Below are 57,671 nucleotides of genomic sequence, written 5' to 3' on the forward strand. Positions count from 1 at the left end.
CAGCCGGTCGTGCACCAGGGCCAGCGGCACGTCCGAGCCCTCGCCCATCACCGCGCGCACCGCGTCGGTGGTCTCACTCAAGCCCGGCAGCGGGCGCCCGCGCAGTGCCGCCAGGGTCTCGGCGAGCCGGACGGCCTCGATGACATGGGCGGAGGACACGATCCGGTCCTCCTCGCGCAGCAGCCGCGCCACCTTGGTCAGCCACCGCTCGACCGGGCGGTCGGGAGCGTGGAACAGATGGCCGTACCAGCCCGGCGAGTCGATGCCCGCGCCGTACCCGCTGGACCGGGCGAGCCTGCGGTGGGTCCAGGGCACCCAGGTCAGGTCCGCCTTGACCTTGGGCAGCCCCTTCAGCAGGGACCGGTCGGCGGTGACGGTGGTCTTCTCGCGCAACGCGGGCACATGCCACGCCCCGCAGACCACGGCCACCTCGTCGCCGAACTCCTTGCGCGCGGCGCGCAGCCGGAGCCGCATGTGCGCCTCGCGGACCAGGTCCCGGGAGTGCCCGCCGACGCCGTACCGCTCGCGGAGTGCGCCCATCGCCTCCTCCAGCGCGGCGAAGGGGGCGATGGGGTCCCGCTCCCCCGGGCCCCGGTGCTCGACCACGTCCTCCCACCAGCGCTCGGGGTCGTCGTACCCGGCGGCCTCGGCGAGCACCGCGAGCGGGTCGATCCGGGCCTGCTCGCGGACGTCGTGAGCCTCGTCGCCGTCCCGAGAGCCCCCGGCGCCCGGCGGCCCATCGTCCTGCTGAGGCTCACCGGCGCCCTGCGGCCCGCCGCCCCCCTGGGACTCACCGGCACCCTGCGGGCCTCCCGCACTCCCCTCGGCATCTGTCCCTGTGGCCGGCTCCTCTCCGGACCCCTCAGGAGGTGCCTCCCCCGCCCACGCGAGCGTGTGCGCGGCCGGCAGGTCGATGAAGTGGGCGGGGACGCCGTGTTCCAGGGCCCAGCGGATCGCCACCCATTCGGGGCTGAACTCGGCGAACGGCCAGAACGCCGAGCGGCCTGGCTCGTCCACGGCATGGGCGAGCAGGGCCACCGGGGGGCGCAGGTCCGGGTCGGCGGCCAGCGGAATCAGCGCGTCGGCCTCGGGCGGGCCCTCGATCAGGACGGCGGCGGGCTGAGCGGCGTCCAGGGCGCCGCGCACCGCGCGGGCGGAGCCCGGGCCGTGGTGCCGCACTCCCAGCAGAAGCGGTCCGGAGGCGTCGGCCCTGGGCCAGCGGGTGTCGTCGGTCATGCGCTCACCTCCCGGCACGCGCGGTAGAAGTCCGTCCAGCCCTCGCGCTCGCGCACGACCGTCTCCAGGTACTCCTGCCAGACGACCCGGTCGGCCGCCGGGTCGCGCACGACGGCGCCGAGGATGCCCGCGGCGACGTCGCCCGGGCGCAGCACGCCGTCGCCGAAGTGCGCGGACAGGGCGAGGCCGCCCGTGACGACGGAGATCGCCTCGGCCGTGGACAGCGTGCCGCTGGGCGACTTCAGCTTGGTGCGGCCGTCGGCGGTGATGCCGTCGCGCAGCTCGCGGAAGACGGTCACGACCCGGCGGATCTCCTCGATGCCGTCGGGCGCGGCCGGCAGGTCGAGGGAGCGGCCGATCTGCTCGACCCTGCGGGTGACGATGTCGACCTCGGCGTCGGCGCTCTCCGGCAGCGGCAGCACCACGGTGTTGAAGCGGCGACGCAGTGCGCTGGAGAGGTCGTTGACCCCTCTGTCCCGGTCGTTGGCGGTGGCGATGAGGTTGAACCCGCGGACCGCCTGGACCTCCTGGCCCAGCTCCGGGACGGGCAGGGTCTTCTCGGACAGGATCGTGATCAGGGTGTCCTGCACGTCGGCCGGGATCCGGGTCAGCTCCTCCACCCGGGCCGTCATGCCCTCGGCCATGGCGCGCATGACGGGGCTGGGCACGAGGGCGTCGCGGCTCGGTCCGTGCGCGAGCAGCTGCGCGTAGTTCCAGCCGTACCGGATCGCCTCCTCCGGGGTGCCGGCGGTGCCCTGCACCAGCAGGGTGGAGTCCCCGCTGACGGCGGCCGCCAGGTGCTCCGACACCCAGGTCTTGGCGGTGCCGGGCACACCGAGCAGGAGCAGGGCGCGGTCGGTGGCGAGGGTGGTGACGGCGACCTCGACGATCCGGCGCGGGCCCACGTACTTGGGTGTGATCACGGTGCCGTCCGGCAGGGTGCCGCCGAGCAGGTACGTCGCCACCGCCCACGGCGACAGCTTCCAGCGGGCCGGGCGCGGGCGGTCGTCCTGCGCGGCGAGTGCGGCGAGTTCGGCGGCGAAGGCGTGCTCGGCGTGCGGGCGCAACGCCTGTGCGCTCTCGGCCGCGCCCTCGCCGTCGGTCGGTTCGGCGGTCGTCGGTCGTACGGACGCAGACGCAGACGTGGCAGACGCAGACATGGCTGACATGGCTGAGGCCCCCTCCAGCTCGGCCGGTTCGGATCTGGCATCCACCGTGCACCACGCCACTGACAATCGCTCTGACGCGTAAATAGGTGCAGGTCAGGGTGGCGTGAGGCAGATCTGGGTGCCCGGTGGCCGTGGTGGTCGCCGGGTGCCAGGGCCCTGGGCGTCAGGCTGCGTCCTCGATCGGGTGGAGGGTGACGGTGTAGCCGAGCTGGTTGAGCGCGGTGATCGCGCGGCGGGTGGCGCGTTCGGGGTCACGCTGGGCGAAGTAGGTGCCGCCGAGCTCGTGGTAGGGCACGTTGTCGGTGAGCATGTGCCAGATCGCGGTGATGATCGAGTGCTCGACGGCGACCAGGGCCTTCATCGGGCCGCGGCGGGCGGTCAGCCGCTTGTAGCGGGCCTGCAGGTAGGTGTTCTTGGTCCTCACCGCGCCGAAGGCGGCCAGGCCGAGGGCTCCTTTGAGGTACGGGTTCCCGGGGCGGACCTTGGTGTTCTTGGTGCGGCCGGCGGACTCGTGGTGGCCGGGGCAGACCCCGGCCCAGGACGCGAGGTGCCTCGCGGAGGTGAACCGGGCCATGTCGGCGCCGGTCTCCGCGATGATCACTTCGGCGACGGCCTGGTTGATGCCGGGGATGGTGTCGAGCAGGTCGAGGGCGGGACGAAAGGAGGCCATCGCCTCCTCGATCCGTTCGTCCAGCTGTCCGATGGCGTCGGTGAGCTGGTCGTAGTGGTCCAGGTGCAGCCGGGTGAGGAAGGCGTGGTGGTCGCGGAAACGGCCGGTCAGGGCCTCGGTGAGTTCGGGGATCTTGTTGCGGAGCTTGCGTTTGGCCAGGTCCGCCAGCGTCTGCGGGTCGCGTTCCCCGCCGATGAGGGCCTCCAGCATGGCCCGGCCCGAGACGCCCATGATGTCGGAGGCGACCGCGGCGAGTTTGATGCCGGTGTCCTCCAGCAGCTTCTCCAACCGCTGGACGATCTGCCCGCGTTCGCGGGTCATCTGGGTGCGGGCCCGGGTCAGGTCCCGCAGTTCGCGCACCGGTGCGGGTGGCACGAACGAGGGGCGGACCAGGCCGTGTGCGCCGAGCTGGGCCAGCCAGGCGGCGTCGGAGACGTCCGTCTTGCGGCCGGGCAGGTTCTTGACCTGCCGGGCGTTGACCAGGATCACGTTCAGGTCCTCGGCCAGCAGGTAGTAGAACGGCTTCCAGTAGTCCGAGGTCGCTTCGATCACGACGAGGGTGACCTCGGCAGCGACCAGATGATCCCGCAGGGCGAGCACGGCGTTCGTGGTCGAGCCCCAGGTCGTGGTCTCGTTGGTGAACGAGCCTCGCCGTTTCGTACTCGGGCTGCGGACACACGCCTTGGCGTCCTTCTTGCTGATGTCCACACCGGCGCAGCGTTCGTGCAGCACGTCCACGGCCCCGCTCCCTCCCTCACCGAACGGCCAAGCGGTACGCCGTTCCGGGAGGGCCAGGGTGAAACAGGAATTCTGACGCCCGTGCTTCGCAGCAACACTCCACGGTTCCCGTGGACGGCCCTCAGCGCCACGCTGACCTGCGAGCTCACCGGCATCACAGAGCAATCGGCTTCGGCCGGAACGAACCCCACCAGCGTCCCGGACCGGCATCAACCCCCGTCAGGGCAGACAGGAAGCACCTCGGCGCGCGCCACGGCATTTACCACGCCCCCGGCGCGCACCGAAGGTGCGCTGGATCGCTGACCTGTGCAAACGCCCACGCCGGACGGATTGTCAGTGGCGGGCCCTACCTTCGGAGACATGACTGAGCAGGGGGTGCGCTGGACCGCGGAGCAGGTGCTGTCACTGGCGCCTGACGCCGCGTCACGCAAAGCGGGAGGCAAGCTCGGCACGGCCGGTCCGTGGTCCGAGGCGGGAAGCAAAGAGGGGACGGTGTGGGGGCTGTGCAAGGGCAGCGGCAGCAGGCCGTACCAGACGGTGGTCGATCTCGCCGACGCGGCCGGACCGGCGTACAAGTGCAGTTGTCCGAGTCGTAAGTTCCCGTGCAAGCACGCGCTCGGACTGCTGCTGCTCTGGGCGGGCGGCGACGACTCGGTGCCGGCGTCCGCGGCGCCGCCGGACTGGGCCGAGCAGTGGCTCGCGGGCCGACGCAGGCGCACGGAGAGCAGACAGGGCCGGAGCGAGGGGAGTTCCGGGAGCGGGTCCGCCGATCCGGAGGCGGCCCGGCGGCGGACCGAGCGCCGGGCCGAGCGGGTGACAGCGGGTGCGACGGAGCTTGAGCAGCGCCTCGCGGACCTGCTGCGCGGCGGCCTGGCCGCGGCCGAGCAGGCGGGGTACGGCCTGTGGGACGAGACGGCGGCCCGGATGGTCGACGCCCAGGCTCCCGGACTTGCCGCGCGGGTACGGGAGTTGGGGGCGATCCCGGCATCGGGCGCGGGCTGGCCGGCCCGGTTGCTGGAGGAGTGCGCGCTGCTGCACCTGCTCGACCAGGGCTGGCTGCGCCGCGACCGGCTGCCGGACGCCCTCGCGGCCACGGTCCGCTCCCGGCTGGGCCTGCCCGCCACGGCGGACGGCGCGCCGCTCCGCGACCGCTGGCTGGTCCTCGCCCAATACGACACGGTGGACCCGAAACTGACGACCCGCCGTATATGGCTGCACGGTGCCTCCTCGGGCCGCACCCGGCTGCTGCTGTCCTACGGCGCGGCCGGCCGGGCTCCCGAGCTGTCCCTGCCGGTCGGGCTGGCCCTGGACGCGGAGCTGTCCGCCTATCCGGGGGCGGGCCAGTCCCGGTCCGCCCTGGGCGAGCGGTTCGCCCCTCCCGCACCGGCCGCGTTCCGCCCACCGGGCACGAGCACGGCCGAGGCGGCGGTCCGGTACGGCGAGGCGCTGCGCGACGACCCCTGGCTGGAGTCCGTCCCGGTGACGCTGGACCGGGTGATACCGGTCCCGGACGGCGACCAGTGGCAGTTGGCCGACGCCGACACGGACTCCGCCCTGCCGCTGGCCCGGGCCGCCCGCTCCCGCCCCGGCCTGTGGCGGCTGGTCGCCCTGTCCGGCGGCGCCCCGGTCAAGGTCTTCGGCGAGTGCGGCCACCGCGGCTTCACCCCGCTCACGGCTTGGGGCGGCACGGGCGAGGCGGTGTCCCTGTGCTGACCGATCTGCCGGCAGAACGCCGGCGCGTCCCGGCACACCGAGCCGAACCAGCGGCGCATTCAGGCACACCGGGCCGAGCGCATGCCACCGACCGACCCACCAGAACCGCGCCGACGCCTTCAGGCACACCCGGCCCAGAAGGCACCGCCAACCGATCCGCCAGGACAGAGCCGGCGCCTTCGGACGCACCCGCGCGCAGCGACACCGCCAACCGATCCGCCAGAACAACGCCGACACCTCCAACCACCCCCGGCCCAGGCCGCATCGTCGAGCCGGCCGGCCTGCCGGAAGTCACCGGCACCCCTCGGACAGGCGCAGGGAAGGGAACGCGATGAATGGGACGACGACCTCGGCCGACGTGGACGCCACGGCCGCGGCAGGCTCCTGGGAAGACCTGGTGACCACCGCTCTTCTCGGCACCGACCGGCGCCCCGCCGCATACGCCGGGTCCGGCCGGGAGGCACCCCTGGCGCTGCTCGACGAGGCCGCCGTGGCGACCGTACGGCGGCGGGCCGGGCTGCGGCCCGCGCGGGCGGCGCGCCGACCGGAACCGGCACCCGAGGATCCGCGTCCGGCCCTGCCCGCCGCGGCGGCCCGCAGACTCACCACGCTGCTGGCCGACCGTTCCGGCGGCGGAGGCGGCGGCCGCCGGGGCAGCTCCCCGGACCTCATGGAACTGCTCCCGCAGTGGCTGGCGGCGGCCAACGCGCACGGATACGCGGCACCTCCGCAGACGCTGCCCGCCCTGCTGGACGCGGCCCGGGGCCGTACGGACCTGCGCCCGGCGGCGCTGGCGTTCGCGGGCCCGCGGGCGCTGTGGCTGGCCCGGCTGAACGCGGACTGGCGCTTCGCGCTGCGCGCAGCCCCCGGCGGCGGCGCCACGCTGCCCGACCCCGGCGACAGGGAGGCGGTGCGCAGGCTGTGGCAGGAAGGGCTGTTCGCCGAGCGGGTCGCCCTGCTGGGCGCGCTGCGCGCGGGTACGCCCGCGCTCGCGCGCGAGTTGCTCATGTCGACCTGGCCGACGGAGCGGGCGGAGGACCGGCTGATGTTCCTCGACTCGCTGCGCACCGGCCTGTCGGCTGCGGACGAGCCGTTCCTGGAGCAGGCGTTGGGTGACCGCAGCCGCAATGTGCGGGCGACGGCGGCCGAACTGCTGTCGGCGCTGCCCGCTTCGGCGCTCGCCGCACGCATGGCCGTACGGGCCGCGGCATGTGTGGCGCTCGACCGCACGGGGAACCCGCCGGCGATCGTGGTGGAGGCGCCGGCCGAGTGCGACTCCGGCATGGAGCGCGACGGTGTGGTGGCCACACCTCCCGCAGGCAGAGGGAAACGATCATGGTGGCTGGGGCAGTTGCTGGAGGCAGCCCCGCTCCGCACCTGGCCCGGACGGCTCGGTGGACGGACGGCGGAGCAGATCGTGGCCCTGCCGGTGACGGACGGCTGGCAGGGCGAACTGCACGCGGCCTGGTGCCGGGCGGCGGTGCGGCAGCGGGACGCCGAGTGGTCGAGGGCGCTTCTCGGCTCACCGTCGGCGCCGGAGGCCGGCGGACCGGGCGCGGTGTCGCTGGCGGAACGCGCGAAGCTGCTGGCCACGCTGGACACGGCGGAACGGGCCGCGTGGGTGGCCGGGTTCATCGCCACACATGGGCTGTCGGAGGCGTTCCAACTGCTCGGGGTGTGCGCGGTGCCCTGGGCCGCGCCACTGGGCCGGGCGGTCGTGGACGCGCTCAACATCGCGCGGGACGCGGGCAGTTACCCATGGAGCTTCAGCGGGGTGATGGGGCTCGCCGAGCGCTGCCTGGACCCCGCGGAGGTCACCCGGCTGGAGGCGCTGCTGGCGATACCCGACGAACGGGAGGACGCCGCGCCGGGAGCCGGAGGCTACTGGGCTGAGGCGTTCCAGCGGCTGGTGACCACGCTGCGGCTGCGGGCGGAGATGGCGCAGGAACTGGCCACGGTCAGCCCGCACAGCCCGTCCGGAGCTTGAGGACGAGGCCGTTCGACCCGAAGCAGGGCTCCGGTGGCGGCGGCCCACAGGGACACCGGCCGTCCGCTCGCCGAACCGCCGGCCCGACCGACCGGACACGGTCGTCCAACCGCCGGACGCGGTCGCTCAGCCTCCCGACGCGGCAGGCTGACGGACGTTCTCCCGCACCCACTCCACGATCGACGCGGTCGTCGCGCCCGGCGTGAAGATCTCCGCGACGCCCTTCTCCTTCAGCGGCGGGATGTCCTCGTCCGGGATGATGCCACCGCCGAAGACGAGGATGTCCTCGGCCTCGCGCTCCTTGAGCAGGTCGATCACCGCAGCGAACAGCGTGTTGTGCGCGCCGGAGAGGATGGACAGGCCGATCGCGTCGGCGTCCTCCTGGATGGCGGTGTCCACGATCTGTTCCGGCGTCTGGTGGAGCCCCGTGTAGATGACTTCCATACCGGCGTCGCGCAGGGCACGCGCGATGACCTTGGCTCCTCGATCGTGGCCGTCGAGCCCCGGCTTGGCGACCACCACGCGGATCGGACCCGCTGCCACACCCATCACTGCCTCCATCAAACGACCACGGAAGCGATCGCTTCCGTCCGTAACGACAAGTACCGCACTTTTGGCGCGTTCCGCCACCCGTCGTGAAGTGAACGAACGTTATCTCCAGCATCCCGCAACCGGCAGTTTTACGGTGCGCGGCGAGGGGGAAATCACATGGTGGGACATGAGGGCACACGGGGGATCGAGCCGTCCTCCGGTGTGCCGACAGGAGGTCGGCCAATGAAGGTCACCGGGGTACTGCCGCTCTTTCTCCCGTTCTGCCGGCGCCTGTGGCCCGGCAGACTCGCCGGAATCTCCGTGGCGCTGCTGAAGGCGACCGCCCTCGAGGCCGCGATCCTGGCCTGCCATCTCCTGCTGTATCCGACCGGCCTCACCCAGGAGCGCCGCGCCCCTTTCCTGCCCGCCGGCGACGGCACCGCCCGGCTGCCGGTCCGCTCCGGCCCGCCGGTGGTGCTGCTGCACGGTTTCATCGACAACCGCTCGGTGTTCCTGCTGCTGCGCCGCAACCTCGCCCAGCACGGCGGGCAGCAGGTCGTATCGCTCAACTACTCCCCGCTGACCTGCGACATCCGCGCCGCCGCCGAGTTGCTCGGCCGGCACGTCGAGGAGATCTGCGAGCGCACCGGCAGCGACCAGGTCGACATCGTGGGGCACAGCCTCGGCGGGCTCATCGCCCGCTATTACGTGCAGTGTCTGGGCGGTGACCTGCGGGTGCGCATCCTCGTCACGCTGGGTACACCTCACTCGGGGACCAGTGCGGCACCTTTGGCCAACGCCCATCCCATCGTGCGCCAGATGCGGCCCGGTTCGGGGGTGATCGAGGAGCTGGCCCGGCCCGCGCCCGGCTGCCGTACCCGGTTCGTCAGCTTCTGGAGCGACCTGGACTCCGTGATGGTGCCGCTGGAGACGGCCTGCCTGGAGCACCCCGACCTCGACGCGCAGAACGTCCGGGTGACCGGCATCGGACATCTCGCCCTGCCCGTGCACCCCGCCGTCGCGGCCGGGATACGCGAGGCCCTCGACTCCCCGCACCCCGGGGACCGGGTCGCCGACGGTCTCACGGTGGCGTGATCTGTCCGGCGTCGGAGTGACGCACAGGTGACGAACAGTCACCATACATCGAACACCAATCGAACTCTCGGCCAAACTCGTGTCCTGGGCCCCCCGAAACGCCGCCGAATGCCCGTTTCCGGCGGGCGCGAAACCAGCCGAAGATTGTCGCGTCCAGGTACCGGCGGGTACAGTCACCGCACTGCTCTGGCAGCCCCTGTTGTCGAGGCGAAAGAGAAGTTGGTGAACGACCGTCACCCGTCGGGGACCATGACCACCCCGGCCCCGGCTTCAGACGCCTCCGCCGCGCACTACGCGCCGTACGGGACGCATGGAGCCCCCTACGGCGACTTCACCACGTACGGCGGCTACGAGGCCACCGGTTTTCCGGACGGCACCGGCACCTTCGCCGCGGACCCGCTCTTCGGCAGCCTGCCCGGCGAGCAGAGCACCGGCGCGTACGACAGCACGCAGTGGCAGACCGGCCAGACCCCGAACTACGACCCGTACGCGGCCCAGCACCACGCCGCCTACGACTCCGGCGTCTACGACTCCACCGCCTGGACGATCCCCGCCCAGGCGACGGGCAACGACATCAGCGGCCAGTGGGACGCGAGCGCCTGGCTGCAGCCCGACCAGTCCGGGATCGCCCAACCGACCCAGCAGTGGGCGTGGGGCACCCAGACCTTCGAGTCGGGCACCTTCGACGCCACACAGTGGAATTCCGGCGGCCAGGCCGCGCCGGCGGAGGCCGAGCAACCTGCCGAACCGTTCGGCCAGCAGGCCACCGCCACCTTCGACCAGGTCGGCGACCCGCAGGCGACCGGGGCCTTCCCGCAGGTTCCGTACGGGCAGACCCCGTACGAGGACGAGGTCCCCTACGACGAGGTCCCCTACGAGGACACCGCCTTCGACGAACAGCAGGTCGGGGACGGCGGGTCGGGCACCGCGGGTGAACAGCCCGCCGCCGAGCTGCTGGACGACCAGGAGGACATCGCGCCGGCGCCCCGCGCCGGCTCGCGCAGCGCCGCGCGCTCCCGCCGGCGCACGACCGCGAAGCGCTCCGCGCTGCTGACCATCGCCGTCCCCTCGGTCTGTGTGATGGGCGTCGCCGGGATCGCCGCCGCCTCGGTCGGCGCGCTGACGGACAACGGACACGACACCACGGCCTCCGCCTCGGACACGCACGCGGTCAAGGCCTCGGTCGCCAACAGCAAGCTGGACACCCAGCTCAAGACCCTGTCCGCGGGCGCCCATGACTTCGCCGACCGGGCGAGCCGGACGCAGGAGCGGATCGACCTCAAGAACCAGCAGGAACTGGAGCAGAAGAAGGCCGCCGCGGCTGCCGCGCTCAAGGAGCGGCTGCGCCCCAAGTTCGTGCTGCCGGTCACGCAGAAGGGGCTCAGCGCCTACTTCGGCCAGGCCGGGGTGAACTGGATGTCCGTGCACACGGGCATCGACTTCCCGGTGTCGTACGGCACCACGGTGATGGCCGCGACCGACGGCGTCGTCTCCACCAAGTGGAACAGCGCCTACGGCAACATGATGATCGTGACGGCGAAGGACGGCACGCAGACCTGGTACTGCCATCTGTCCAGCTACCGCGTCGCCTCCGGGACGTCCGTCAAGGCCGGCCAGCCGATCGCCTACTCCGGCAACTCCGGCAACTCCACCGGCCCTCACCTGCACTTCGAGGTGCGGCCCGCGGGCGGGGCGGCCATAGACCCGCTGCCGTGGCTGCGGAGCCACGGGCTCGACCCGACGTAGAGCCCGGGGGCTTTCGCCCCAGACCCCCTACGGCCTCTCCCCTACAGCTTCTCCACCGGCGCGTACCGCAGCAGCAGTCGCTTCGGCTTGGCGTCGCCGAAGTCGATCGTCGCCTCCGCGTTCCCGCCCGTGCCCTTCACGGCGACGACCGTGCCGAGCCCGAACTGGTCGTGGGTGACCCGGTCCCCGACGGCGAGGGCTACCACCGGCTTCTCCGTGGTGCGCCGCGTGGCGAACCCGGACGCGCCTGATGCCGAGGAACGCGAGCGGGTCGAGGACAGCGAGGCCGCGATCCCGGAGGCCGGGCCGGAGGACACCTGCGCCGCCGCTCCCGTCCGCTTCCAGTCCACATGGGTGGCCGGGATCTCCTCCAGGAAGCGGGAGGGCGGGTTGTACGACGGCTGGCCCCAGGCGCTGCGCATCGCCGACCGCGTGAGGTAGAGCCGCTCCCGCGCGCGTGTGATACCGACGTAGGCCAGGCGCCGCTCCTCCTCCAGCTCCTTGGTCTGGCCGAGGGCGCGCATGTGCGGGAAGACGCCGTCCTCCATGCCGGTCAGGAAGACGACCGGGAACTCCAGGCCCTTGGCGGTGTGCAGGGTCATCAGGGTGATGACGCCGGAGCCTTCCTCGTCCTCGTCGGGGATCTGGTCGGAGTCGGCGACCAGCGCCACCTGCTCCAGGAAGTCGGCCAACGTGCCCTGTTCGCCCTCCCCGCGCTCCTGCTCGAACTCCAGGGCCACCGCCGCGAGTTCCTGGAGGTTCTCGATGCGGGTCTCGTCCTGCGGGTCGGTGGAGGCCTGCAACTCGGCCAGATAGCCGGTGCGCTCGAGCACCGCCTCCAGGACGGTCGCGGGGCCCGCACCGGACTCGACGATGGTGCGCAGGTCCTCCATCAGCGTGTTGAACCGCTTGACGGCGTTGGTGGAGCGCGCGGCCATGCCGTACGCCTCGTCCACGCGCTTGAGCGCCTGCGGGAAACTGATCTTCTCGCGCTGGGAGAGAGCGTCGATCATCGCCTCCGCGCGCTCGCCGATGCCCCGCTTGGGCACGTTGAGGATGCGGCGCAGCGGCACCGAGTCCTCGGGGTTGGCGAGCACGCGCAGATAGGCCAGGACGTCCCGGACCTCCTTGCGCTCGTAGAAGCGGACCCCGCCGACGACCTTGTAGGGCAGGCCGACACGGATGAAGACCTCTTCGAAGACACGGGACTGGGCGTTGGTGCGGTAGAAGACGGCGACATCGCCCGTCCTGGCCTCGCGCGCGTCGACCAGACGGTCTATCTCGTCGGCGACGAACTGGGCCTCGTCGTGCTCGGTGTCGGCGACGTAACCGGTGATCCGCGCGCCCTGGCCGGCGTTGGTCCACAGGTTCTTCGGACGGCGGGACTCGTTGCGCTCGATGACCGCGTTGGCGGCGGACAGGATGGTCTGTGTGGAGCGGTAGTTCTGCTCCAGCAGGATCGTCGTCGCGTTCGGGTAGTCCTCCTCGAACTGGAGGATGTTGCGGATCGTCGCGCCCCGGAAGGCGTAGATCGACTGGTCCGCGTCACCCACGACGCACAGTTCGGCGGGCGGGAGGTCGTGCTCGCTCGGCGGGGTGTCCTCGCCGTGTTCGCCGGTGCCGACGAGTTCACGCACGAGCGCGTACTGGGCGTGGTTGGTGTCCTGGTACTCGTCGACGAGGACATGCCGGAAGCGGCGGCGGTAGTGCTCGGCGACGTCCGGGAAGGCGCGCAGCAGGTTGACCGTCGTCATGATCAGGTCGTCGAAGTCGAGCGCGTTGGCCTCGCGCAGGCGCGACTGGTAGAGCGCATAGGCCTGGGCGAGGGTCTTCTCGAAGCCGTCGGTGGCCTGGGCGGCGAAGTCCTCCTCGTCGATCAGCTCGTTCTTCAGGTTGCTGATCTTCGCGCTGAACGACTTCGGCGGGAAGCGCTTGGGGTCGAGGTCCAGGTCGCGGCAGACCAGGGCCATCAGTCGCTTGCTGTCGGCGGCGTCGTAGATGGAGAAGCTGGAGGTGAAGCCGAGCTTCTTGCTCTCCCGGCGCAGGATGCGCACGCACGCGCTGTGGAAGGTCATCACCCACATCGCGTTCGCGCGCGGGCCGACGAGGTGCTCGACGCGCTCCTTCATCTCGCCCGCGGCTTTGTTGGTGAAGGTGATCGCGAGGATCTGGCCCGGGTGCACATGCCGCTCGGCGAGCAGGTGGGCGATGCGGTGGGTGAGCACACGGGTCTTGCCGGAGCCGGCGCCGGCGACGATGAGCAGCGGGGAGCCGGCGTGCACTACCGCGGCGCGCTGGTTGTCGTTCAGCCCCTCCAGGAGCGCCGCCGCGTCGAGGGCGGGACGCGGGGCGCCGTCGCGGTAGTACGCGTCCCGGTCCGGTGGCACGTCGAACTTCCCGCCGAACAGATCGTCCGGAAGCGGCTCCGGAGCATGATCGTCCTCGGGCGGCGGCGGGGGCTCCTCCTCGCGCCCGCGAGGGGCCTGGAGGTCCGCCAGGAAGCTGTCGTCAAAGAGGCTGCTCATCGCTCTACGAGTCTAGGGCGCCCCACCGACAACCGGTCGCCGTCCCCGGAACACGACCGGTCCGGAAAGGAGTTGATCTTCACCGCCGAAGGGCCCGCGCCCTGCTCACACAGGGGAACCACCCGATGACACAGAAGCGAAACCTGACTCAGGTCACGAAAATGTATCGGACATATCACGCACCAACCTTCACAGGGGTCACACGAGTTGGCTAGCGTGCGTTCGGGCCGCACGACCCCTACCGGCGAACCTCGCCGGGCCGCGCGGCCCCCGCCGAGTCCGGCGTGCCCCGCAGGGCGCCCGGAGCCGGGGACCCACCGACCTTTGGGGTGAATCGGCCGGCTCCCACCCGGGACGCCGCCGTAGGGCAACCCTTCCGAACCACCGCCCGAACCCGACAGCTAACCCGGTAGGCGGCCCACTGGAAGGAGTCGCCTCTCTTGGCGTCGCACCGCAAGCCGCGCCCCGGCGGGACCATCGGAACCGGCCTTCGCGCTCCCGCCCTCGCCACCGCCGCCCTCACCTCCATGGCCGTGCTCTCGCAGACCGCGGAGGCCGCCCCGAGTACCGATCGCGCCAAGCCGAGCCTGGAGGAGGTCGAGAAGAAGGTCGACGATCTCTACCGCCAGGCGGAGTCGGCGACCCAGAAGTACAACGCGGCCAAGGAGCGGACCGGCAAACAGCGCGGCCGCGTCGACGCCCTGCGCGACGACGTCGCCCGGCGCACCGCACGCCTCAACAAGGCCCGTGAGGAGCTGGGCTCCTTCGCCGCGGCCCAGTACCGCACCGGCGCCGCCGCTCCGGACACGGCCACCTTCCTGCTGGCGAACGACCCGCAGGACTACTTCGACCAGACCCAGCTGATGAACCGGCTGACCTCGCGGGAGAAGAGCGCGGTCGACGACTACATCGGCGAGCAGGCCGCGACCATGAAGAAGCGGCGGGAGGCCGCGGAGAGCCTGCAGACGCTGAGCGACTCGCAGCACGACCTGCAGACCGCCAAGGCCACCGTGCAGAAGAAGCTGGCCTCGGCGCGCGAGCTGCTGTCGCAGCTGACGGCGCAGGAGAAGGCGCGGCTGGCCGCCATCGAGCGGCAGAAGGAGCAGGAGGCGGCGCGCAAGGCGGCCGAGCTGGCGAAGCAGCAGGCGGCTCAGCAGCAGGCCGACTCGTCCTCGTCGTCGTCCACCTCCACGGGGTCCGGCTCCGGATCGGGTTCGACGGGCTCCGGCTCGACGGGGTCCACCACCACGTCCAGCTCGTACGACACGAAGGCCCAGAAGGCGATCGCCTTCGCCCGCGCGCAGATCGGCAAGCCGTACGTGTGGGGCGCCACCGGGCCGGACTCCTACGACTGCTCGGGCCTCACCCAGGCCGCCTGGAAGGCCGCCGGCGTCACCCTCCCGCGCACCACGTACGACCAGGTCAACGCGGGCACCACGGTCTCGCTCGCCGACGCGCGGCCGGGCGACCTGATCTTCTTCTACGACGACATCAGCCACGTCGGCGTCTACATAGGCAACGGCATGATGATCCACGCCCCGAAGCCGGGCGCGTACGTCCGCGAGGAGTCGATCTACTACGGCGGCGAGTCGATCATCCACAGCGTGGTCCGCCCGGGCTGACCACCCACCCCGGGCACGGGCGCGCCCCGCTCCACGCGCGTGTGCCGTCGAATCGCCGGACCACGCGCGCATGTGCCGACGTCTTGGGGCCTCGCCTCGAGGCCTCCGGGCGTGCGTCGGCCGAGCGCGTGCCGATGCGCGCGTACGGGCGTTTTCCCGCCCACGCGCGCGTGCGGCCGTTCCTCCGTCGATGCGCGCCACGTGCCGGCCTTCCTGCGTCCACGCGCGCCGCGTGCCGACTGTTCCTCCGTCCACGCGCCATCGACCTTCCTGCGTCCACGCGCCACCGGCTTCCTGCGTCACGAACCCGGCGCCGGCTTCTTCCGGTCCGCCGCGCGTACCGGCGTTTTTGCTGTCCACACGCGCGTGCCCTTCCGGGCGGGACCCCCGCGGCTCCCTAGCATCGGGCGCATGCCCGGCATCTCAGGTCTGCGCATGTGGTGGGCGGGGCGGTCTCCCGCGGCCGGGGCCGCCGTGATGGCGACCGGCATCCTGTCGGTGGGGCTGCACATGACCGGCGACGAGACGCTCTCCCAGGCGGTGCTGGCGCTGGCGTGCGTCGCCTGGGCCGCGCTGGCCGCCGAGTTCCTGCTGCGGCTGGTCGGCGAGCGGCAGCGCTGGGCGACCGAGGCGGAGAGTCCGGGCGCGCTCACCTCCGTCGCCGCGACCACGGTGCTCGGCACCCGGATCTCGGCGCTGGGCCTGCGGGCCCTGGCCGAGGCGCTGCTGGCGCTCGCGGCGGTGCTCTGGCCGGTCCTGCTGGTCCTGGTCGTACGGCGCTGGAGGCCGCGCATGCCGGGGGCGGTGTTCCTGTGTTGTGTGGCCACAGAGGGGCTCGCCGTACTGGCCGCCACGCTGTCCACGGCCGGGCGCACGGCGTGGCTCGCGCACACCGCCCTGGTGCTGTTCTGGCTCGGCCTGGTGCTCTACGGCCTGGCGCTGGCCCACTTCGACGCACGGCAGGTGCTGGAGGGGGCGGGCGACCACTGGATCGCGGGCGGTGCGCTCGCGATCTCGGCGCTGGCCGGGGGAAACCTGCTCATCGCCGGGGACTCGGGCATGTACCTGTGGAACGCCGACGACCGCGGCGTGCTGCGCACCGCGACGGTCGCACTGCTCGTGCTGGATCTGGTCTGCTACGTCGTCCTGCTGGCCGCCGAGGCGGCCCGGCCCCGGCCCGGCTACCACGCACTGCGCTGGGCGACCGTGTTCCCGATGGGGATGACGGCGGTGGCGACGCTGTCCGTCGCGACCGTCTTCGGCGTCCCGTGGCTCACCTGGCCGGGGCGGGTGCTGCTGTGGGCGGCGGTGGCGGTGTGGCTCGCGGTCGCCGCCAGTGCGGTGCTCGCGGCCCGCGCCGGCGGCAGGGACGGATGACCGTCAGGTCCACAGGACGGCGATGAAGATGTTCGCCATGGTCAGCAGACCGACCACCCCGAACACGCCCTTGTCGATCTTCTCCTCGTCGCGCTTCACATAGACCAGCCCGAGGATCACGATCAGCAGCGCCAGCTTGATGCCGATCTTGATGGTGTTGACGTGGTGGTCGTCGGCCTGGTTGAGGCCGACCAGGACCACGCCGGTGACCAGCATGGTCAGCGCGCCGTGCAGCATCGCGGGCACGAACCGGGCCGTGCCCTGGCCCATCGCCTTCATCTGGGTGAGGAAACCGCCGAGCAGCGCGGCGATGCCGATGATGTGCAGGCCGACGAAGAGATGGATGAGTGCGTCCATGGGCCCGGAGCCTAACCAGGGGACCCGGGGCCTCCTGCCACCGGCCCCGGACACAGCGGTCGGCGATCGTACGGACGATCTTGCATATATGCGCCCCATAGCACCCCACGCCTCCCGTCCGTCCCGCTTTCCGCACTTCGGTCACCACGCTCTGTGAAGACGACGACTCCAGAACGGTCACATGGTCACTTGCGGTCACATCCCGGTCCATCCAGGCCAGTTCCGTACACTGCGTTACCTACTCGTCACAGTCGGGCCTAGCGTCCTCCCCCAGGTGACCGGCTCCCCACCGCCGCCCGGGCCAGGGGCGGCCGTCGGCCACCACCGCCGAGAAGGGTCCGGCGGTGGCCCGCTTCCCCTGTGCGGGCCGCCGCCGGGCACATACCTCTCGGTCGTGCGAGTCGTACGGAAGGACGTGACGGTCCAGGTGGCAGCGCACCGCAAGGCCCGGCAACGCTCGATGGGCGGTCATACGGCCCGGACGGCCGCCACGCTCGCCCTGGCGGGCGCGGCCACCGCGACGGGGTTCGACGGGACCGGACACGCCGAGCCACAGCTGACCCCGGCGCAGGTGAAGGCCAAGGTGGACCAGCTGTACCAGGACGCCGAGGCCGCGACCGAGAAGTACGACGGCGCGAAGGAGAAGGCGGACACGGAGCAGCGGCGGCTGAACGCGCTGCGCGACGAGACCGCCCGCAAGCAGCAGAAGCTCAACACGGCCCGGGACGCGCTGGGTTCGTTCGCGGCGGCGCAGTACCGCGAGGGCGGCTTCGCACCGACCTGGCAGCTGGCCCTGTCCGGCGACCCCGACCGGTACCTGGACGACGCCGCGTTCATGGAGCGGGCCGGCGACCGTCAGGCCGCCGACGTGTCCCGGGTGCGCGAACAGCTGCGGGAGATCGAGCAACTGCGGGGCGCGGCACGCATCGAGCTGCAGTCGCTGCGGTCCCGGCGGGCCGAGCTGCAGCGGCAGAAGAGGACCATCACCGGCAAGCTGGACGAGGCCCGGCGGTTGCTGGCGCGGCTCAGCCCACAGCAGCGGTCCGAGGTCGCCGGTGACGGCAGCGCGCTGGGACGTGCCTCCCGCTCGGCCTCGGACGCCCGGGACGCCCTGGAGCAGGCCGGTTCGGCCGCGGCCCCGAACGCGCGCGCCGAGGCGGCCATCGCCTACGCCTACGCCAAGCTCGGCAGCCCGTATGTGTGGGGCGCGGCCGGACCGAACGCCTTCGACTGCTCGGGCCTGGTCCAGGCCGCCTACCGCTCCGCCGGCATCTCTCTGCCCCGCACCACCTATGCCCAGATCGACGCGGGCCGGCGCGTCTCCCGCTCCGAACTCCAGCCCGGGGACCTGGTGTTCTTCTACTCGGGGATCAGCCACGTCGGCATCTACGTGGGCAACGGGCAGATCATCCACGCCCCGAACCCCTCGGCACCGGTCCGGCTGGCCCCGGTCGACCTGATGCCGTTCGCCGGGGCGACCCGGGTGGCCTAGGTCCTGTCGTCAAACTCCCGCCGTCCGCCCGGAGGGCGGGCCTCGCGCCCGCCGCGGAGCGGCTGATGTATGCAGTAGGTGCGTGCTCTGGGGGTCCCCCCGGCCGAAGGCTGGGGGGAGTGCCGGGCTCTGGCCCTCGTACTGGGCGTACTTGGGCCCGGGCCCGGTGCGGCGAGTGGGGGTGCCCCCTTTGGGGGAGCGTGCATGGCGTCGCGGGGCTGGGGGCACCGCCCGGCTGAAGGCTGGGGGAGGGAGTTTGACGACAGGGCCTAGAGGCGGGCCCGCAGGGGTCAGACCAGTCGGCGGGCCGTAGCCCAGCGGGTCAGTTCATGACGGTTGGACAGCTGGAGCTTGCGCAGGACCGCCGAGACATGGGACTCGACCGTCTTCACCGAGATGTACAGCTGCTTGGCGATCTCCTTGTAGGCGTAGCCACGGGCGATCAGGCGCAGCACCTCGCGCTCGCGCTGGGTGAGTCGGTCCAGGTCCTCGTCCACGGGCGGGGCGTCGGTGGAGGCGAAGGCGTCCAGGACGAACCCGGCCAGGCGCGGGGAGAAGACGGCGTCGCCCTCCTGGACGCGGAAGATCGAGTCGACCAGGTCGGTGCCGGTGATGGTCTTGGTGACATAGCCGCGGGCACCGCCGCGGATCACACCGATCACGTCCTCCGCCGCGTCCGATACGGACAGCGCGAGGAAGCGCACGGGCCGCTCGGTGTCCGCCATCAAAGCCGCGCACCGGCGCAGCACTTCGACGCCGCCGCCGCCCGGCAGGTGGACGTCGAGGAGGACCACCTCGGGCCGAGTCGCGGTGATGACCGTGACCGCCTGGTCGACGTCCGCGGCCTCGCCGACCACCTCGACACCGGTCTCGGCGGTCTGCCCGATCTCGGCCTGGACGCCGGTGCGGAACATCCGGTGGTCGTCCACGAGCACCACCCGTACGTGCCGTCCGCCCGCGCCGCCGTCGGTGGCCCCGGACCCGGCCCCCTCGGGGACGCCCGCCGTGCCGTTCGCCTCGGTCGCGTCGCTCATGACGTCCTCTCCGCCCTCTCCATCTCCAGCTCGACCTCCGTGCCGCCGCCCGGCACCGACCGCAGCCGGGCCGTGCCGCCGTTGCGCTCCATGCGGCCGATGATCGATTCTCTAACGCCCATGCGGTCGGCGGGTATCGAGTCGAGGTCGAAGCCGGGACCGCGGTCGCGTACGGACACGAAGACGGTCCTGCCCTCGACTTCGGCGTAGACCTGTACGGCACCGCCCTCGCCACCGTACTTGGCCGCGTTCACCATCGCCTCCCGCGCGGCCTGCATCTGCGCGCCGGTCCTCTCGTCCAGCGGGCAGTCGCCGACGATCACGACCTCGATGGGCACACCGTGCTTGTCCTCCACCTCGGCGGCGTTGCGCCGCACCGCCTCGGCGACCGTGTCCGGCTCATCGGCCTCGTCCTTGCCGGTGCCCTCCGGCTTGTACAGCCAGGTGCGCAGGTCGCGCTCCTGGGCGCGGGCGAGGCGGCGAACCTCGCCCGCGTTGTCGGCGTTGCGCTGGATCAGGGTGAGGGTGTGCAGCACGGAGTCATGGACGTGGGCGGCGACCTCCGCACGCTCCTGGGCGCGGATGCGCATCAGGCGTTCCTCGGACAGGTCCTGGGTCATGCGGACCAGATACGGACCGGCGAGGAGCGTGATGCCGACGAGGACGGCGAGGGCCGCCTGCAGGACCGCGCCGAGATGGGCGGCCGAGCCCTGCAGCCAGAAGATCGCGGACACACCGGCCGTGACGAGCAGGACACCGCCGGCCGCGCGCAGCAGGGTCAGGGTTCGGCGCCGGCGGCCGACCTCGACCCAGCGGGCCCGGCGGGCGTTGTCCGCCTGGCGCCAGACCAGGGCGACACCAGCCGCGACGAGGACGGCCGGCACCAGATACACCTTGGCGCCGCTGCCCAGATTGACGCTGCTGACGAACACCACGGACACGATGACCATGAGGAGCAGCGCGACGATCTGGCCGCGGTCCGGCTTGCGGCCCACGAGTCTGCGGCGACCGTCCGGCGCGGTCTCCGTGGCGACGAGCGACGGCGGTCTCTGGTCGCCGACACCGCCGACGCCCAGCGGGACGAAGAACCAGAACGCCGCGTAGAGCAGCGCCCCGAAGCCGTGGGCCATGAACAGGCCGACGAAGGCGAGCCGCACCCAGACGACGGGCAGCCCGAGGTGCCCGGCGAGGCCCCGCGCCACTCCGCCGAGCCAGCGTCCGTCGCTGCTGCGGTAGAGCTTGCGCGGCGGCCGCGGGTCGTCGACTGGCAGGCTTGCGGCTTCCGGCATGCCAACGATGGTCACACGCCCGGCGGGCCCAGGCATCAGGGTCGGCCCCCGAGACGCCCCTGATCTTCCTCGGGGCCGGGTCGGGGAGCGCCGGGCAGGGGTCGTCGTGTGCGGCTCGAACGGTTCCCCGCCGCGTCTCAGGGCCGATTTCAGGGTTCGGCCAGGGTCGTCCCGACTGCCGCGGCGGCGGCCGGGCCGTCACCATGGACACATGACGGATCACGAGCACGCCGCGACGGGTCCGGGACCCGGCACCGGCCCGCGCCCGGCCCCGGGCACCGGACCGACGGATGCCGCGCCCGCCGCGACGGAGAAGACGCAAGCGGCCGGCGCCGGCACCGATACGCACGCCGACGCACAGCAGCAGGATCGGGAGCAGACCGCCGCCGGAGCCCCCGAGCAGCTCCGGCGCGACCGCGGGCACAAAATGATCGCGGGCGTGTGCGCGGGCCTCGGCCGGCACACCGACATGGACCCGGTGATCTTCCGCATCACCCTGGCCGTGCTGTCGGCGACCGGCGGCATCGGCCTCATCTTCTACGGCTTCGCCTGGCTGCTCGTGCCGTACGAGGACGAGGAGGAGAACGAGGTTCGCAAGCTGCTGACGGGCCGGGTGGACGGCCAGGCGCTCGCCGCCGTGCTGTTCGCCCTGGTCGGCTGCGGGATCTTCCTGACCATGCTGAGGAACGGCGGGGTGCTGGCCTTCGCCGTGGTGCTCTCCCTGTTGCTGGCGGGCGCCGGGTACTGGTCGCGGCGTCGCGGCGCCCCCGACCCCGATCCGCTCGCCGCCCAGGCCGCCGCCGACGCGCCGCCGGAGGCCCAGGCCCCGCCGGTCGTCACCGTCTACCCGTCGTGGTGGCGGGACCCGATCGTCAAGGACGGCACCCATGTCGGCGGCACCGGCTATCTGTGGGGGCCCGGCGACGCCCGCGACCGGGACCTCACCTCGGTGGTCGACGTCGGTATCGCCACCCCCTGGACGCACCCCGGCCATCCCGGCTCCGTTCGGCCGCAGCCCAGTGCGCCCCCGAGACCGCGCGGGCCGCGCTGGATCGGCGGCTGGGTGTTCCTGCTCGCGCTGGTGGCGGGCGGCCTCGGCACCGGGCTGACCTGGGACACGCATCCGCTGGGCACCAGTCTGCAGACCGGTCTGGCGTGCGCGCTGGCGGTCTTCGGTCTGGGCATCACGGTCAGCGCGTTCCTGGGCCGCACGGGAGCCGGGACGGTCTTCCTGGCGATCGTCACAGCGGCGCTGCTCGCCGGGGCGGCGGCCATGCCCAAGGACATCACCACCCACTGGAGAGACACCTCCTGGGCGCCCGTCGCGGCCGCGCAGGTACGGCCTGAGTACGACCTCGGCACCGGGCGCGGCACGCTGGACCTGAGCCGGGTGCATCCGGGCAAGGGGCGGACGGTCACGACGGACGCGCATGTGGGTGCGGGACAGCTGAAGGTGATCGTGCCGGCGGACGCGACCGTGCGGATGACCATCGAGGTGGGCGTCGGCGACATCCGGTTGCCCGGGGAGAACAGGAAGGACGTGGACGTGCAGCCGCACAGGCTCAAGAACGTGACGCTGGCGCCGGCCAAGGGCGCCAAGGACTCGGGCACTCTGGACCTTTCGCTGAAGGTCGGGGCGGGACAGGTGGAGGTCGGCCGTGCTGCGTCATGAGTTCCAGCCCGGGAAGCTGGTCGCGGGACTCTTCCTCACCGCCACCGGCGTGGTCTTCGCGGGAGACGCGGGCGGACTGTGGGAGACGCCGTGGTTCGCGGTCGTGCCGCTGATCGTGGGCGGCCTGTTCCTCGCCGGTGCCACGGCAGCCGTGGCCCGGGGCATACGCAGACGGGGCGACGCCGGCAGCGGCTGACGGCCCCGGTCCAGCGGGCAGGTGCGGGCCCGGCCGCCGGTGCAGTTCCAGTCGCCGATGGGGGGCCGCCGCCGGTGCAGTTCCGGCCGCCGGTAGGGGCCCGGCCGCCGGTGCAGTTCCGGCCGCCGGTAGGGGCCCGGCCGCCGGTGCAGTTCCGGCCGCCGGTAGGGGCCCGGCCGCCGGTGCAGTTCCACTGGCCGGTGGGGGGCCGCCGTCGGTGGGGTTCCCGCCGTCGGCTGAGCGGCCTTGGGGAAGTCCGGTGCGGGAACTGCGCGATCAGCCCCCATCAACCCCACCGGCCCGCGGGTTCATCACCCCGCTTTCAGCGGAGCGCTCAGCGGTAGCCGCCCAGTCGCTGTCGGCGGCGGGCTCGCCAGGCCGAATCGACGGACAGGTAGGGGGCGCCGGCGAGGATCAGGGGGAACCAGGCCATGAAGTAGGCGAGGTCGTTGCCGTAGTAGTAGGGCGTCGTCGACCAGCTCACCGTCATCCACAGGCTGAACGAGATCAGCGCGCCGCCGAGCGCGGCCAGCCGGGCGAGCAGACCAAGCAGGGTGCCGATGCCGACGGCCAGTTCACCGAGGGCGATGGCGTAGCCGAAGCCGACCGGGGACTTCAGGGCCATGTCGACCAGGGCCGGGATGGCGGCGGAGTCGCGGGCCGAGCGCATGGTGTCACCAACGGATCCGGCTCCGCCGGACTTCAGGAAGGAGCTGCTGGTGAGCTTGTCCAGGCTGGCGTAGATGAAGGTGACGCCGAGGAAGATACGCAGCGGCAGCAGGGCGTAGTGGGCGGCGGTGTCCCGCCAGCCGCCGAGGCCGTTGAGCCGGTTCATGTGCGTGTCCGTCCGAATACCGTGGGTCATCGTCCCAAACCGCCCTCTCGCCCGCCGTCCCGCCCCTCACTTGACCATACGTATGACAGGAGGGCGCAGTTCAATCGCGACTCGGAGGTTTTTCCGGATTTCGGCCCCTGGTGCGGGGAGGCCGGAACGGGCCCGTCGGACCTCGTTCAGATGCGGGCCAGGATCTGTCGCACGGGGTGGCCGAGGACCTGGGCGACGGTGGTGAGTTCCTCGGTGGTGAGCAGGGAGCGCTGCGGGCTCCAGGCGGCGATCTCGAAGCGGGCGAACCCGCACGGCCAGTCGTAGTCCAGTCGGTCCAGGGAGGTTGCGGTGGTGCAGCAGGGGGTGGTGATCTCGAGGGTGGGCAGTCCGTCACCCTGCTCGTCGTACGCGTCGAGCAGGTCCCGGTACCACTCGGGGTCGATGGAGCGGTCGCAGTGCGGGCAGCGGATGCCGGCCAGGTTCGAGCCGCAGTCGACGGCGGTGATCGCCTCGTGCCAGTCGACGTCCAGTTCGACGGCGTCGGGGTCGGCGTGGGGGTCGTCGGGGCAGCCGGAGACCAGCTCCAGGACCAGGGCCGCGGCACGCTTCCCGGCATCCGGTGCCGGCTGCCAGTGCGGGTCGGTCGGTATCACCGAAAGGACGCTCTCACTCATTGGTCGACCGCTCCCCCGCCGCTCACTCCGTGATCTGGACGATACAGCGGTTGGTCGCGACCCCGGCCGCGGTGACCACCTGCACCTCCACCGCCCCGGGCTCGACGTCGGCCGGTACGGGCACGGTCAGGACGCTGTCGGTGGGGTTGCTGAAGCCGCCAGTGACGGGAACCAGCGGCACGTGCACATCGACGCTGCCGATGCGGACCACCATGCGGGAGAGCCGGTCGGCACCCTGGGCGCCGGGCGGCACGAAGCCGGCACCGCGGATCTCGATGTCGTCGCCGGTGCGGATCGGCCCGTCCAGGTCGCCGGGTTCACGGGCGCGGACCACGGAGAGGACGACCGGGCGGCCGCCCTCGGCGTACTTGCCGGCCAGGTAGGTCACGGCCGAGATCAGCACCACCACGCCCAGGCCCCAGGGCAGGTCGGGCAACTGGTCGGGGCGGCGGGCCAGCCGTACGGCGGCGAACAGCAGGGCGACGGCGCTGATGGCGACGTACTGGATGTCGGTGAAGGCGCCCCGGCCGGAGTCGTCGGTGAGCAGGTCGGCGGCGCGCGGCCGGTGCGCCGGCACCTTCTGCAGCCGCTGCGCGAGGATGCGCAGGCCCACCACCCGGCGGACCAGGACGGCGATGCCGCACACCACGGCGAGGACGGTCACCACGCCCGCGCCGCGCGCGAGGTCGAGGCCCGAGATCAGCGCGTCGCGTTCGGCGTGGTCGGAGGCGCCGGCCAGGCGGGCGGCCAGCAGCAGGACGGCGTAGCCGACGAACAGCACCCAGCAGGCGGCGACCGTGCGGGAGGTGGACATCCGGTTGTCCTCGCCGATCACCGGGGCCAGCGCCCCGCCGCGCGCACGGTGCAGCCAGGAGGCAGCGCTGAGGACACCGGCGACGAGGAGCGCGGTGGCCAGGGCCGCGGTGCGGGCGCCGGTCCAGCCCGCGCCGACCGCGGTGAGCGCCTCGCCGAGCAGCAGCGCGACCACCGCACCCCACACGCCGCACACGGTCCGCAGCCACAGCCGGGCGAGCCAGGCCTCGCCCTCGGCGCGGCCGCGTGCGGCGACGGCCTCCGCCCGCTGGGTCAGTTCCTCGGAGACCCACTGGCGGGAGGCCGAGGCCGAGTGCGCCACGGCCGTCGGCAGGCCCTGCCCGGCCGCGAACTCGTCACGCCGGCGAAGGAACGCGGCGACGGCCCGCCGGTGTCCCTCCCGGGCGCCGTGCGGGCAGTCTCCGCAGGTGCAGCCGCCCTCGTGGCCCTCGGCACCAGTGCCCTGTCTCGCCTCCTGCACCGCCACGACCGGCGCCCGCCTTCCCCACGACCTTCCGGCACATCCGGCGGGCCCTCGATGGAAGGCCACGCCGCCGCGCAACTGCGCTGCGTCGACAGCGAATTGTGCCCTACGCCGGGCCGTCCTGGACCCTCGGACCGCGCCACGGCGGGTGAAGTACGGGCCGCCGTGTTGACCCGGCTGCGAGAATTTGCGTATGGCCGAGATCATCCAGCGGGACGGGACCTGGGCCTTCGACGGCAGCACGATCCGGATCACCCCGGGGCTGCACCGCTGCGTGCCGCTGTTCCGGCAGACGTACGGGGAGGTCTCCGTGCCGCTGGAGGCGGTCTCGGACGTGGTCTGGGAACCCGAGCGCAAGCATGGCAGGCTGCGGATGCGGCTGCGCGAGGGCGCCGACCCGCTGCTGCAGGCGACGGGCGGACGGCTGCCGGATGCGGCCGACCCCTACCGGCTGACGGTGGACGCGGACCGCGGCGGGGTCGCGGAGTACGTCGCCGAGGAGATCCGGCACGCCCTGCTCCTGGACCGGATCCCCAAGGAGCCCACGAGCGCCTATCTGCTGCCGGGCCCGCCGGTGCCGGTGTCCGTGCGGTCCTCCGACGGCACGGTCTCCTTCGACGGCACGCAGGTGCGCATCGACTGGGCCGACACCTCCGACCGGGTCAAACGCGCGACCGGCCCGCGGATCATCGCCCTCGGGGACCTGGTGCAGGTGGAGTGGCTGCCCAACTCGGGGTACGAGGACGGCTTTCTGCGGTTCGTGACCCCGGAGACGGTGTTCTCCAAGCTCCCGCCCGAGCGGGACCCCTACACCCTGGACCTGTGGGGCAGCGTGCGGCGCGATCTGCTGACCGCGCTGGTCGCGACGGCCGTCACCGCCCGGCTGCCGCATCCCTCCACCCGCACGGGTGCCGGGTACGACGGCCGGGACCGGCAGCGGGCGGCCGTACCGGGGCAGACCGACCACCATGACGTACTGCTGCGCCGGCTGCGGGAGCTGGGTGAGCTGCACCAGGACGGGGTGCTCACGGACGAGGAGTTCGCGATGACCAAGGCGGCGGTGCTCAGGGAGTTCGGCTGAGCATGCCCGGCGCGTTCAGCTCAGCAGGTCGGGCTCGCTGCGGCTGATGTCCTGCCACAGGGGCTGGTAGTTGATCCAGGCCACCAGGTCGCCGCCGAGCTGTTCACGGGTGGCGACGGCCAGCTTGTGGTCGATGAGGACCGGACGGCCGGCCGCCTTCGCCATCAGCTGCACCTGGCAGGACCGTTCCATGGACAGGAACCACCAGGCGGCGGCGTCCACCGAGTCGCCGACGGTGAGCAGTCCGTGGTTGCGCAGCACGAGCGCCTTGCGGGAGCCGAGGGCCCCGGCGATCCGGCGGCCTTCCTCGATGTCGACGGTGACGCCGCTGTAGGCGTCGTAGAGGGCCACGTCCTCGTAGAAGGCGCAGCTCTCCTGGGTGATGGGGTCGATCAGCTCGCCGAGCGCGGCGAGCGCGCGGCCGTGCACGGAGTGGCAGTGGGCGACGGCGACGACGTCCGGCCGGGCGGCGTGGACCTGGGCGTGCACGGTGAACGCGGCCTGGTTGACGTGGTAGCGGCCCTCGACGACCTGCCCGTCCTGGTTGGCGAGGACGAGATCGCCAACCGTGACGTGCTTGAACGGCATCCCGAAGGGGTTGACCCAGAAGCAGTCGGTGAACTCCGGGTCGCGGGCGGTGATGTGCCCGGAGACCCCGTCCTCCAGCCCGGCCCGCCCGAAGATCCGCAGGGCACCGGCGAGCCGCTCCTTGCGGTGCCGGCGCTCGTCCTCGACCGAGTCGAACATCGGCGGCATGGCGAACTGCAGCTGGTCGGTGGGCAGCGGCAGCGGCGGGGTGGGCCCGTGCATAGGTCCTCCAGCGCTGGGATTGCGGTACGCGCCGGAAGTTACCGCCGGTCAGCGCAAAAGGGCAGAGCTGTTTTGTAAAGATGACGTACGCGGCGGAAACACGACAGAGGATGTCCGGTTTGCCGGTGAGACTGGCGTGCATGACCCGTATGGACTGGGCGGCCTTCGCCGCCGCCGAACCCGAGCTGGCGACGACCGTCGAGCAGCGCTTCCGTGCCTTCCGTCACCATGTCCTCGCCACTCTCCGCAAGGACGGCGCGCCGCGCACCTCCGGCCTGGAGGCCGACTTCCGCGACGGTGAGCTGTGGCTCGGCATGATGGCGGGCTCGCTGAAAGCCCTCGACCTGCGCCGCGATCCGCGCTTCGCGCTCCAGGCGAACCCGGGCGAGGGCACGGGGATGGGCGGCGGGGACGTACGGATCGCGGGGCGGGCGTACGAGGTCGAGGGCGAGCGGAAGTCCGGGTACACGAAAGAGGTGGAACCGCCGCAGCCGTTCCACCTCTTCCGCACCGAGCTGACACAGGTCGTACGGACCTACGTCGAGGACGAGAAGTATCTCGTCGTCCAGGTCTGGAAGCCCGGTACGCCCTTGCGCACGCTCAGGCGCGCCTAGGACCTACTCCCACTCGATGGTGCCCGGCGGCTTGGAGGTGACGTCGAGGACGACCCGGTTGACGTCGCGGACCTCGTTGGTGATCCGGGTCGAGATGCGGGCCAGGACGTCGTACGGCAGCCGGGACCAGTCGGCGGTCATGGCGTCCTCGGAGGACACCGGGCGCAGCACGATCGGGTGGCCGTAGGTGCGGCCGTCGCCCTGGACGCCCACGCTGCGGACGTCGGCGAGCAGGACCACCGGGCACTGCCAGATGTCCCGGTCGAGGCCGGCCGCGGTCAGCTCCTCACGGGCGATCGCGTCGGCGTCGCGCAGCAGGTCCAGGCGCTCCTTGGTGACCTCGCCGACGATGCGGATGCCGAGGCCGGGGCCCGGGAACGGCTGGCGCTGGACGATCTCCTCCGGCAGGCCGAGCTCCTGGCCGACCATGCGGACCTCGTCCTTGAACAGCTTGCGCAGCGGCTCGATGAGCTTGAACTCGAGGTCCTCGGGCAGGCCGCCGACGTTGTGGTGCGACTTGATGTTGGCGGTGCCGGTGCCGCCGCCGGACTCGACCACGTCCGGGTACAGGGTGCCCTGGACCAGGAACTCCACGGCCGGGCCCTCGTCGGCGATGATGTCGGCCTGCGCCTGCTCGAAGACGCGGATGAACTCACGGCCGATGATCTTGCGCTTCTCCTCGGGGTCCGAGACGCCCTTGAGCGCGGTCAGGAAGCGCTCCTCGGCGTCCACGACGACCAGCTTGACGCCGGTCGCGGCCACGAAGTCCTTCTCGACCTGCTCGGTCTCGCCCTTGCGCATCAGGCCGTGGTCGACGTACACGCAGGTCAGCTGGTCGCCGATGGCCCGCGCGACGAGGGCGGCGGCGACGGCGGAGTCCACGCCGCCGGACAGACCGCAGATGGCGCGCTTGTCGCCGACCTGCTCGCGGATCGCCGCGACCTGCTCCTCGATCACATTGCCGGTGGTCCAGTTCGGCTGCAGACCCGCGCCGCGGTAGAGGAAGTGCTCCAGCACCTGCTGGCCGTGCGTGGAGTGCATGACCTCGGGGTGGTACTGGACGCCGTAGAGCTTCTGCTCGTCGTTCTCGAAGGCGGCGACCGGGACGACGTCCGTGGACGCGGTCACGGTGAAGCCCTCGGGGGCGGCGGAGCAGGCGTCGCCGTGCGACATCCACACGTGCTGCTCGTCCGGGGTGCCCTCGAAGAGGGTGGAGGACGTCCTGGAGACATGCAGGTCGGTACGGCCGTACTCGCGGGCGCCGGAGTTGTCGACGGTGCCGCCGAGGGCCTGCGCCATCAGCTGGAAGCCGTAGCACATGCCGAAGACGGGGACGCCGGCCTCGAAGATCTCGCGGTCCAGGCGGGGGGCGCCTTCCTCGTACACCGAGGAGGGGCCGCCGGACAGGATGATCGCCGCGGGGTTCTTGGCGAGCATCTCCTTCACCGGCATGGTGCTCGGCACGATCTCGCTGTAGACCCGGGCCTCGCGGACGCGACGGGCGATGAGCTGGGCGTACTGCGCGCCGAAGTCGACGACCAGGACGGTGTCCGGGGTGGCGGCAGTGGAAGTCGCTGGTGACACGGGGTGCCTTCTGGTGGTCGGGCGGGGTCTGTGCTAACGAGTCTAACGGGGTGGACGTGGAGGCTTCCCCTGGACGCAGCCATGGCATACTGACCCCATGCGCAAGCACTCGACCTTCGTCTTTACCTATGGCACCCGGCCCGCCGGCTGCCATGGTCGTGCTGCTTGAGCGAACCGCCAAGCGACTTCCCAGGCGCCCCGGGCCGACAAGGCCCGGGGCGCCTGTCGTTTTCCGGGTCCTGCCGTTCAGGGTGTCCCAGCCACCTTCACCAGGAGCCCCCGACATGACCACCACCACCCCGGAAGAGACCGTCTCGACCCCGGAGCAGACCATCGCCGACGCCCGGGAGCGCATCGACGTGCTCGATGACCGGATCATCGGTCTCATCCAGGAGCGGATGGCCGTCTCCGCCGTCGTCCAGCAGACCCGCATCGCCTCCGGAGGACGCCGGGTGCACCTCTCCCGCGAGATGGAGATCCTCGGCCGCTACCGCGAGGCCCTCGGCAAGCCGGGCACCGGCCTCGCCATGACCCTGCTGGAGCTGTGCCGGGGCCGCGTCTGAGCGACGCACGCGGAGCGCCGTACGTGAGTGCGAAGGCCGCCTCACCCGTACGGCGCGTGACTGGCTCGCGCGGCGCTTCGTTGAGTGAGGTGTCCGTGCCAGCCAGGGGCGGGCCCGACAGAACCACGCGTGGCTCGCTGGAGCGATGAGGCGTACGGGTCGTGCCGTGCGCCGTGGGACCTCGCTCCAGGGAAGTGACCGGACGGCAGGGGACAGCAGCCCGGTCACCCAAGAGAACGGCCGGCTCCGGGGACGCCCGGGGCCGGTCGGCGGAAAACTGCACATGCGCACCAGCGCCGGGGCATCTGCCGCGTCCCCGCACCGACCACGGCATTGCTGCACGCCGTCCGCCTCTCGGAGGCAGGACCAAAGAACCAGCGGCGCAACCCCCCGGCGCCGCCCCGGGCACCGGCGCCGCCCTGACGTCGGTGCTGACCGGAAGAAGGGCCCCGCGGTCTCTCCGTCCCGCGGGGCCCTTCGGCGTACCCCGGTCGGTCATCCTGGCTGAACACCCAGGCCGCACGCCCCGATTGATTGTGACTCGCATCACACAGACTCCGGCCGGCCGGCGCACAACCCTTCTCACAGGTCACGGGTCTCACCTGTGCAACCAACGGCCATGCCCGTGCCCCACACACGGAGGCCTCCGAGACACGTGCTGCCGCGCGGCAGCACGGGAGCCCCACAAGAGGTCCTCAATGAAGCTTCGCCGCGCCATGATGACCGCGGCCGCGACGGCTGCCCTCGCGCCGCTCGCCCTGGTCTGTGCCCCTGCCGCGTTCGCCGACGAGTCCCCGAGCACCTCGGTCAGCAGCTCGACCTCGACCGAGACGACCCCCGCGGCAGACGCGAGCACCAGCCCGGCCGCCGACCAGAGCTCCCCCGCCGGCCAGACGTCGGACAGCCCGTCCGCCTCCGACTCGACGAGCGCGAGCACGTCGGCGTCGCCGTCCGCCTCCGCGTCCGAGTCGGCCTCTGCGTCCGCCTCCGCGTCCACCTCGCCCAGCGAGAGCGCCGAACCCAGCGACGAGCCGACGGCGCCGTCCGGGATCTGCGAGGAGGACGACGCCCACTACAAGTCCAAGATCCACGCCTCGCTCAGCGGTCTGCCCGGCGAGATCGCCGTGGGCAGCGGCTGGCACCCCTTCACGCTCGGCGTCAAGAACCCGACGTCGGCCGACCTCAAGGACGTCATCTTCTACGCGGGCGTCGGCCCGAGCGACCCGAACGCCCAGTTCGCGTTCAAGACCAGCCAGGTTCAGCTCCAGGTGAAGTACGACGGAGCCTGGTACGACGTCGAGGACGGCGCCGGCCACTCCAACGGCTACCTCGACCTCGCCGACATCAAGGCCGGCCAGACGGTGAACTACCAGCTCCGGCTGAACGTGAAGGCCAACGCGCCGGTCGGCGAGGGCCTCACCATCGGTGGCGGGATGTACTTCGACGACGAGGCGAACTGCATCGGCTCGGACCAGGCCAGCTACCTGATCAAGATAGTCAAGGCCGGCACCGACACGGGCGGGACGAAGCCCCAGGAGGGTGGCCAGGTCCCGGTTCCCACCCAGAAGCCGAGCAAGGGCAACACCCAGGACGTCACTGGCTCGCTCGCCGAGACCGGTTCCAGCTCCATGCTGCCGACCATCGGTCTGGTCGGCGGCGTCGCCGTCGTCGCCGGCGCCGGAGCGGTGTTCGCCGTCCGCCGCCGCAAGGGCGCCGGTTCGGACGCAGCCGCGTAGGCGCGGTCGCACAGCCGAAGGGGCCTGCGCCAGGAGGGGGGTGCAGGCCCCTTCGGCATACCCGCGCTACTGCTTCGGCGGCACCGCCGGCATCCCCAGGAAGGGCAGGCGCAGCGCGCCGAACGCCTCCGCGGGCACCGCCGGGGTCTGCGGCTCCACCGGCTTCAGCCGCTCGTAGGCCGCACCCTGCGCCGGACGCGGATCCTCCGCGCCCTTGTTCGGCCAGAAGGACATCGCGCGCTCGGCCTGCGCGGTGATCGTCAGTGACGGATTCACGCCCAGGTTCGCGGAGACCGCGGCACCGTCCACGACGGAGATGCCGGGGTGGCCGTAGAGGCGGTGGTAGGGGTCGATCACGCCGGTCTCGGCGGAGTCGCCGATGGGGCAGCCGCCGAGGAAGTGCGCGGTGAGCGGGGTGCCCATCAGCTCGCCGACGTTGCTGCCGGCGAAGCCGTTGATCTCGGCGGCGAGCGCGGAGGCGGCCTCCGTGGCGGCCTTGATCTGCTTGGGGTTGGGGGCGCCGTGGCCCTGGCGGGCGGTCAGCAGGCCCTTTCCGACACCGTCCGGTTTCAGGTACGTCGTCAGGGAGTTGTCCAGCGACTGCATGACCAGGCCGATGATGGTCCGCTCGGACCAGCGCCGGTTGGAGAGGGAGCGCAGGACCAGCAGCGGGTGCCGGGCCGCGTTCGCCAGCCAGGCAAGCGCGCGGGAGGAACCCTCGGCGTAGGGCACCTGGAGGATGGACAGGCCGCCCATGGAGTTGGAGCCCTTGCCGTAGCGGACCGGCTCGATGTGGGTGTTCTCGTCGGGGTGGATGGAGGACGTGATGGCGACGCCGCGCGTGAAATCGGCCCTCGGTTCTCCGGTCGCCTTGCGGTAGCGGCGGTTGTCCGTCTGCGCGCCCACCAGCGCCTCGGAGTTGGTGCGGGTCAGGTCGCCGAGCCGGGTGGAGAGATACGGCAGCTGGCCGCCGGCCTTCATCCGGTGCAGCAGGGTCTGGGTGCCGTAGGTGCCGGCCGCGAGGACGACCCTGCGCGCGGTGAAGAGCCGGCCCTCGCCCTTCTTCTTCCGGTCCGTGGGCAGGGTCGCCACCGCGTAGCCGCCGCGCGAGTCGTCCGTCACGGACACGACCGTCGTCATGGGGTGGACCACCGCGCCCGCCTTCTCGGCGAGGTAGAGGTAGCTCTCGTTCAGGGTGTTCTTCGCGCCGTGCCGGCAGCCGGTCATGCACTCGCCGCACTCGATGCAGGCGTTGCGGGCCGGACCGGCGCCGCCGAAGTACGGGTCGTTCACCTGCTCGCCCGGCCGGACCTTCGCCTCACCGTCGGCGTCCTTGCCGTCGCCGAAGAACACGCCGACCGGCGCGAGGTGGAAGGTGTCGCCGACGCCCATCCGCTGCGCCGCCGCCTTCAGATGCACGTCGGAGGGGGTCATCGTCGGGTTGAGCCGTACGCCGAGCATGCGCTGGGCCTGGTCGTAGTACGGCTTCAACTCCTCCTGCCAGTCGGTGATGTCCCGCCACTGGGGGTCGTCGAAGAAGGCCTTCGGCGGTACGTAGAGGGTGTTGGCGTAGTTCAGCGAGCCGCCGCCGACGCCCGCGCCGGCCAGCACCATGACGTTGCCCAGCAGATGGATGCGCTGGATACCGAACATGCCGAGTTTCGGGGCCCAGAGGTAGTTCTTGAGGTCCCAGGAGTTCTTCGGCAGGGAGTCCCGGGTGAAGCGGCGGCCGGCTTCCAGGACGCCTACCCTGTAGCCCTTTTCGGTCAGGCGGAGGGCGGACACCGAACCGCCGAACCCCGATCCGACCACGATGACGTCGTAGTCGTACCCGTCCTCGTCCCGGGTCTGGACAGACTTCTCCTGCGACACGTGCTCTCCTCGTCGGGAACGGGTGTTGACGAACGGTGCTTCTAGCGGAACCGGAATGCCTTCATCAGCCGGAGACTCGTGCTCATGAACTTGGCGTACGCCTCGTCCGTCATGCCCAGCGACGGAGCCATCGGCAGCAGCCGCTGCTGGGCCACCGTCTGGGCCTCCGTGTACTTGAGGATGCCCTCGGAACCGTGGCGCCGTCCGAGGCCGGAGTCCTTCATGCCGCCCATCGGGGACTGGACGCTGCCGTAGGCGGGGGCGTAGCCCTCGTTGACGTTGACCGTGCCGGTGCGCAGGCGGGCGGCGACCTCGCGGCCGCGCGCGGCGCTCTTCGTCCAGACGGAGGAGTTCAGGCCGTACGGCGTGGCGTTGGCGTGCTCGATCGCCTCGTCGTCGCTCTTGAACCGGTAGATGGAGACGACCGGGCCGAAGGTCTCCTCCTCGCACACGGCCATGGAGTCCTCGACGCCGTCGAGGATGGTCGGCTCGAAGAAGTACGGGCCGATGTCCGGACGGGCGGCCCCGCCCGCGATCACCTTGGCGCCCTTCGCCACGGCCTCCTCGACATGCCGCTGAACGGTCTTGAGCTGGCGCTCGCCGACCAGCGAGCCCATGTCGGCGCCGTAGGCGAGGGAGTTGCCGAGCCGCATGGCCTTGGTGCGGGTGGCGAAGCGCTCCAGGAAGGCGTCGGCGACCGACTCGTGGACGTACAGCCGCTCGATGGAGATGCAGAGCTGCCCGGCGGAGGAGAAGCAGGCGCGTACGGCGCCGGCGGCGGCCTTCTCGATGTCGGCGTCGTCCAGCACCAGCATGGCGTTCTTGCCGCCCAGTTCGAGGGAGACGCCGACCAGGCGGGCGGCGGCGCCCTGGGCCACCTCGCGGCCGGTGCGGGTGGAGCCGGTGAAGGAGACGTAGTCGGCGTGCCGGACGAGCTCCGGGCCGACGACCGGGCCCTCGCCGAGCACGACCTGGAAGACGCCCTCGGGCAGCCCGGCCTCGATGAGCAGGTCGCGCGCCCACAGGGCGGTGAGGCAGGTCTCGGTGTCCGGCTTCATCACGACCGCGTTGCCGGCGACGAAGGCGGGCAGCGCGTCGCCGACGGACAGCTCCAGGGGGTAGTTCCAGGGGGCGATCTGGCCGACGACACCGCGCGGGTGGCGCAGTTCGGTGACCTTGGTGAGCGTGGGGACGGCGCCGGTGTGCCGCTTGGGCCGCAGATAGGCGGGAGCCTTGCGGCCGTAGTGGCGGGCCGCGACCGCGACGGCCTGCACCTCCTCGTGCGCGTGCAGCCGGGCCTTGCCGGTCTCCAGCTGGATCAGGTCGAGCACCTCGGCCTGCCGCTCCAGCACCAGGTCGTGGAAGCGCAGGAGGACGGCGGCCCGCTGCCGTACCGGGGTCTTCTCCCACACCGCCTGCGCGGCGCGGGCGGCCTGGAAGGCCTTCAGGACGTCCTCAGGGGTGGACTCGGGCAGGTCGGCCAGCTTCTCGCCGGTGAACGGGGTGTGGTTGGCGGTGCGGCCGGAGCCGACGACGCCCTTGGTGAGCTGGGCCACCAGTTCCGGGGTGACCACGTCGGCGGCGGTGCGCGCGCCCTCGGGGGCGGGCGCGAGGGGGTTGGTGCCGGTGCTGTCCGGGGCCTGCGTGTCCGTCATGACGCGCAGGGTATGCCGGAGCACAGCCTTTGTGTACCCGTCGGTAACGGGGATTCACCGAGTGCTCACACACTGCCAGTGATCACTGGCAGAGAATGTGCTGATCAGCGCGTTGACACGGTGGCGCGCAGAAGGATCATTCGAGTCCGGCTTTTTTCGCGAGCAGCAGGCCGAGTGCGGTGCGCGGGGTGCGGCGTGGGGGGTCCGGGGGCCGGGGCGGGGGGGGCTCGGGTGCGGCTTCGGGTGCAGGGTCCGGTACGGGCGTGAGGCCGAGGTAGTCCCGCAGGGCCGCCGTGACCTCCGCCGCGCCGGGGCGCGCCTCGGGCTCGTCGGCGTGCAGCCGGTCCAGCAGGGGGCCCAGCGGGCCGGGGTCCGTGTCCGCGAGGGCGGTGCGCAGCAGGGCGCCGAGGGACCACAGGTCGGAGGCCGGGCCGGCGCCGGGGCCCGCGGCGCGCTCGGGGGCGACGAAACCGGCGGGCGCCTCCCCCGGATGCCCGTCGCCGGTCCCGAAGTCGGTGACGACCACCCGCCCGGTGCCGGACTCCAGCAGGACGTTGGCCGGTTTGACGTCCCGGTGCACGATGCCGACGACGTGGGCGGCGCGCAGGGCGCCGAGGACGGCGAGCCCGATCCGGGCTGCCTCGGCGGGCGGCAGGGGGCCGCGCCGCAGGACCTCCTGCAGCGACTCGCCCGCCACCAACTCCATGACGATCCAGGGGACATGGTCCTCGGTCACGACGTCGTACACCGTCACGGCGGAGGGATGGCGCACCCGGGCGGCGGCGCGGGCCTCCCGGTAGAGCCGGTGGGCGATACGGCGGCTGTCCTCGTCGTCGGCCGGATCGCCGGGCAGCAGCGGCTCCTTGACGGCGACCTCGCGGTCCGGCTCCTGTTCGTCCAGGGCCCGCCACACGGTCCCGGTGGGCCCTGCCCCGAGCCTTCCGGCCAGCCGGTAGCGGCCGCCGATCAGACGTGCGTCGGGCGGGCGTTCACCGTCTCCACTCATGTCACATGAGTACCGCGAGCACCAGGCCCTTGTCGAAATGGGGGCCCAAAAACCGGGCGTTCACAGCTTCTTGATGTCCAGGTTCGCGATCGCGGCCTCGGCCACCTCGCGGCCGCGGGCCGTGAAGTCGCCCTTGTTCGGGTAGCCGACGGTGAGTTCGTACAGGTCGCCGCCGCTCGTGCGGTAGTAGAAGATCTGGAGTTCGCGCGGGCTGGGGTTGCCGCCGTCGTTGCTCTTGTAGACGACGGTGTTCTTCGCGGCCTCCTTGCCGTGGTACGTCGCGGTGTCGTCCGGGTGTGTCCGCGCACCGCCGGGCATGTCGAGGGAGTAGTCGCCGACGCCGCGGAACTTCTCGTCGTCGGCGTACATCTGGGACCGGGCGGTGTTCTTGATCTCGCCCAGGGAGTCCTGCGACTTCTTCACCAGCTCCAGCGTGATCCAGACGCCGCCGCTCCAGTCCTCGTACGTCACCCAGTTCTGGTCGGAGTCGGTCTTGCCCGGCCCGACCTCCTTGTAGCCCGCCGGGGCGGCGAGCGTGGCGCCCAGCTTCGGGGCCGGGTGCCTGGCCCAGCCGCCGGGCAGCGGGCCCGCGAAGGGACCGGCCAGGAGCAGGTACGCGGCCACCGCCGCCACGACCAGCGCCGCGCCCGCGGCCGGCCACGCCTTGCGGCCTAGGCGCCGGACCGGGACGGTGGCGGCGACCACCTGCCCGGGCTGGGTGGGCGCCGGCGGAGCCGGGGGCTTGACCGCCTCCTGAAGCAGCGCCCGTACCCGGTCCGCCTGCGGCCGGTGGCCGGGGTCCTTGTGCAGCAGCCCGTTGATGACCTCGGCCAGCGGGCCGGAGGCGGACGCGGGCGCCGCCGGGGTGGAGTTGAGGACCGACTGAAGGGTGGCCGGGGTGTTGCTGCGGCGGAACGGCGAGACACCCTCGGTGGCCGTGTAGAGCAGCACGCCCAGGGACCACAGGTCGCTCGCCGGGCCGGGCCGCTGTCCCAGCACCCGCTCCGGCGCGATGTACTCGGGCGAGCCGACGAAACCGCCGGTGTCCGTGAGCCGCGAGTCACCCTCGATCTGGGCGATCCCGAAGTCGGTCAGCACCACCCGGTCGTACCGGCCGAGCAGGACGTTGTCGGGTTTGACGTCCCGGTGCAGCACGCCCGCCGCGTGCGCCGCCTCCAGCGCGCCGAGCACCTGCAGGCCGATCCGGGCGGCCTCGCGGGCGTCCAGCGTGCCCTCGCGCAGGACGTCGCCGAGGGTGCGGCCGCGCACCAGCTCCATGACGATCCAGGGCCGGCCCTCGACGACCGCGACATCGTGGACGTTCACCACCGCCGGGTGGTCGAGACGGGCCGCCGCGCGGGCCTCGCGGCGCATGCGCTCGAAGGCGTTGGCACGTTCCCGTTCGGGAAGGTGGTCCGGTACGCGTGGCTCCTTGACGACGACCTCCCGGTCCACCGTCTCGTCCTGGGCCCGCCACACGGTCCCCATCCCGCCATGGCCCAGCTTGTCGAGCAGCCGGTACCGGCCGGCGACGATCCGCCCGGCGCCGGGATCCTGCTGCTGAGCCGGGACGGGGCGCGGCTGTGCGTGCGGCTGTGCCGTCGGCTGCGGTTGCAGCGGTTGCGGCGGTTGCAGAACAAAACTCGTCGTGTCGTCGGTCCCGTGACCGACTCCCCCGTCACTGCTCATGCCTCATCCCTATCGCGCCCTCGGCCGCCACAGCCACACAGAAGGCGAACCGGTCACAGACCCGGGACCGAGCGGCGGTTCAGGACCCCGCACGGAAGGTGTCGACCGCGACGTCGAAGTACTCCCGCGCCTCCCGCACCTTGCCGACCGGCGCCGACACCCACACGTCGTACATCCGCCCGCCCTCCTCCCAGCACAGGTCGTAGGTGTGGCGCGGCCCCTCCGCCGCGCTGAAGCCGTTCCAGGTGAACTCCCAGAGCGCCGCCGGATGTCCGTCGTGCGTGGCCTGGGTGACCCGGCCGTCGCGGTAACCGGGGTTGCTGGCCAGGCCGTTGGCGGCCGACCGGTCCATCACCGCCTTCGGACCGCCCGGTTGGGGATCGGCGATCTTGATGCCGAGGCGGAAGGTGTCACCGGGTGAGAGGTAGAAGACGCGCTCGCCCTGCGGACTGCGCACGAAGTCCTCCGGTACGGCGAGGGAGAAGCCGGCCGCGTCCCGGGCCGTGCGGTAACCGGAGGGCGCGGTGCCCGGGCCGGCCGAGCCCGGGTCGGTGGCCGACGGGCGGGTCGCGGTGGGCGCCGGGCCGGAGGTGGTGGGTGTCGGGGGTGTCCGCGAGGAGGCCGGGCCCGTGGCGGTCCCGGTCGCCGCGGAGGTCGCCGTACCGCCGGGGCTGCCGCCGCCCCCGCCCTCGTCCCGGTGCAGCAGCAGTGCCGCCGCCGACACACCGGCCCCGGCCAGCGCGGCGACCAGCAGGGCCGCGACCAGCACCCCGCGTGTGGACGTCTGCCGGGGCTGGGGCTCCGCGGCCGGCCCGGCCGTGGCGGGCGGCTGCGGCCCGTCGTGCGGAAGGTCCCGCTGGGTCGGCGGGTACGGCGCGCCGGCCTCCGGCGCACGGCTTCCCGCCGCCCCGGACCTCGCCGTACGTCCCTCGGCCGCCCCGGACCGTGGGCCCCGGCCCCCGCCGATCCGGTGCGCGCGGCCGGTGACGGTGGGGCCGGACGAGGTGTCGGGCGCCTCCGGGGTCCGGCCCGTCTCCAGGTAGGTCCGCAGCATCTGCTCGGCCTCGGCCGCGCCGAGCCGCCGGTCGGGGTCGCGGTCCAGCAGCCCCCGTACGACCGGCAGCAGCGGCTCGGCCTCGGCGGGGGGCCGGATGTCGGCGGCGACCACGGCGTGCAGGATGCCGCCGAGCGAGTCGCGCCGGAACGGCGACTCGCCGCTGAGCACCGTGCACAGCAGCGCGCCCAGCGACCACAGGTCGGACTCCGGGCCGGTGCGCAGCCCCGACATCCGTTCCGGCGCGGTGTATTCGGGCGAGCCGACGAAGGAGCCGGTCTCGGTGAGCGTGGTGGCGCCCGCGACCTGCGCGATACCGAAGTCGGTCAGCACGACCCGGCCGGTGCCGGACTCGATCAGCACGTTCGCGGGCTTGATGTCCCGGTGCAGCACCCCTGCCTCGTGCGCGGTGCGCACCGCGCTGAGCAGGGCGATGCCGATCCGCGCGGCCTCGGCGGCGTCGACCGGACCCTGCCGGGAGATGAGGTCGGCGAGCGAGCAGCCGTCGACCAACTCCATGACCAGGTACGGGCGTTCGTCCTGCTCCACCACGTCGTGCACCACGATGATGTGCGGATGCCGCAGCTGGGCGACCGCCCGTGCCTCACGGAACGTACGGTCCCGGCGGCGCCGCGCGTCGCCCTCGGACAGGGAGTCGTCCGCGAGGAGTTCCTTGACCGCGACACGCCGGCCCAGCACCTGGTCGTGGGCCCGCCATACGACGCCCATGCCGCCGCGCCCGATGCGTGCCTCCAGACGGTAACGGCCCGCGATCACACGGAAGACGTCCCCCTCGGTCCCCATGCGCCCCATCATGCCGCATCGGACGGACGCCTTCCGGGACGGCGATCGGCCAAGTATGCGGCCGCTTCGGCCAGTTCGTCGGCGCGTGTGACCGGGTCGGGCCGGACGGCCGAGGGTGACTATTTTCGGCCACAACCTGTTTTAGAACATACATAAAGCATGACAAACCGTGCGGGTATACGCGCCATACAGGGCAAACCGGATGGCTTGAATCATGCTGTTATGTGGATCATGAGACCCTTACGTTTTCCTTATGAACAACACATTGAAGCGACTTTCCGTGACGGGCTTCGCGGCGGTGGCGATATTCGCCACGACCACGGTGACCAATGCCAGCGCGGCGAGTGGCGGAGCTGGGTGCTCGGTGACCGGCGCCTCGGGGAGTCTCACGTTCACCAACTGGACCGCCAGACATGTGGACATCAGCGGTTGGGTCAAGGACACCGCTGCCGATGGTCGCCATGTGGCCATTCGATTCGTTTCCATAGACAGCGGAACCGGATGGGTGACGGAGTGGCCCTGGCACTCCAACTACAACGGAAACGGATCGACCATCTCCTTCACCACTTACGCGTCACCCGCCGGCGATACTCTCGACTACATCGGCGCGCAGGTGGCGGTCATGGACGGGAGTACGATTGTCCGTTCCTGCACGAACTATGCCTGAGCCCCCGCACCTTCACTCTCGTTGACATATCGGCCCATGCGATTTTCGAATGGGCCGATAGGCGACCGCGTTATGAGAGATCAACCCTCCTGGAAGCCCCGCAGGATCCAGTCGAACTGCTTGCTGGTGGTGGCCCAGTCGTCGGCCGGCGAGGCCGCGTAGATGGCGTACTCGGTGCCGTCGCTCTCCATGTACGCGACGTCGATGGCATGGTACGGCCCCGGGAAGTAGTGCGGCGGGTCCTTGGCCAGCGCGTTCCACGTGTATTCCCAGCGGACGCCCGGCTGGTCGCGGAAGAGCTCGTCCTTGAGGCTCAGCTTCTTGTAGTCCTGCAGCCGCCGTGAGACCCGCTGATCCAGGTTGCTCATGTGCTCGTACGAGGTGCGGAAGTCCGGCGCGGTGTCGACGGCGACCCGCACGAGGTGCTTGCCCTTGTCGGGAGAGTAGTCGACCTGCCGGAGGCCGTCCTGGTCGATGGAGACGGACCGCTTCCACCCCTTGGGCAGGGAGATGCTGAAGCCCACCGGGTCGTGGTGCTGCTCCCAGCCGGCGGGCAGGGTCCCGGCACCGCCCGGCGTGGCGCTGCCGCTCGCGGAGGGCGAGCCCGTGGCCGGACCCGCACCGGTGCTCGACCCGGTGTTCTGCTCCATGCCGCCCCACTCCTGGAAGGCGACCGCCGCACCACCGCCGAGCACCGCCGCGGCGGCGACGACGAGGACGAGGGTGCGCAGCCGGCGGCGGGGCCGGGGCCGTACCGGCGCCGGACCCCGCGGCGTGGGCGCCACGGCCGTCGGCCCGGTCCTGGAACGGCCCGGACGCCCCGGTGCTCCGGGACCGTGGACGGTCCCCATGGAGCCGGAGCCGGAGGTGGGGCCGTAGCCGGAGGTGGGGCCGTAGCCAGAAGTGGGGCCGTAGCCGGAAGTGGGTCCCGTGGGGCTGTAACCCGAGGTGCTCGGCCCACCGGTGTGCAGGCCCGAGCCCTGGGTCGGGATGAACGCCTGGGCCGCGTGCGGGCGGCGGCCCTCCGCCGCCTCGGCGAGCATCTGCTCCGCCTCCTCCGCGCCCGGCCGGCGTTCCGGTTCCTTGTGCAGCAGGGCGGCTATGACGGGGCCGAGCGCACCGGCGTGGCGCGGCGCGTCGGCCTCCTCCTCCACGACCGCCTGCATGGTGCTCAGCGGTGAGGTGCGGCGGAACGGCGAACGGCCCTCGACCGCCGTGTACAGCGTGGCGCCGAGCGCCCACAGGTCCGAGGCCGGGCCGGGATCGTTGCCGCGCACCCGCTCGGGCGCGAGGTAGTCGACCGAGCCGACGACCTCGCCGGTACGGGTGATGGTGGAGTCGCCCTCGATCTGGGCGATGCCGAAGTCGGTGAGCAGCACCCGGCCGTCCCGGCCGAGCAGGACGTTGCCGGGCTTGACGTCCCGGTGCAGCACGCCCGCCGCGTGCGCCGCGCGCAGCGCCCGCAGCACCCACAGCCCGATACGGGCGGCTTCCGCGGGCTCCACCCGCCCCCGCTCCTTGACCGCGTCGGCCAGCGAATTGCCCTCGACCAGCTCCATGACGATCCAGGGACGGCCGTCGTGTTCGAGGACGTCGTGCACGGTGACGACGGCGGAGTGGTTGATCCGCGCGGCGGCGCGGGCCTCCGCCCGGGTCCGGGCGAGCAGCACCGCACGGTCGCTGTCGGAGACGTAGAGCGCCGCGGTCAACTCCTTGACGGCGACCGTCCGGTGCAACACCTCGTCGTGGGCGCGCCACACCCGGCCCATGCCGCCGCTGCCGATGGAATCGGCAAGCCGGTAGCGGCCCGCTATGAGCAGGCCCTGCATCTGATTCACGTTGCCCCGCAATGCTCTTGACAGGGTCAGACTAAGGACCGGTCAACCAACTGGGAACCAGCGGGGTACCAAGGTGACAGCACTGTGACGCTTGTCGCCGCCCGAACCGTCCAGTACCGGCCACCCGGTATACGGGGCGCTCAACCCGTGTAGCGGTACGTCGCCGTGGCCTGCTCGTACAGCCGGGTCACCGCGTCCCGCTGGGTCTCGGGACCGCGCACCTGGATGAGGTGGTAGCGGCCGTTCAGCAGAATCGCCATGTTCCTCACGAACAGGTCGCGGCCCTGGCCGTCGGTCCAGGTGAACTGGCCCTCGGCCATGGTCCGCCCGCCCACCTCGATGGTTCTCAGACCGGTGGCCGTGGCCCAACTGGAGTCGCGGTACGGCTGGAGCTCGCTCTCCTTGTCCCGCTGGTAGGCCATCGGGTCACTGCCGTACGTCGACGCGCTGTCCCTGCCCGGTACGACGATCAGCTCGAAGGCGTCGTGCGCGTACACCACCTGGCCGCTGCCGTTCTTCGGGGTGCGGTCCCAGCCCTTGGCGACGGCGATCTGGAACCCCTCCGGATCCTTGCGCAGGGTGAAGCCGTCGGCCACCGCCGGGTCGCCGCCGGTCTGCGGCTCGGTGGCGGGTGCGGACGTGGACGGGCTGCCACCCTGCTCGGAGGGGGGCTGCCGGGTGGCCGAGGGCACGGAACCGACGTCCCCCGCGCTGCGGGTCCGGTCGCTGCCGTCGGCCCCGCTCGCCCCCTGTTTGGGCATGAACAGCAGCGCATACGCGATCGCGCCGGCCAGCAGGAGCAGGATCAGCAGAAGCAGGGTCCGGCCGAGACTGCGCGGGGAACGCCTCTCCTCCCGGCCCCGTTCGCGCTTGTGCCGGCCGTGCGGATGGGTGTCGGGCAGCGCGGCGCGCCGCCGCCGCATCCGCACCAGCTCGCCGCGCCGCCGGACGATCGGCAGCCGGCTCGGGTCGGCGGGCGGCACGGGTACGACATGGGTGCCGGCGTCCGGCTCGGGCGCGGAGCGCACCAGCGAGCGCAGCCAGCCGTTCAGCTCCTCGAAGTCCAGGCGCTCGGTGGGGTCCTGGCGCAGCAGCGACTCCACGACCGGCCGCAGCGGGCCGCACTCCTCGGCGAAGGCGGGCGGCTCGGCGCACACCAGCTGCACCAGCTCGGCCGTCGACTCCTCCGGATACGGCGCGTGCCCCTGCACGGCCCGGAACAACAGCGCACCCAGCGCCCACAGATCGGTCGCCGGTCCGATCGGCGCCGCCAGCTGCCAGTTCTCGTGCACGGGCCCGGCCTGCTCCGGCGCCCACCGCTCCGTCACCGGCCCCACCACGGTCATCCGCACCTGCCGCGCCCGCTCGGCCTCCAGCGCACTCGCGGGCCCACGCCGCCCACCGTCCGCTCCGGGGGCGTTCCAGTGGGGGTGGGCGGGGGCGGGGGCACCGGTGGCGTGGGGGTGCGGGCCTTGGCGGGCCGGTCCGGTGCCGTAAGGGGGCGGGCCGGAAGCTTGGCGGGTGGGGTCGGTGGGGGTCCGATGGGTGGTGGCGGGGTCCGGGGCCGGGGTCTGGCCCGGGACGGACGGGCGGGGGTTCGCCGAGGGGAGGCCGGGGCGTTGCGGGCCGCTGCTCAGGGCCGAGGAGGGGCCGGCGGCAGCGGGGCGCGGTGCGGCGCCGTGCCAGGGGGCGCCCTGCACTCCGTAGGGATCGGCGATCCGGCCGGACGGGGTCGTGGTGCCCGGAGCGCCGGAGTACGGCGGCTGGGATGTGCCGTCGGTCCGGGTGGCGCCGGTGTCGCCCTCGGCGGGCGGCCGGGCGCCGGGCAGGGCGGCGCGCCCGTTCTGCCGGGCCTCCTGCACCCGGGCGGCGGCACGGGCACCCGCGCGGTACGCGGCGATGGCCCCGGCGCGGGCGGCACGGACGTCCGCGCCGTTCTCCAGGGGCCGTTGCCCCGCCGGGCCGGGCACACCGGCCCCGCCGGACACCCCGTTCGCCCCCGGCACCGGCAGCCCGCCGGCTGCCCTTGCCTGGATCGCGGCCCGTCGCGCTGCCTCGCGGTCGACGTCCGCGGACGGCACTCCGCCCGCTCCGGCCGCCCCGTCGGCCACCCCCCTCGCCCCGTCTCCGGAACCGGTGGCATGCCCACGGCCCCCGGTGAAGGGAGTCGCACCCGGATCCCGGCCTGCTCCCGGCCCACCGGACCCCGTAGCCCCATCCAGGCCACCGACCGGCCCAGGAGCAGCGCCCAGGCCGCCGGCGGCCCGAACTGCGGCCCCCGGATCAGCCGCCTCCGGCTCCGTCCCCGCTCCCCCGGCGGCCCCCTCTGCCAGCCCTTCCTGGGCCGGCACCGGGTCGTACCCGCACAACGCCTCCTCCGCGGCGCCGACGGCGAGGCCGGTCAGCATGACTCGGCCGTCGTCGCAGACGAGCACCGTGCGGGCGGTGATGTTGCGGTGCACCCAGCCATGGCCGTGCAGCACCCGGAGCGCCATGAGCACGTCGGCCGCGACCTCGGCCGCCCGGTACGGCGACAGCGGCTGCTCGGCGAGCAGCGCGGCCAGCGGGCGCGCGGTCACCAACTCGCTGACGATCCACAGCGACCCGCCCTCGGCGAACACGTCGAAGACCTGGTCGAGGCGCGGATGGTCGGGGATGCGGGCCGCGGCCTGCGCGGCCTCGACGGCTCGCCGTACGGCCGGGTCGGCGGGCCGCCGGGTGGCGGTCCGGGCGTCCGGCGTCCGCCGGGCCCCGGCCCCGCGCTCACGCGCGGTGAAGCCCTCGGGCAGCCCCTCCGCGTCCAGCACCTCGGCCTCGACGACCTCCGGCAACGGCACCTGCCGGACGAGCACTTCCTGACCGCTGTACGTGTCGAAGGCGCGGGTCTCGGTGAGTTCGTACTCGTCGGAGGGCGGCAACGGCAGGCGGTAGCGGTCGGCGAGCACCCGACCCGCGTAGTCGTCCACATTGCCTCCCCCGGCAGCCCGGTCGGTCATATCCGTTCGCCTCGCGACCCGTTTCGCACACGCTTCCGGCTGCGTACGGTCCGCAACCATTCACGATACGTGCCGGAGGCAATCCGCATTAAGCGGATGACGGATTCTCACGCCCCAAACCGTCGTCAGGAGCCTACGACTTGGGCTCGAAGGACGCCGTCAGCGTCTGCCACGTGTCCTTGCACAGCGCGCTGTCCCAGTCCGCGGCCTTCGCGGTGTACATCAGTCCGTAACCGAGATGACCGTTGACCACGAATCCACGGTCGATGGTGCGGTACTTGGTGCCGTCGTCGCCGACGTAGGTGAACTCCCAGTCGGCCGTGTTCCAGCCGCGGTAGTCGACCTTCTCGATGCGGATCCTGTGGTACTGGGAGCGCACCATGGAGCGCTCCAGGTTCTCCCAGTCCGCCACCGGGTCGTCCTTGGGGGTGCCGGTCCAGCCGATGAGCAGCCTCTGCCCGTCGGGACCGGTGTAGCGGTCGCCCGCGCTGTCGGTCGACTTGTACGACCAGCCCTTGGGCAGCCCGATCGAGTACCCCTGACCGCCCTTGCGGGTCGACACCACCGGCGCGGTCCCGCCGTCCTTGGCATCGGACTTGCCGGCCGAGCCGGAATCGTCGGTGGACGCGCTCGCGTCGGCGGCGGAGCCCGAGGCGGTACCGGTGCCGCCCGACGACGGGCTCGCCGCGTCCGTCTGCGCCCCGCTGCCGGTGCTCTTGTCGCCCTTGTCCCGCTTCGTGGACGCACTGGCGCTCGCTGCCGCCTTGGCTCCGCTGCCCTTGCCGCCCTTGTCGTCGCCGTTCAGGGCGAAGGCCAGGACGATGCCGAGCACGGCGAGGAGGACGATCACCGCGATGATCACCAGCGTGCGCTTGGGCACCACGTCGGTCAGCGGCGCCCTCGGCACCGATCGCGTCGGCAGGTCCAGGTCCGGCGGCGGCACCACGGGCCAGCCCGAACTCGGCTTGTTCGCGCTGGAGTTCGGCACACCGGCGGCACCAGAGGCAGAACCGGCCTGTCTGCCGGTGGATCCGGCACCGACCCCGCTGGAGGAGGCCGACCGCACCCCGCCCTGTCCGGCAGGACGTGCCCCGCCCTGTCCGGCAGGACGTGCCCCGCCCTGGGTGCCTGTGCGTACCCCGCCCTGGGCGGCAGGACGTCCCCCGCCCGCGGCGGCACCCCCCGCACCCGCGGCTGCGCCGGTGTCCGGCGCGGCCGCGTCGCCGCCGCTCTTCGTCCGGGCGGACGCGGCCGCCGTGGCAGCCCCGGCCGCCTTGCGGACCGAACGCAGCGCGCCGCGCAGCTTCTCCCCGGCCTCCTCGCCCCGCCTGCCCTCGGCCGGGCCCGGGTGCGGCGGCAGCGGCACCACGCGCGTGGCGTCCATCGGCTCCGGCTCGGGTGCGTGGATCACGGCGTTGAGCATGGCCCGGGCGCCCGCGTCGTCGAGCCGCTCGGCCGGGTCCTTGGTGAGCAGGCCGTAGATGACGTCCTTGAGCGGGCCCGCGTTCTTGGGCTCCTCCATGGGCTCGGTCATCACCGCGGTGAGCGTGGCGATCGCCGAACCCTTGTCGTACGGGGGCACGCCCTCGACCGCCGCGTACAGCAGACCGCCGAGCGACCACAGGTCGGCCGCCGGGCCCGGCTTGTGGCCGCGGGCACGCTCGGGGGAGATGTAGGAGGGGGCACCGACGAGCATGCCGGTGGAGGTGATGGACGGGTCGCCCTCGACCTGCGCGATACCGAAGTCGGTGAGCACGACCCGGCCGTCCTCGGCGATGAGCACGTTCGACGGCTTCACGTCCCGGTGCAGGATGCCCTCGCGGTGCGCGGAGCGCAGCACGTCGAGGACGGCGAGTCCCACCTCGGCGGCGCGCTTCGGCTCCAGCAGGCCGTCCTCGCGGATGACCTCGGCGAGGGACTTGCCCTCCACCAACTCCATGACGATCCACGGCCGGTCGTCCTCGTCGACCACGTCGAAGACCGTGACCGCGCTGTTGTTGCGGATCCGGGCGATCGCCTTGGCCTCGCGCAGGGTGCGCGTGATCAGGCGCCGCTTCTCCTCCTCGTCGATGTTCGACGGGAACCGCAGCTCCTTGACGGCGACCGTCCGGCCCAGGGTCTCGTCCTCGGCGCGCCAGACCGTGCCCATGCCGCCCCGGCCCAGCACGTCTCCCAGCCGGTACCGCCCGGCGAGGAGACGACGCTCGCTCTTGTCCTGACGAGTCCCCTGACGAGATGTTCCCGCCCGCTCCGCCTCCGACATGCGTCCCCTCATACAACCCGCCCTGACAGAGGCTCCATTGTCTCTCACCCGACAAGTGGCCGACGCCCAGGGGGCCCTTCGCCTCAGGCGGGAGCCGGTGCACCGGTTTCGGGGAAATGCGCCTGGTTTCGGCCGGGGTGACGGGCGTTCGGCTGCCCGGGGCGCCCCGCTCATGGGCGGCTACGGCCGCGCTCCCTCAGGTGAACGGCACTATGTCCGGCGCTCCCAGTCTCGCCGCGTCCGCCGTCAGGTCGTCGGGCTGGCGCTGGGACTCGCGCTCGGCCTCCACCCGCTTCTCGTAGTGCTCGACCTCGCGCTCGATCTGGTCCTTGTCCCAGCCGAGCACCGGTGCCATCAGCTCGGCCGCCTCCCGGGCGCTGCGGGTGCCCCGGTCGAAGGTCTCGATGGAGATGCGGGTGCGGCGGGTGAGGACGTCGTCCAGGTGCCGGGCGCCCTCGTGCGAGGCCGCGTACACCACCTCGGCGCGCAGATAGTCGTCGGCCGCCTGCAGGGGCGCGCCCAGGGCGGGATCGGCGGTGATGAGGTCGAGGACTTCCTCGGCCAGGGAGCCGTACCGGTTCAGCAGGTGCTCCACGCGCGCCACGTGGAGCCCGGTGCGGGCGGCGGTGCGGGCGCGCGCGTTCCACAGCGCCTGGTAGCCCTCCGCGCCCAGCAGCGGAATCTCCTCCGTCACGCTGTCGGCGACCCGCGTGTCCAGGCCGTGCACCGCCTCGTCGACCGCGTCCTTCGCCATCACGCGGTAGGTGGTGTACTTGCCGCCCGCCACGACCACGAGCCCCGGCACCGGATGGGCGACCGTGTGCTCGCGGGACAGCTTGCTGGTGGCGTCGGACTCGCCGGCGAGCAGCGGGCGCAGACCGGCGTACACCCCCTGCACGTCGTCGCGGCCGAGCGGCACCGCGAGCACCGAGTTGACGTGCTCCAGCAGGTAGTCGATATCGGCGCTGGACGCGGCCGGATGGGCCTTGTCGAGGTTCCAGTCGGTGTCGGTGGTGCCGACGATCCAGTGCCGGCCCCAGGGGATGACGAAGAGGACGGACTTCTCGGTGCGCAGGATCAGGCCGGTGGTGGAGTGGATGCGGTCCTTGGGCACGACCAGGTGGATGCCCTTGGAGGCACGGACGTGGAACTGGCCCCGCTCCCCCACCATGGCCTGCGTGTCGTCGGTCCACACCCCGGTCGCGTTGACGATCTGTTTGGCGCGGATCTCGTACTCCCCGCCGCCCTCCACGTCCTGCACCCGGGCGCCGACCACGCGCTCGCCCTCGCGCAGGAACCCGGTCACCCGCGCGCGGTTGGCCGCCTTCGCGCCGTAGGACGCCGCCGTGCGCACCAGCGTGGCCACGAAGCGGGCGTCATCCATCTGCGCGTCGTAGTACTGCAGGGCGCCGACCAGGGCGTCCTTCTTCAGGCAGGGGGCTACGCGCAGGGCGTGACGGTGGCTCAGATGACGGTGCAGGGGCAGGCCCCGGCCGTGGCCGCGGGCCATGGACATCGCGTCGTAGAGCGCGACGCCCGAGCCGGCGTAGAGCCGCTCCCAGCCCTTGTGCTGCAGCGGGTAGAGGAACGGCACCGGCTTCACCAGGTGCGGGGCGAGCCGCTCCAGCAGCAGTCCGCGCTCCTTCAGTGCCTCGCGGACCAGGGCGAAGTCGAGCATCTCCAGATAGCGCAGACCGCCGTGGATGAGCTTGCTGGACCGGCTCGAGGTGCCGGACGCCCAGTCGCGGGCCTCGACCAGACCGGTGGACAGGCCGCGCGTGACGGCGTCCAGCGCGGTGCCCGCGCCGACGACCCCGCCGCCGATCACCAGCACGTCCAGCTCCCGCTCCGCCATCGCCGCCAGTGCCTCGGCGCGCTGCGTCGGCCCCAGAGTCGCTGTCCTCACGCTGCCTCCCGCTGTCGCAGACTCACTCGCGTCGGCCGCACCCGGTGGGCGAAGCCCCGGTTCGTTCATCCCCTCGTCATGCCCAAATTCTGACCGGCTTGCCCGACTTCAGCCACCACGCGTTCCCAACCTGTGGACAACTCGCACACAACCCTCGGAAGACACACGAACAGAATCACGCATAACAGTCATATGTGTACCTAGTCTGACATTGCACGCGCTCATCCTGTCCACAGCGGTTGCGCGCCTGTCCCGCTTCGGCTATGGGAAGGACCGCCCACGCCATGCCCGCAGACCTCGCCGTCATCGGACTCGGCCCCTACGGCTTGCCGCTCGCTCAGGCCGCGGTCGCCGCAGGCATCCCCACCGTCGGTTACGCCACCGGCCCCGAGGCGGGCTCCCTCAGTCCCGCCGAACTGCGCCGGATGCACGCCGCGGGTTTCCGGCCCGGCACCGATCCGGCCCAGCTCGGCCGGGTGCGCACCGCGGTGATCTGCGCGCCGACCCCGCGCGGCGCCGACGGCGGACTCGACCTCGGCCAGGTGGAGGCGGCCGCCCGTACCCTCGCCAAGCGGCTGCGCCCGCACACCACCGTCATCCTGGAGTCGCCGGTGCTCCCCGGCACGACCGAGGAGTTCCTGCGCCCCCTGCTGGAGGAGGGCTCGGGGCTGCGCGCCGGCCGCGACTTCCACCTCGCCTACGCGCCCAGCCGGGTCGATCCCGGCAACCGCGACCACTGCCCCGCCAACACCCCCAAGGTCATCGGCGGCCTCACCCCCGCCTGCACCGAGTCGGCCGCCACCTTCTACGGCCGGCTCACCGACAAGGTGGTACGCGCGCGTGGGCTGCGCGAGGCGGAGACCGTACAGCTGCTGGAGACCAACTTCCGGCACGTCAACATCGCCCTCGTCAACGAGATGGCCGTGCTGTGCCACGAGCTGGGTGTCGATCTCTGGGACGTCATCCGGTGCGCGGAGACCAAGCCCTTCGGCTTCCAGGCGTTCCGGCCCGGCCCGGGCGTCGGCGGGCACGGTGTCGCGCAGGACCTGACCGGGCACGCCACCCGCACCCTGCGCATGGTGGAGCTGGCCCAGCAGGTCAACAGCCGGATGCCCCGGTACGTCGTCCAGCGCGCCGCCACCCTCCTCAACGAGCACGGCAAGTCCGCCCGTGGCGCGCGGGTGCTGCTGCTCGGCGTCACCTACAAGCCCGATCTCGCCGATCTGCAGGGCACACCGGCGCAGGAGATCGCGATCCGGCTGATGGAACTGGGCGCCTCGGTGAGCTTCCACGACCCCCTGGTGGCCTCCTGGAGCGTGCTGGACCGCCCGGTCCCGCGGGCGGACTCGCTCTACGAGACGGCCGCCGACGCCGACCTGACGATCCTGCTCCAGCAGCACCGCACGTACGACCTGCAGGGGCTGTCGGTGAAGGCGCAGTTGCTGCTGGACACGCGCGGGGCCACACCCACGGGGGCGGCGCACCGGCTCTGAGCCCGGTCACGAACGGAAAACAGCCGGGGCGTTGTCGTCCCTGGCTGTTAATCTCCCCCGGACTTGCCGCACGCGCGTGTGCCGGGGGTTTTCCGTTTCCGTCCTTCAGTCGTGCTCCATATCGGGGGATTTCTGTCATGAGCCAGTCAGCTCCACCGCCGCAGTCGCCGCAGCCCGGTCCGGTCGACGGCAACCCGTACGCGCAGCAGGCCCCGGCCGGCGCGCCGTACCCGCCGCAGCCGGGCGCCCCCGTCGCCCCGGCGGGCGCTTTCGCCCCGCCTGCGCCGACCGCTCCGGCCCGGAACAACGTCGTCCTCGGCATCGTCGCCGCGGTCGTCGCCGCCGTGGTCGCGGCAGCGCTCTACGGCCTCGTCATCGGCGCCACCAAGCACGAGATCGGCTACGCGGCCGTCGGCGTCGGCATCGTCGTCGGTCTCGCGGCCGGCAAGGCGGGCGGCCGTAACCCGGCGCTCCCCGTGGTGAGCGCGATCCTCGCGCTCGGCTCGGTGTACATCGGCCAGCTGGTGGGCGAGGCCATGATCGGCGCCGACCAGCTGCACGTCGGCTTCAACGAGCTGTTCTTCCAGCACTTCGACGTGGTCCAGAAGGTCTGGAAGGACGACGCCGACCCGCTGACCTTCCTCTTCTTCGCCATCGCCGCGTTCGCCGCGTTCTCCGGCGCCAAGAAGGCCGCCGCGTAACGCCTTCCCACAAGCGGCAAGGCCCGGCCACCTCGTCGGTGGCCGGGCCCTGTGCGTTCGTACCGCTCCTGTGGGCGCGTCAGCGGCGGTGCTGGCTGTCCGCGACCGTCACCTCGACCCGCTGGAACTCCTTCAGCTCGCTGTAGCCGGTCGTGGCCATCGCGCGGCGCAGGGCGCCGAAGAAGTTCATCGAGCCGTCGGGGGTGTGGGACGGGCCGGTGAGGATCTCCTCGATGGTGCCGACCGTGCCGAGGCCGACCTTCTTGCCGCGGGGCAGCTCCTCGTTGACCGCCTCCATGCCCCAGTGGTGGCCCTTGCCGGGCGCGTCCGTGGCGCGGGCCAGCGGAGAGCCCATCATCACCGCGTCGGCGCCGCAGGCGATCGCCTTGGGCAGGTCGCCGGACCAGCCGACGCCGCCGTCCGCGATCACGTGCACATACCGGCCGCCGGACTCGTCCATGTAGTCACGGCGGGCCGCGGCCACGTCGGCGACGGCCGTGGCCATCGGGACCTGGATGCCCAGCACATTGCGGGTGGTGTGGGCGGCGCCGCCACCGAAGCCGACCAGCACGCCGGCCGCGCCGGTGCGCATCAGGTGCAGGGCCGCGGTGTACGTGGCGCAGCCGCCGACGATCACCGGGACGTCCAGCTCGTAGATGAACTGCTTCAGGTTCAGCGGCTCGTGCGAGGACGACACGTGCTCCGCCGAGACCGTCGTACCGCGGATGACGAAGATGTCCACGCCCGCGTCCACGACCGCCTTGGAGAACTGGGCGGTGCGCTGCGGGGAGAGCGCGGCGGCCGTGACCACGCCGGAGTCCCGCACCTCCTTGATGCGCGCGCCGATCAGCTCCTCCTTGATGGGCGCCGCGTAGATCTCCTGGAGGCGGCGGGTCGCCTGGTCGGCGGGCAGCTCGGCGATCTCGTCCAGCAGCGGCTGCGGGTCCTCGTACCGCGTCCACAGGCCTTCGAGGTTGAGCACGCCGAGGCCGCCGAGCTCGCCGATGCGGATCGCGGTGGCCGGGGAGACCACGGAGTCCATGGGGGCGGCCAGGAACGGCAGCTCGAAGCGGTAGGCGTCGATCTGCCAGGCGATCGAGACCTCCTTCGGGTCCCGCGTACGGCGGCTGGGGACGACGGCGATGTCGTCGAAGGCGTACGCCCGGCGGCCGCGCTTGCCGCGCCCGATCTCGATCTCAGTCACGTCTCTAGGCCTTTCCCTATGCGTTGCAGCGCCTTCCAGTATCGCCGACGGGCAGGGCACAAGCCCTCCGCGGGGACGACAGCGGCGGCCCCGGATGCTCCGGGACCGCCGCTGGATGGCCTTCACGCGCGCGTGGATGCGCGGTCGTGCTACCTGAGAACTACCTCTTGCTGCTGTAGTTCGGCGCCTCGACCGTCATCTGGATGTCGTGCGGGTGGCTCTCCTTCAGGCCCGCGGAGGTGATCCGCACGAACCGGCCGTTCGCCTGCAGCTCGGGCACGGTCTTGCCGCCGACGTAGAACATCGACTGGCGCAGACCGCCGACCAGCTGGTGGACGACGGAGGACAGCGGGCCGCGGTAGGGCACCTGGCCCTCGATGCCCTCGGGGATCAGCTGCTCGTCGGAGGCAACGCCCTCCTGGAAGTAGCGGTCCTTGGAGAACGACTTGCGCTCGCCGCGGGACTGCATGGCGCCCAGCGAGCCCATGCCGCGGTACGACTTGAACTGCTTGCCGTTGATGAACAGCAGCTCGCCCGGGGACTCCTCACAGCCCGCGAGCAGCGAGCCCAGCATCACGGTGTCGGCACCCGCGACCAGGGCCTTGGCGATGTCGCCGGAGTACTGCAGACCGCCGTCGCCGATCACCGGGACCCCGGCCTCCTTGGCGGCGAGCGCGGCCTCGTAGATCGCGGTGACCTGCGGGACGCCGACGCCGGCGACCACGCGCGTGGTGCAGATCGAGCCGGGGCCCACGCCCACCTTGATGCCGTCGGCGCCCGCGTCGACCAGGGACTGGGCGCCGTCGCGCGTGGCGACGTTGCCGCCGATGACGTCGACACCGGAGGAGTTCGACTTGATCTTGGCGATCATGTCGCCGACCAGCCTGGAGTGGCCGTGTGCGGTGTCCACGACGATGAAGTCGACACCGGCCTCGATCAGGGCCTGGGCGCGCTCGAAGGCGTCACCGGCGACACCGACCGCGGCACCGACCAGCAGGCGGCCCTCGGCGTCCTTGGCGGCGTTCGGGTACTGCTCGGCCTTGACGAAGTCCTTGACGGTGATCAGGCCCTTGAGGACGCCCTCGTCGTCGACCAGCGGCAGCTTCTCGATCTTGTGCTTGCGCAGCAGCTCCATGGCCTCCGGGCCGGAGATGCCGACCTTGCCCGTGACCAGCGGCATCGGGGTCATGACCTCGTGCACCCGACGGCCGCGATCGCTCTCGAAGGCCATGTCACGGTTGGTGACGATGCCGAGGAGCCGCTTGTCGCCGTCGGTCACCGGGACGCCGCTGATGCGGAACCGGGCGCACAGCGCGTCGGCCTCGGCGAGCGTGGCCTCCGGGTGGATGGTGATGGGGTCGGTGACCATGCCGGACTCGGAGCGCTTCACCAGGTCGACCTGGTTGGCCTGGTCCTCGATGGAGAGGTTGCGGTGCAGCACGCCCACGCCGCCCTGGCGGGCCATCGCGATCGCCATGCGGGACTCGGTCACCTTGTCCATGGCGGCGGACAGCAGCGGGATGTTGACCCGCACGTTCTTGGAGACGTACGAGGCGGTGTCGATCTCATCGGGTGCCATGTCCGACGGGCCCGGCAGCAGCAGCACGTCGTCGTAGGTCAGCCCGAGTGTCGCGAATTTTCCGGGCACTCCGTCGACGTTGGCAGTCATGACACCTTCCCCAAATGGCCTTGATCGGTGCGGATGTCCATGCTAACGGGAAGCATCGCTAGCAAATTCCACGGTACGGGGTGGCTTCAGGCTTCGTATGTTCGTACGGAAGCCGAAGCATGCCTGTTCAACAAGGGGAGCTGCAGGGGCTCCGTACAAGGGTGTTACTGCTCGGCGAGCGCCCGCAGGCGGCTCAGCGCCCGGTGCTGGGCGACCCGGACGGCGCCGGGTGACATTCCCAACATCTGCCCGGTCTCCTCCGCGGTCAAGCCCACGGCGATGCGCAGCAGGAGCAGCTCGCGCTGGTTCTCCGGCAGGTTGGCCAGCAGCTTCTTGGCCCACTCGGCGTCGCTGCTGAGCAGGGCGCGCTCCTCGGGGCCGAGGGAGTCGTCCGGCCGCTCGGGCATTTCGTCGGACGGCACCGCGGTCGACCCCGGGTGACGCATCGCGGCGCGCTGCAGGTCGGCGACCTTGTGGGAGGCGATGGCGAAGACGAACGCCTCGAAGGGGCGGCCGGTGTCGCGATAGCGGGGCAGCGCGAGCAGGACGGCGACGCAGACCTCCTGGGCGAGGTCCTCGACGAAGTGACGCGCGTCGCCGGGCAGCCTGGACAGCCGGGTTCGGCAGTAGCGCAGCGCCAGGGGGTGGACATGGGCGAGCAGATCGTGCGTGGCCTGCTCGTCCCCGTCGACGGCGCGATGGACGAGCGCACCGATCGCCCCATGGGCCGTGCCCGCCTCGTCGTCGCGCATCGGTCCATGGTGCCTTGTGGCCGTCCGGTCCGTCGCATTGTGCTCGTGGTTGTGCACCGAAGCGTTATGAGCAGGTGCGCCGGCACTCATCTCCTGCGCCCTCCCCTTCCGCTCGACCGACTCGTCCCCGAGAGACTCCACACCTCAAGGATGCGGCATCCGCGCCGAAACGAGCAGCGCGCCTCTGGCGGGCCGACTTGCGCAGCGTCCGCCGCGGCGGCGTGCGCAGTCGTGCGTCGGGGGCGCCTGGTGCCTCGCCGGGCGGGGCGGACCACGGGTGTTGATGGAGTGGATCTCCGTACGCGCGCGTGGCCGACCCGGCGGCCGGCCGGCCGCCGCGCGGCAGCTCCCGTGTGACCGGCTCCACCCCGCGAGCGCCCGTCACGGCCGCGTCCCCGGGCAACCGGAACACCCGTCATGGCATTTCACCGGCACCCACCTCCGCGTTGTGCTGGTGCGGCGGGGGTGCCGAGGGGTGCGACCGTCCGCGTGGCGCGTGGGCGCCGCACGGAGGATGGCCCGTCGTCCGGACGTCGCGCCCGCGGGGCGGGGCAGAACGCGCTGCCACGGCAACGGAGCCACAGCGCATCCCCACGCACGCACGCGTGCGTGCCGCGCCCCGCAGGGCGTCGCCCACACCAGACACCGCACGACTGGCGCGACACACCGGCACGACAGCTGAACCGAAAGACGCCGTCGCCCACGCCCCGCCCCGCACGGCTGGGCAGAACCCGCCCCACGGCAACGGAGCCACAGCGCATCCCCACGCACGCACGCGTGCGTGCCGCGCCCCGCAGGGCGTCGCCCACACCAGACACCGCACGACTGGCGCGACACACCGGCACGACAGCTGAACCGAAAGACGCCGTCGCCCACGCCCCGCCCCGCACGGCTGGGCAGAACCCGCCCCACGGCAACGGAGCCGCAGGGCGATTCCACGCGCGCGTGCGTGTCGCCAGGGCGCGTCCCCGAAGAGCGCGGTCGTCCAGCCCCGCGCTGGGCCAGGACATGGTGCTCCGGTGCCTGAGCCCGGCGCGGTGGCGTACATGCGTCGCGTTCCGGTCGGCGGTCGGCCCGGGACTCCCCGAGGGGGCCGGTGAGACATCCCGCTGCTGCCAGGGGAGGCGGATACGTGCCCGGCGCCGGGCCGGGCCCGCCTGCCCCGCAGGGCTGGGCACTGTCTACCGGACCAGTCCCCAGCGGAAGCCGAGCGCCACCGCGTGGGCCCGGTCCGAGGCGCCGAGCTTCTTGAACAGGCGCCGCGCGTGCGTCTTGACGGTGTCCTCGGAGAGGAAGAGCTCGCGGCCGATCTCGGCGTTGGAGCGGCCGTGACTCATGCCCTCCAGGACCTGGATCTCACGCGCGGTGAGCGTGGGCGCGGCGCCCATCTCGGCCGAGCGGAGCCGGCGCGGGGCCAGCCGCCACGTTGGGTCGGCGAGGGCCTGCGTCACCGTGGCGCGCAGCTCGGCGCGCGAGGCGTCCTTGTGCAGGTAGCCCCGGGCGCCGGCGGCGACCGCGAGGGCCACGCCGTCCAGGTCCTCGGCGACCGTGAGCATGATGATGCGCGCGCCGGGGTCGGCGGACAGCAGGCGGCGCACGGTCTCCACGCCGCCCAGGCCGGGCATGCGCACGTCCATCAGGATGAGATCGGAGCGGTCGGCGCCCCAGCGGCGGAGGACTTCCTCGCCGTTGGCCGCCGTCGTCACACGCTCGACACCGGGCACGGTCGCGACCGCGCGGCGGAGCGCTTCTCGGGCAAGCGGGGAGTCGTCGCAGACGAGGACGGATGTCATGACCGCCCTCCGCAGCTGATGCGCGTCACCTTGAGCCTCCAGGCTGGTACGGAATCGTCACCTGTGCGGTCGACCGTCTCGGACGCCTGCCCGAGCGCTTCTGTTTTCAACCGCCTCCGCACTCTCAACGACGGTCACTCGAAAGAGTTACGGGGCTACGTGCCGTCTTCGGCACTCTACGTGAGGGTCTCGTCACCGCGCAGACCTGGACATCAGACCCTCAACTTTTCATCACAACTATGCCCCGTTTGGCCGCTTTTCTTCCCGTTTTGAGGTGTCTGCGGCTAGATTCGCAATGAGTCATATTTTCATCTCCTTAGACCGGAGATGTACGGTCGTTGGCACCGTATCCGCTCAGAACGGCTACAAGGGGTCACGTAATGGCAGATTTCTCCCGCCTTCCCGGACCGAACGCGGACCTGTGGGACTGGCAGCTGCTGGCTGCCTGCCGCGGCGTGGACAGCTCGCTCTTCTTCCACCCCGAGGGCGAGCGCGGGGCGGCTCGGAGCGCTCGCGAGAACTCGGCCAAGGAGGTCTGCATGAGGTGCCCGGTCCGCGCGGAGTGCGCGGCGCACGCACTGGCGGTGCGCGAGCCGTACGGCGTGTGGGGCGGCCTGACCGAGGACGAGCGTGAGGAGTTGATGGGGCGCGCGCGCAACCGCCTGGTGACGGCTT

General features: G+C 72.2%; 43 protein-coding genes and 1 riboswitch (2 of these 44 cut by a window edge). Of the genes, 17 read left to right on the forward strand and 26 right to left on the reverse strand.

The window, feature by feature from the left end:
• From ACWCQS_RS02375 to ACWCQS_RS02385, 3 genes are all read right to left on the reverse strand, one after another.
• On the reverse strand, window positions 1-1,236 hold the 5' end (the start) of the coding sequence (locus ACWCQS_RS02375) for a DUF5682 family protein (protein WP_451002733.1). The gene continues 1,989 nt to the left of window position 1, outside the view; the window shows 1,236 of its 3,225 coding nt (coding positions 1-1,236); it begins with the start codon at window positions 1,234-1,236; the stop codon falls past the left edge of the window.
• Complete coding sequence (locus ACWCQS_RS02380; protein WP_451002734.1) at window positions 1,233-2,396, reverse strand: ATP-binding protein; 1,164 nt, start codon at window positions 2,394-2,396, stop codon at window positions 1,233-1,235. Before ACWCQS_RS02380 ends, ACWCQS_RS02375 begins: the two co-directional genes overlap by 4 nt.
• A gap of 172 nt (window positions 2,397-2,568) precedes the next feature.
• A complete protein-coding gene (locus tag ACWCQS_RS02385; protein WP_451002735.1) occupies window positions 2,569-3,813 on the reverse strand; it encodes an IS110 family transposase in 1,245 nt (414 codons plus the stop codon).
• Window positions 3,814-4,173: 360 nt separating this feature from the next.
• Here ACWCQS_RS02385 and ACWCQS_RS02390 point away from each other — a divergent pair, with 360 nt between their 5' ends.
• A complete protein-coding gene (locus ACWCQS_RS02390; protein ID WP_451002736.1) occupies window positions 4,174-5,526 on the forward strand; it encodes an SWIM zinc finger family protein in 1,353 nt (450 codons plus the stop codon).
• Window positions 5,527-5,857: 331 nt separating this feature from the next.
• Window positions 5,858-7,513 (forward strand): DUF5691 domain-containing protein, encoded by a 1,656-nt coding sequence (locus ACWCQS_RS02395; protein WP_451002737.1) that lies wholly within the window; start codon window positions 5,858-5,860, stop codon window positions 7,511-7,513.
• 126 nt (window positions 7,514-7,639) lie between these two features.
• Here ACWCQS_RS02395 and ACWCQS_RS02400 read toward each other — a convergent pair whose 3' ends face one another.
• Window positions 7,640-8,062 (reverse strand): cobalamin B12-binding domain-containing protein, encoded by a 423-nt coding sequence (locus ACWCQS_RS02400; protein ID WP_171153566.1) that lies wholly within the window; start codon window positions 8,060-8,062, stop codon window positions 7,640-7,642.
• 225 nt (window positions 8,063-8,287) lie between these two features.
• Here ACWCQS_RS02400 and ACWCQS_RS02405 point away from each other — a divergent pair, with 225 nt between their 5' ends.
• Window positions 8,288-9,139, forward strand: a complete 852-nt coding sequence (locus ACWCQS_RS02405; RefSeq protein WP_451002738.1) for an esterase/lipase family protein — start codon at window positions 8,288-8,290, stop codon at window positions 9,137-9,139.
• Window positions 9,140-9,361: 222 nt separating this feature from the next.
• Window positions 9,362-10,885 (forward strand): peptidoglycan DD-metalloendopeptidase family protein, encoded by a 1,524-nt coding sequence (locus ACWCQS_RS02410; RefSeq protein ID WP_451002739.1) that lies wholly within the window; start codon window positions 9,362-9,364, stop codon window positions 10,883-10,885.
• A 41-nt stretch (window positions 10,886-10,926) separates the two neighbouring features.
• On the opposite strand, the gene pcrA is transcribed toward ACWCQS_RS02410, so the two are convergent.
• Window positions 10,927-13,410: a DNA helicase PcrA gene (gene pcrA, locus ACWCQS_RS02415; RefSeq protein ID WP_451002740.1), complete on the reverse strand. Its 2,484-nt coding sequence runs from the start codon at window positions 13,408-13,410 to the stop codon at window positions 10,927-10,929.
• 305 nt (window positions 13,411-13,715) lie between these two features.
• Window positions 13,716-13,821, forward strand: a riboswitch (cyclic di-AMP (ydaO/yuaA leader).
• Window positions 13,822-13,850: 29 nt separating this feature from the next.
• Between pcrA and ACWCQS_RS02420 the strand changes: the two genes are divergently transcribed.
• Together ACWCQS_RS02420 and ACWCQS_RS02425 are read left to right on the forward strand one after the other, a co-directional pair.
• Window positions 13,851-15,032: an NlpC/P60 family protein gene (locus tag ACWCQS_RS02420; protein ID WP_451002741.1), complete on the forward strand. Its 1,182-nt coding sequence runs from the start codon at window positions 13,851-13,853 to the stop codon at window positions 15,030-15,032.
• Window positions 15,033-15,443: 411 nt separating this feature from the next.
• Entirely contained in the window at window positions 15,444-16,409 is a 966-nt protein-coding gene (locus ACWCQS_RS02425) for a tellurite resistance/C4-dicarboxylate transporter family protein (protein WP_451002742.1), read from the forward strand.
• Window positions 16,410-16,412: 3 nt separating this feature from the next.
• Here ACWCQS_RS02425 and ACWCQS_RS02430 read toward each other — a convergent pair whose 3' ends face one another.
• Window positions 16,413-16,766: a hypothetical protein gene (locus tag ACWCQS_RS02430; RefSeq protein WP_451002743.1), complete on the reverse strand. Its 354-nt coding sequence runs from the start codon at window positions 16,764-16,766 to the stop codon at window positions 16,413-16,415.
• 427 nt (window positions 16,767-17,193) lie between these two features.
• Here ACWCQS_RS02430 and ACWCQS_RS02435 point away from each other — a divergent pair, with 427 nt between their 5' ends.
• Window positions 17,194-18,258: an NlpC/P60 family protein gene (locus ACWCQS_RS02435; RefSeq protein WP_451003013.1), complete on the forward strand. Its 1,065-nt coding sequence runs from the start codon at window positions 17,194-17,196 to the stop codon at window positions 18,256-18,258.
• A 290-nt stretch (window positions 18,259-18,548) separates the two neighbouring features.
• Here the strand turns inward: ACWCQS_RS02435 and ACWCQS_RS02440 are convergent, their stop codons facing one another.
• Window positions 18,549-19,292: a LuxR C-terminal-related transcriptional regulator gene (locus ACWCQS_RS02440; protein ID WP_451002744.1), complete on the reverse strand. Its 744-nt coding sequence runs from the start codon at window positions 19,290-19,292 to the stop codon at window positions 18,549-18,551.
• On the reverse strand, window positions 19,289-20,581 hold the full coding sequence (locus ACWCQS_RS02445) for an ATP-binding protein (RefSeq protein WP_388619783.1): 1,293 nt from the start codon (window positions 20,579-20,581) through the stop codon (window positions 19,289-19,291). The genes ACWCQS_RS02440 and ACWCQS_RS02445 overlap by 4 nt, the downstream gene beginning before the upstream one ends.
• A gap of 211 nt (window positions 20,582-20,792) precedes the next feature.
• On the opposite strand from ACWCQS_RS02445, the gene ACWCQS_RS02450 reads away from it, so the two are divergent.
• Window positions 20,793-22,253, forward strand: a complete 1,461-nt coding sequence (locus ACWCQS_RS02450) for a PspC domain-containing protein (RefSeq protein WP_451002745.1) — start codon at window positions 20,793-20,795, stop codon at window positions 22,251-22,253.
• Window positions 22,240-22,449, forward strand: a complete 210-nt coding sequence (locus ACWCQS_RS02455; protein ID WP_451002746.1) for a hypothetical protein — start codon at window positions 22,240-22,242, stop codon at window positions 22,447-22,449. The genes ACWCQS_RS02450 and ACWCQS_RS02455 overlap by 14 nt, the downstream gene beginning before the upstream one ends.
• 334 nt (window positions 22,450-22,783) lie before the next feature.
• On the opposite strand, the gene ACWCQS_RS02460 is transcribed toward ACWCQS_RS02455, so the two are convergent.
• From ACWCQS_RS02460 to ACWCQS_RS02470, 3 genes are all read right to left on the reverse strand, one after another.
• On the reverse strand, window positions 22,784-23,314 hold the full coding sequence (locus ACWCQS_RS02460; RefSeq protein WP_451002747.1) for a DoxX family membrane protein: 531 nt from the start codon (window positions 23,312-23,314) through the stop codon (window positions 22,784-22,786).
• A 146-nt stretch (window positions 23,315-23,460) separates the two neighbouring features.
• Entirely contained in the window at window positions 23,461-23,949 is a 489-nt protein-coding gene (locus ACWCQS_RS02465) for a hypothetical protein (RefSeq protein ID WP_451002748.1), read from the reverse strand.
• A 22-nt stretch (window positions 23,950-23,971) separates the two neighbouring features.
• Window positions 23,972-25,249, reverse strand: coding sequence for a hypothetical protein (locus tag ACWCQS_RS02470; RefSeq protein ID WP_451002749.1), 1,278 nt, complete (start codon window positions 25,247-25,249; stop codon window positions 23,972-23,974).
• A gap of 190 nt (window positions 25,250-25,439) precedes the next feature.
• Between ACWCQS_RS02470 and ACWCQS_RS02475 the strand changes: the two genes are divergently transcribed.
• A complete protein-coding gene (locus ACWCQS_RS02475) occupies window positions 25,440-26,327 on the forward strand; it encodes a DUF4429 domain-containing protein (protein ID WP_451002750.1) in 888 nt (295 codons plus the stop codon).
• A gap of 15 nt (window positions 26,328-26,342) precedes the next feature.
• Here ACWCQS_RS02475 and ACWCQS_RS02480 read toward each other — a convergent pair whose 3' ends face one another.
• A complete protein-coding gene (locus ACWCQS_RS02480) occupies window positions 26,343-27,137 on the reverse strand; it encodes a class II aldolase/adducin family protein (RefSeq protein ID WP_451002751.1) in 795 nt (264 codons plus the stop codon).
• Window positions 27,138-27,286: 149 nt separating this feature from the next.
• Between ACWCQS_RS02480 and ACWCQS_RS02485 the strand changes: the two genes are divergently transcribed.
• A complete protein-coding gene (locus tag ACWCQS_RS02485; protein ID WP_451003014.1) occupies window positions 27,287-27,751 on the forward strand; it encodes a pyridoxamine 5'-phosphate oxidase family protein in 465 nt (154 codons plus the stop codon).
• A 3-nt stretch (window positions 27,752-27,754) separates the two neighbouring features.
• Here ACWCQS_RS02485 and guaA read toward each other — a convergent pair whose 3' ends face one another.
• A complete protein-coding gene (gene guaA / locus ACWCQS_RS02490; RefSeq protein ID WP_451002752.1) occupies window positions 27,755-29,335 on the reverse strand; it encodes a glutamine-hydrolyzing GMP synthase in 1,581 nt (526 codons plus the stop codon).
• A 284-nt stretch (window positions 29,336-29,619) separates the two neighbouring features.
• Between guaA and ACWCQS_RS02495 the strand changes: the two genes are divergently transcribed.
• Both ACWCQS_RS02495 and ACWCQS_RS02500 read left to right on the forward strand, forming a co-directional pair.
• Window positions 29,620-29,898 carry a chorismate mutase gene (locus tag ACWCQS_RS02495; RefSeq protein WP_388619759.1) on the forward strand — a complete coding sequence of 93 codons (279 nt, stop codon included), beginning with the start codon at window positions 29,620-29,622 and terminating at the stop codon, window positions 29,896-29,898.
• Window positions 29,899-30,596: 698 nt separating this feature from the next.
• Window positions 30,597-31,634 carry an LAETG motif-containing sortase-dependent surface protein gene (locus tag ACWCQS_RS02500; protein WP_451002753.1) on the forward strand — a complete coding sequence of 346 codons (1,038 nt, stop codon included), beginning with the start codon at window positions 30,597-30,599 and terminating at the stop codon, window positions 31,632-31,634.
• Window positions 31,635-31,700: 66 nt separating this feature from the next.
• On the opposite strand, the gene ACWCQS_RS02505 is transcribed toward ACWCQS_RS02500, so the two are convergent.
• From ACWCQS_RS02505 to ACWCQS_RS02525, 5 genes are all read right to left on the reverse strand, one after another.
• Window positions 31,701-33,506 carry a GMC family oxidoreductase N-terminal domain-containing protein gene (locus ACWCQS_RS02505; RefSeq protein WP_451002754.1) on the reverse strand — a complete coding sequence of 602 codons (1,806 nt, stop codon included), beginning with the start codon at window positions 33,504-33,506 and terminating at the stop codon, window positions 31,701-31,703.
• 41 nt (window positions 33,507-33,547) lie between these two features.
• On the reverse strand, window positions 33,548-35,161 hold the full coding sequence (locus ACWCQS_RS02510) for a succinic semialdehyde dehydrogenase (RefSeq protein WP_451002755.1): 1,614 nt from the start codon (window positions 35,159-35,161) through the stop codon (window positions 33,548-33,550).
• Window positions 35,162-35,297: 136 nt separating this feature from the next.
• Complete coding sequence (locus tag ACWCQS_RS02515) at window positions 35,298-36,167, reverse strand: serine/threonine-protein kinase (RefSeq protein ID WP_451002756.1); 870 nt, start codon at window positions 36,165-36,167, stop codon at window positions 35,298-35,300.
• A gap of 60 nt (window positions 36,168-36,227) precedes the next feature.
• Window positions 36,228-37,856, reverse strand: coding sequence for a serine/threonine-protein kinase (locus ACWCQS_RS02520; RefSeq protein ID WP_451002757.1), 1,629 nt, complete (start codon window positions 37,854-37,856; stop codon window positions 36,228-36,230).
• A gap of 79 nt (window positions 37,857-37,935) precedes the next feature.
• Complete coding sequence (locus ACWCQS_RS02525; protein ID WP_451002758.1) at window positions 37,936-39,714, reverse strand: serine/threonine-protein kinase; 1,779 nt, start codon at window positions 39,712-39,714, stop codon at window positions 37,936-37,938.
• Window positions 39,715-39,967: 253 nt separating this feature from the next.
• Between ACWCQS_RS02525 and ACWCQS_RS02530 the strand changes: the two genes are divergently transcribed.
• On the forward strand, window positions 39,968-40,381 hold the full coding sequence (locus ACWCQS_RS02530; protein WP_451002759.1) for a hypothetical protein: 414 nt from the start codon (window positions 39,968-39,970) through the stop codon (window positions 40,379-40,381).
• Between the two features lie 80 nt (window positions 40,382-40,461).
• Here the strand turns inward: ACWCQS_RS02530 and ACWCQS_RS02535 are convergent, their stop codons facing one another.
• The 4 genes from ACWCQS_RS02535 to ACWCQS_RS02550 all read right to left on the reverse strand — a co-directional run bounded on the left by ACWCQS_RS02535 (window position 40,462) and on the right by ACWCQS_RS02550 (window position 49,384).
• Entirely contained in the window at window positions 40,462-42,210 is a 1,749-nt protein-coding gene (locus tag ACWCQS_RS02535) for a serine/threonine-protein kinase (protein WP_451002760.1), read from the reverse strand.
• Window positions 42,211-42,359: 149 nt separating this feature from the next.
• Entirely contained in the window at window positions 42,360-45,215 is a 2,856-nt protein-coding gene (locus tag ACWCQS_RS02540; protein WP_451002761.1) for a protein kinase, read from the reverse strand.
• A gap of 133 nt (window positions 45,216-45,348) precedes the next feature.
• Window positions 45,349-47,478, reverse strand: a complete 2,130-nt coding sequence (locus ACWCQS_RS02545; RefSeq protein WP_451002762.1) for a protein kinase domain-containing protein — start codon at window positions 47,476-47,478, stop codon at window positions 45,349-45,351.
• A gap of 196 nt (window positions 47,479-47,674) precedes the next feature.
• Window positions 47,675-49,384 carry a glycerol-3-phosphate dehydrogenase/oxidase gene (locus ACWCQS_RS02550; RefSeq protein WP_388619740.1) on the reverse strand — a complete coding sequence of 570 codons (1,710 nt, stop codon included), beginning with the start codon at window positions 49,382-49,384 and terminating at the stop codon, window positions 47,675-47,677.
• Window positions 49,385-49,668: 284 nt separating this feature from the next.
• Here ACWCQS_RS02550 and ACWCQS_RS02555 point away from each other — a divergent pair, with 284 nt between their 5' ends.
• Window positions 49,669-50,877 (forward strand): nucleotide sugar dehydrogenase, encoded by a 1,209-nt coding sequence (locus tag ACWCQS_RS02555; protein ID WP_451002763.1) that lies wholly within the window; start codon window positions 49,669-49,671, stop codon window positions 50,875-50,877.
• Window positions 50,878-51,014: 137 nt separating this feature from the next.
• A complete protein-coding gene (locus ACWCQS_RS02560; RefSeq protein ID WP_451002764.1) occupies window positions 51,015-51,578 on the forward strand; it encodes a hypothetical protein in 564 nt (187 codons plus the stop codon).
• A 79-nt stretch (window positions 51,579-51,657) separates the two neighbouring features.
• Here the strand turns inward: ACWCQS_RS02560 and ACWCQS_RS02565 are convergent, their stop codons facing one another.
• From ACWCQS_RS02565 to ACWCQS_RS02580, 4 genes are all read right to left on the reverse strand, one after another.
• The gene (locus tag ACWCQS_RS02565; RefSeq protein WP_450984268.1) at window positions 51,658-52,782 is read right to left on the reverse strand and encodes a GuaB3 family IMP dehydrogenase-related protein; all 1,125 of its coding nucleotides are present in this window, start codon (window positions 52,780-52,782) and stop codon (window positions 51,658-51,660) included.
• 160 nt (window positions 52,783-52,942) lie between these two features.
• On the reverse strand, window positions 52,943-54,451 hold the full coding sequence (guaB, locus tag ACWCQS_RS02570) for an IMP dehydrogenase (RefSeq protein ID WP_450984267.1): 1,509 nt from the start codon (window positions 54,449-54,451) through the stop codon (window positions 52,943-52,945).
• Window positions 54,452-54,615: 164 nt separating this feature from the next.
• Window positions 54,616-55,203, reverse strand: coding sequence for a sigma-70 family RNA polymerase sigma factor (locus ACWCQS_RS02575; RefSeq protein ID WP_030641278.1), 588 nt, complete (start codon window positions 55,201-55,203; stop codon window positions 54,616-54,618).
• Window positions 55,204-56,384: 1,181 nt separating this feature from the next.
• Entirely contained in the window at window positions 56,385-56,996 is a 612-nt protein-coding gene (locus tag ACWCQS_RS02580) for a response regulator transcription factor (RefSeq protein ID WP_003948568.1), read from the reverse strand.
• Between the two features lie 380 nt (window positions 56,997-57,376).
• Here ACWCQS_RS02580 and ACWCQS_RS02585 point away from each other — a divergent pair, with 380 nt between their 5' ends.
• On the forward strand, window positions 57,377-57,671 hold the 5' portion of the coding sequence (locus tag ACWCQS_RS02585) for a WhiB family transcriptional regulator (protein ID WP_388619730.1). It continues 35 nt past the right edge of the window; the window shows 295 of its 330 coding nt (coding positions 1-295); it begins with the start codon at window positions 57,377-57,379; its stop codon lies off the right edge, out of view.

This window comes from Streptomyces sp. NPDC002076 (genome assembly GCF_053593835.1).

What these genes read in the sequence shown, in the direction of transcription:
- ACWCQS_RS02380 (WP_451002734.1), bottom strand. Translation starts at nt 2,396, where the DNA reads ATGTCTGCGTCTGCCACGTCTGCGTCTGCGTCCGTACGACCGACGACC.
- ACWCQS_RS02390 (WP_451002736.1), top strand. Translation starts at nt 4,174, where the DNA reads ATGACTGAGCAGGGGGTGCGCTGGACCGCGGAGCAGGTGCTGTCACTG.
- ACWCQS_RS02395 (WP_451002737.1), top strand. Translation starts at nt 5,858, where the DNA reads ATGAATGGGACGACGACCTCGGCCGACGTGGACGCCACGGCCGCGGCA.
- ACWCQS_RS02400 (WP_171153566.1), bottom strand. Translation starts at nt 8,062, where the DNA reads ATGGGTGTGGCAGCGGGTCCGATCCGCGTGGTGGTCGCCAAGCCGGGG.
- ACWCQS_RS02405 (WP_451002738.1), top strand. Translation starts at nt 8,288, where the DNA reads ATGAAGGTCACCGGGGTACTGCCGCTCTTTCTCCCGTTCTGCCGGCGC.
- pcrA (WP_451002740.1), bottom strand. Translation starts at nt 13,410, where the DNA reads ATGAGCAGCCTCTTTGACGACAGCTTCCTGGCGGACCTCCAGGCCCCT.
- ACWCQS_RS02425 (WP_451002742.1), top strand. Translation starts at nt 15,444, where the DNA reads ATGCCCGGCATCTCAGGTCTGCGCATGTGGTGGGCGGGGCGGTCTCCC.
- ACWCQS_RS02430 (WP_451002743.1), bottom strand. Translation starts at nt 16,766, where the DNA reads ATGGACGCACTCATCCATCTCTTCGTCGGCCTGCACATCATCGGCATC.
- ACWCQS_RS02440 (WP_451002744.1), bottom strand. Translation starts at nt 19,292, where the DNA reads ATGAGCGACGCGACCGAGGCGAACGGCACGGCGGGCGTCCCCGAGGGG.
- ACWCQS_RS02445 (WP_388619783.1), bottom strand. Translation starts at nt 20,581, where the DNA reads ATGCCGGAAGCCGCAAGCCTGCCAGTCGACGACCCGCGGCCGCCGCGC.
- ACWCQS_RS02450 (WP_451002745.1), top strand. Translation starts at nt 20,793, where the DNA reads ATGACGGATCACGAGCACGCCGCGACGGGTCCGGGACCCGGCACCGGC.
- ACWCQS_RS02460 (WP_451002747.1), bottom strand. Translation starts at nt 23,314, where the DNA reads ATGACCCACGGTATTCGGACGGACACGCACATGAACCGGCTCAACGGC.
- ACWCQS_RS02465 (WP_451002748.1), bottom strand. Translation starts at nt 23,949, where the DNA reads ATGAGTGAGAGCGTCCTTTCGGTGATACCGACCGACCCGCACTGGCAG.
- ACWCQS_RS02475 (WP_451002750.1), top strand. Translation starts at nt 25,440, where the DNA reads ATGGCCGAGATCATCCAGCGGGACGGGACCTGGGCCTTCGACGGCAGC.
- ACWCQS_RS02480 (WP_451002751.1), bottom strand. Translation starts at nt 27,137, where the DNA reads ATGCACGGGCCCACCCCGCCGCTGCCGCTGCCCACCGACCAGCTGCAG.
- ACWCQS_RS02485 (WP_451003014.1), top strand. Translation starts at nt 27,287, where the DNA reads ATGGACTGGGCGGCCTTCGCCGCCGCCGAACCCGAGCTGGCGACGACC.
- ACWCQS_RS02495 (WP_388619759.1), top strand. Translation starts at nt 29,620, where the DNA reads ATGACCACCACCACCCCGGAAGAGACCGTCTCGACCCCGGAGCAGACC.
- ACWCQS_RS02500 (WP_451002753.1), top strand. Translation starts at nt 30,597, where the DNA reads ATGAAGCTTCGCCGCGCCATGATGACCGCGGCCGCGACGGCTGCCCTC.
- ACWCQS_RS02510 (WP_451002755.1), bottom strand. Translation starts at nt 35,161, where the DNA reads ATGACGGACACGCAGGCCCCGGACAGCACCGGCACCAACCCCCTCGCG.
- ACWCQS_RS02515 (WP_451002756.1), bottom strand. Translation starts at nt 36,167, where the DNA reads ATGAGTGGAGACGGTGAACGCCCGCCCGACGCACGTCTGATCGGCGGC.
- ACWCQS_RS02520 (WP_451002757.1), bottom strand. Translation starts at nt 37,856, where the DNA reads ATGAGCAGTGACGGGGGAGTCGGTCACGGGACCGACGACACGACGAGT.
- ACWCQS_RS02525 (WP_451002758.1), bottom strand. Translation starts at nt 39,714, where the DNA reads ATGGGGACCGAGGGGGACGTCTTCCGTGTGATCGCGGGCCGTTACCGT.
- ACWCQS_RS02530 (WP_451002759.1), top strand. Translation starts at nt 39,968, where the DNA reads ATGAACAACACATTGAAGCGACTTTCCGTGACGGGCTTCGCGGCGGTG.
- ACWCQS_RS02535 (WP_451002760.1), bottom strand. Translation starts at nt 42,210, where the DNA reads ATGCAGGGCCTGCTCATAGCGGGCCGCTACCGGCTTGCCGATTCCATC.
- ACWCQS_RS02540 (WP_451002761.1), bottom strand. Translation starts at nt 45,215, where the DNA reads ATGACCGACCGGGCTGCCGGGGGAGGCAATGTGGACGACTACGCGGGT.
- ACWCQS_RS02545 (WP_451002762.1), bottom strand. Translation starts at nt 47,478, where the DNA reads ATGTCGGAGGCGGAGCGGGCGGGAACATCTCGTCAGGGGACTCGTCAG.
- ACWCQS_RS02555 (WP_451002763.1), top strand. Translation starts at nt 49,669, where the DNA reads ATGCCCGCAGACCTCGCCGTCATCGGACTCGGCCCCTACGGCTTGCCG.
- ACWCQS_RS02560 (WP_451002764.1), top strand. Translation starts at nt 51,015, where the DNA reads ATGAGCCAGTCAGCTCCACCGCCGCAGTCGCCGCAGCCCGGTCCGGTC.
- guaB (WP_450984267.1), bottom strand. Translation starts at nt 54,451, where the DNA reads ATGACTGCCAACGTCGACGGAGTGCCCGGAAAATTCGCGACACTCGGG.
- ACWCQS_RS02575 (WP_030641278.1), bottom strand. Translation starts at nt 55,203, where the DNA reads ATGCGCGACGACGAGGCGGGCACGGCCCATGGGGCGATCGGTGCGCTC.
- ACWCQS_RS02580 (WP_003948568.1), bottom strand. Translation starts at nt 56,996, where the DNA reads ATGACATCCGTCCTCGTCTGCGACGACTCCCCGCTTGCCCGAGAAGCG.